The sequence below is a fragment of the Acidovorax sp. Root70 genome, assembly GCF_001428225.1.
Lineage (GTDB): Bacteria > Pseudomonadota > Gammaproteobacteria > Burkholderiales > Burkholderiaceae_C > Acidovorax.
The window spans coordinates 52912-101017 of the sequence record NZ_LMHQ01000006.1 but is presented as its reverse complement, the minus strand read 5'-3'; the positions used below and the strand labels follow the sequence as shown (position 1 = coordinate 101017).

General features: G+C 59.3%; 42 protein-coding genes and 1 pseudogene (1 of these 43 cut by a window edge). 1 reads left to right on the top strand and 42 read right to left on the bottom strand.

From position 1 onward, the window contains the following. The 13 genes and pseudogenes from ASD94_RS04735 to ASD94_RS04680 all read right to left on the bottom strand — a co-directional run. A pseudogene (locus tag ASD94_RS04735) lies at nucleotides 1–261 on the bottom strand (hypothetical protein); the annotation flags it as partial. A 22-nt stretch (nucleotides 262–283) separates the two neighbouring features. Beyond that, nucleotides 284–1879: an ArdC family protein gene (locus ASD94_RS04730; protein WP_056639337.1), complete on the bottom strand. Its 1596-nt coding sequence runs from the start codon at nucleotides 1877–1879 to the stop codon at nucleotides 284–286. A gap of 3 nt (nucleotides 1880–1882) precedes the next feature. After that, the gene (locus ASD94_RS24175; RefSeq protein ID WP_255357421.1) at nucleotides 1883–2017 is read right to left on the bottom strand and encodes a hypothetical protein; all 135 of its coding nucleotides are present in this window, start codon (nucleotides 2015–2017) and stop codon (nucleotides 1883–1885) included. 7 nt (nucleotides 2018–2024) lie between these two features. Then, nucleotides 2025–4487 (bottom strand): DNA topoisomerase, encoded by a 2463-nt coding sequence (locus tag ASD94_RS04725; RefSeq protein ID WP_200954189.1) that lies wholly within the window; start codon nucleotides 4485–4487, stop codon nucleotides 2025–2027. 22 nt (nucleotides 4488–4509) lie between these two features. Beyond that, nucleotides 4510–4965 carry a hypothetical protein gene (locus ASD94_RS04720; protein ID WP_087864245.1) on the bottom strand — a complete coding sequence of 152 codons (456 nt, stop codon included), beginning with the start codon at nucleotides 4963–4965 and terminating at the stop codon, nucleotides 4510–4512. Beyond that, nucleotides 4943–6478: a toprim domain-containing protein gene (locus tag ASD94_RS04715; RefSeq protein ID WP_056639333.1), complete on the bottom strand. Its 1536-nt coding sequence runs from the start codon at nucleotides 6476–6478 to the stop codon at nucleotides 4943–4945. The genes ASD94_RS04720 and ASD94_RS04715 overlap by 23 nt, the downstream gene beginning before the upstream one ends. Before the next feature lie 15 nt (nucleotides 6479–6493). Next, nucleotides 6494–6883 (bottom strand): hypothetical protein, encoded by a 390-nt coding sequence (locus ASD94_RS04710; protein WP_056639331.1) that lies wholly within the window; start codon nucleotides 6881–6883, stop codon nucleotides 6494–6496. Nucleotides 6884–6889: 6 nt separating this feature from the next. Next, nucleotides 6890–7444, bottom strand: coding sequence for a hypothetical protein (locus ASD94_RS04705; protein WP_056639353.1), 555 nt, complete (start codon nucleotides 7442–7444; stop codon nucleotides 6890–6892). A gap of 120 nt (nucleotides 7445–7564) precedes the next feature. Next, entirely contained in the window at nucleotides 7565–8326 is a 762-nt protein-coding gene (locus ASD94_RS04700; RefSeq protein ID WP_056639330.1) for a hypothetical protein, read from the bottom strand. After that, nucleotides 8323–8787: a hypothetical protein gene (locus ASD94_RS04695; protein ID WP_156391351.1), complete on the bottom strand. Its 465-nt coding sequence runs from the start codon at nucleotides 8785–8787 to the stop codon at nucleotides 8323–8325. Before ASD94_RS04695 ends, ASD94_RS04700 begins: the two co-directional genes overlap by 4 nt. Continuing rightward, entirely contained in the window at nucleotides 8777–9697 is a 921-nt protein-coding gene (locus ASD94_RS04690) for a hypothetical protein (RefSeq protein WP_056639326.1), read from the bottom strand. The genes ASD94_RS04695 and ASD94_RS04690 overlap by 11 nt, the downstream gene beginning before the upstream one ends. A 42-nt stretch (nucleotides 9698–9739) precedes the next feature. Then, entirely contained in the window at nucleotides 9740–10021 is a 282-nt protein-coding gene (locus ASD94_RS04685) for a hypothetical protein (RefSeq protein WP_056639323.1), read from the bottom strand. Then, nucleotides 10014–11552 (bottom strand): DUF5710 domain-containing protein, encoded by a 1539-nt coding sequence (locus ASD94_RS04680; RefSeq protein WP_235510569.1) that lies wholly within the window; start codon nucleotides 11550–11552, stop codon nucleotides 10014–10016. Before ASD94_RS04680 ends, ASD94_RS04685 begins: the two co-directional genes overlap by 8 nt. A 418-nt stretch (nucleotides 11553–11970) precedes the next feature. Here ASD94_RS04680 and ASD94_RS04675 point away from each other — a divergent pair, with 418 nt between their 5' ends. Next, nucleotides 11971–12897, top strand: a complete 927-nt coding sequence (locus tag ASD94_RS04675) for a hypothetical protein (protein WP_156391349.1) — start codon at nucleotides 11971–11973, stop codon at nucleotides 12895–12897. Nucleotides 12898–13086: 189 nt separating this feature from the next. Here ASD94_RS04675 and ASD94_RS04670 read toward each other — a convergent pair whose 3' ends face one another. From ASD94_RS04670 to ASD94_RS04540, 29 genes are all read right to left on the bottom strand, one after another. After that, nucleotides 13087–13467 carry a hypothetical protein gene (locus ASD94_RS04670; RefSeq protein ID WP_056639320.1) on the bottom strand — a complete coding sequence of 127 codons (381 nt, stop codon included), beginning with the start codon at nucleotides 13465–13467 and terminating at the stop codon, nucleotides 13087–13089. Further along, a complete protein-coding gene (locus ASD94_RS04665) occupies nucleotides 13464–16640 on the bottom strand; it encodes an LPD1 domain-containing protein (protein WP_056639319.1) in 3177 nt (1058 codons plus the stop codon). Before ASD94_RS04665 ends, ASD94_RS04670 begins: the two co-directional genes overlap by 4 nt. A 4-nt stretch (nucleotides 16641–16644) precedes the next feature. Then, nucleotides 16645–17103 carry a hypothetical protein gene (locus ASD94_RS04660; RefSeq protein WP_056639317.1) on the bottom strand — a complete coding sequence of 153 codons (459 nt, stop codon included), beginning with the start codon at nucleotides 17101–17103 and terminating at the stop codon, nucleotides 16645–16647. Beyond that, nucleotides 17090–18499, bottom strand: coding sequence for a hypothetical protein (locus ASD94_RS04655; protein ID WP_156391348.1), 1410 nt, complete (start codon nucleotides 18497–18499; stop codon nucleotides 17090–17092). Before ASD94_RS04655 ends, ASD94_RS04660 begins: the two co-directional genes overlap by 14 nt. A 24-nt stretch (nucleotides 18500–18523) precedes the next feature. Further along, nucleotides 18524–19663, bottom strand: a complete 1140-nt coding sequence (locus tag ASD94_RS04650) for a M23 family metallopeptidase (protein ID WP_082576755.1) — start codon at nucleotides 19661–19663, stop codon at nucleotides 18524–18526. A 2-nt stretch (nucleotides 19664–19665) separates the two neighbouring features. Further along, nucleotides 19666–20823, bottom strand: coding sequence for a hypothetical protein (locus ASD94_RS04645; RefSeq protein WP_200954188.1), 1158 nt, complete (start codon nucleotides 20821–20823; stop codon nucleotides 19666–19668). Between the two features lie 55 nt (nucleotides 20824–20878). Further along, on the bottom strand, nucleotides 20879–22090 hold the full coding sequence (locus ASD94_RS04640) for a hypothetical protein (RefSeq protein ID WP_235510566.1): 1212 nt from the start codon (nucleotides 22088–22090) through the stop codon (nucleotides 20879–20881). Continuing rightward, nucleotides 22090–22851, bottom strand: coding sequence for a hypothetical protein (locus tag ASD94_RS04635; RefSeq protein ID WP_056639309.1), 762 nt, complete (start codon nucleotides 22849–22851; stop codon nucleotides 22090–22092). Before ASD94_RS04635 ends, ASD94_RS04640 begins: the two co-directional genes overlap by 1 nt. A gap of 10 nt (nucleotides 22852–22861) precedes the next feature. Further along, entirely contained in the window at nucleotides 22862–24022 is a 1161-nt protein-coding gene (locus ASD94_RS23470; protein WP_056639307.1) for a hypothetical protein, read from the bottom strand. After that, a complete protein-coding gene (locus tag ASD94_RS04625) occupies nucleotides 24009–24461 on the bottom strand; it encodes a type IV secretion protein IcmW (RefSeq protein ID WP_156391347.1) in 453 nt (150 codons plus the stop codon). The genes ASD94_RS23470 and ASD94_RS04625 overlap by 14 nt, the downstream gene beginning before the upstream one ends. A gap of 145 nt (nucleotides 24462–24606) precedes the next feature. Beyond that, a complete protein-coding gene (locus ASD94_RS04620; RefSeq protein WP_056639303.1) occupies nucleotides 24607–29988 on the bottom strand; it encodes a strawberry notch C-terminal domain-containing protein in 5382 nt (1793 codons plus the stop codon). A 145-nt stretch (nucleotides 29989–30133) separates the two neighbouring features. Then, complete coding sequence (locus ASD94_RS04615; RefSeq protein WP_156391346.1) at nucleotides 30134–31573, bottom strand: hypothetical protein; 1440 nt, start codon at nucleotides 31571–31573, stop codon at nucleotides 30134–30136. Between the two features lie 55 nt (nucleotides 31574–31628). Next, nucleotides 31629–31952: an H-NS family nucleoid-associated regulatory protein gene (locus ASD94_RS23045; protein WP_162255815.1), complete on the bottom strand. Its 324-nt coding sequence runs from the start codon at nucleotides 31950–31952 to the stop codon at nucleotides 31629–31631. A gap of 26 nt (nucleotides 31953–31978) precedes the next feature. Next, nucleotides 31979–32809: a spermidine synthase gene (locus ASD94_RS04610; RefSeq protein ID WP_056639298.1), complete on the bottom strand. Its 831-nt coding sequence runs from the start codon at nucleotides 32807–32809 to the stop codon at nucleotides 31979–31981. Then, the gene (locus ASD94_RS23040; protein WP_082576752.1) at nucleotides 32799–33437 is read right to left on the bottom strand and encodes a fused MFS/spermidine synthase; all 639 of its coding nucleotides are present in this window, start codon (nucleotides 33435–33437) and stop codon (nucleotides 32799–32801) included. Before ASD94_RS23040 ends, ASD94_RS04610 begins: the two co-directional genes overlap by 11 nt. Nucleotides 33438–33521: 84 nt before the next feature. Then, nucleotides 33522–33980 (bottom strand): single-stranded DNA-binding protein, encoded by a 459-nt coding sequence (locus ASD94_RS23035; RefSeq protein WP_156391345.1) that lies wholly within the window; start codon nucleotides 33978–33980, stop codon nucleotides 33522–33524. A gap of 15 nt (nucleotides 33981–33995) precedes the next feature. Further along, nucleotides 33996–34457 carry a transglycosylase SLT domain-containing protein gene (locus ASD94_RS04600; protein ID WP_235510564.1) on the bottom strand — a complete coding sequence of 154 codons (462 nt, stop codon included), beginning with the start codon at nucleotides 34455–34457 and terminating at the stop codon, nucleotides 33996–33998. Nucleotides 34458–34521: 64 nt separating this feature from the next. After that, nucleotides 34522–35118: a hypothetical protein gene (locus ASD94_RS04595; protein ID WP_056639293.1), complete on the bottom strand. Its 597-nt coding sequence runs from the start codon at nucleotides 35116–35118 to the stop codon at nucleotides 34522–34524. A gap of 72 nt (nucleotides 35119–35190) precedes the next feature. Next, complete coding sequence (locus ASD94_RS04590; RefSeq protein WP_056639291.1) at nucleotides 35191–37941, bottom strand: TraM recognition domain-containing protein; 2751 nt, start codon at nucleotides 37939–37941, stop codon at nucleotides 35191–35193. Nucleotides 37942–37968: 27 nt separating this feature from the next. Then, entirely contained in the window at nucleotides 37969–41031 is a 3063-nt protein-coding gene (locus ASD94_RS04585; protein ID WP_056639289.1) for a type IV secretion protein DotO, read from the bottom strand. Beyond that, entirely contained in the window at nucleotides 41015–41212 is a 198-nt protein-coding gene (locus ASD94_RS04580; RefSeq protein WP_056639287.1) for a hypothetical protein, read from the bottom strand. The genes ASD94_RS04585 and ASD94_RS04580 overlap by 17 nt, the downstream gene beginning before the upstream one ends. Beyond that, entirely contained in the window at nucleotides 41209–42396 is a 1188-nt protein-coding gene (locus ASD94_RS04575; protein WP_056639285.1) for a hypothetical protein, read from the bottom strand. Before ASD94_RS04575 ends, ASD94_RS04580 begins: the two co-directional genes overlap by 4 nt. A gap of 9 nt (nucleotides 42397–42405) precedes the next feature. After that, entirely contained in the window at nucleotides 42406–43125 is a 720-nt protein-coding gene (locus ASD94_RS04570) for an HNH endonuclease (RefSeq protein WP_087864737.1), read from the bottom strand. A 78-nt stretch (nucleotides 43126–43203) separates the two neighbouring features. Next, nucleotides 43204–43596: a hypothetical protein gene (locus tag ASD94_RS04565; protein ID WP_156391344.1), complete on the bottom strand. Its 393-nt coding sequence runs from the start codon at nucleotides 43594–43596 to the stop codon at nucleotides 43204–43206. A gap of 43 nt (nucleotides 43597–43639) precedes the next feature. Then, entirely contained in the window at nucleotides 43640–44227 is a 588-nt protein-coding gene (locus tag ASD94_RS04560) for a hypothetical protein (protein ID WP_056639281.1), read from the bottom strand. Nucleotides 44228–44265: 38 nt separating this feature from the next. After that, a complete protein-coding gene (locus ASD94_RS04555; RefSeq protein ID WP_056639279.1) occupies nucleotides 44266–44913 on the bottom strand; it encodes a hypothetical protein in 648 nt (215 codons plus the stop codon). Between the two features lie 17 nt (nucleotides 44914–44930). Continuing rightward, nucleotides 44931–46643, bottom strand: a complete 1713-nt coding sequence (locus ASD94_RS04550; protein ID WP_056639277.1) for a DotG/IcmE/VirB10 family protein — start codon at nucleotides 46641–46643, stop codon at nucleotides 44931–44933. Between the two features lie 11 nt (nucleotides 46644–46654). Next, nucleotides 46655–47785: a DotH/IcmK family type IV secretion protein gene (locus tag ASD94_RS04545; protein ID WP_200954185.1), complete on the bottom strand. Its 1131-nt coding sequence runs from the start codon at nucleotides 47783–47785 to the stop codon at nucleotides 46655–46657. Between the two features lie 13 nt (nucleotides 47786–47798). After that, on the bottom strand, nucleotides 47799–48106 hold the final stretch of the coding sequence (locus tag ASD94_RS04540; RefSeq protein ID WP_056639275.1) for a DotI/IcmL family type IV secretion protein. Its footprint extends 451 nt past the window's final position; the window shows 308 of its 759 coding nt (coding positions 452–759); its start codon lies beyond the right edge, outside the window; its stop codon occupies nucleotides 47799–47801.

The following is a 48106-nucleotide window of genomic DNA, read 5'->3' as shown; positions in this document are numbered from 1 at the left end:
ATGTTCTTTGTTTTCCATGCTCAGTCCTTCATTTACCCAGTTTTGCGACATGCTTTTGGCCGTTGCCAGCGCATCGTCCGCGTCGTTTGTGTAGTACGCAATCGCTTCCTGCCTTTCCTCGCACCATGCCCTGCCTTTGTCGGGATAGCGCTCGGAAAGCCTGTACAGGTTGACTGTGACACGCCACTCACCATCGGCGTGCAGCGCAGTCATCCCTGGAAGTTCCTTGATCGCGTCTCTTGTTGCCTTGATAGATGCCATTTTTGTTCCACGAGTGCAGCGCCTACGGCGCGGGTCCACCTACCTCAATGTCGCTGTACTGGCCGTCCAACGCCACATCCAGCTCGAAGCCGTCCAGCGCGATCTCATCGTCCTGGTCCTGGGCGACGCCCGCATTCACCTGCTGCGTTGCCTCGTCGCCCAAGCGGAGGCCTCCAAAGTCAATCTCCACATCCTCATCGCCAGCTTGAGCAGCCGGTGACGGGGAAACAGGCACCGGCACCGGCACCGGCATCGGCCACACCACCCCACCACCCCCTGGCGCAGCGGGCGGCGGGGTGACAACGGGAGCGGCAGCGGGCATCGGCCACGCCACATGCCCACCCCCTGGCGCAGCAGGCGGTTCCGCAACAGGCTCTTGCGTGACTGCGGGCTTGATCGGCGCAAAATTCGGCAGCTCACCCTTGATGATCTTTTTGAGGTCAATGCCCTGTTGACGCTTCGCATTGGGGTCAGCCGCGCCAATTGCGTTGTCGGAAAGGTGCCCTTCAACAATTGCGCGTAGCTCTGGGTCGAAGTCAAAGACTGCGTTGTAGATTTTCTCGGCGTCGCGAGCCGCCTTGAAGATCGCAGAACGGTCCTCTTTCAAGAGCTTGATGTAGTCATCAAGGTAGGCCGCGTGGTCTTGCAGACCGCCCTCCACGCCCAGTGCGGCGCAGATCATGGCCGACGCCATCTCGGCGCGCAGTTCTTCCCACACATATTCGGGCGAGTCGCGCTTGGCATCCTCAACGCCACGATTCAGCCGGGACTCGTGGCCCGTCCAATGCGCGATCTCGTGGATGACAGTGCGGTAGTAGTCACCTGGGGTCTTGAAGTGACCGCGAGGCGGCACCGTGATTTCGTCGCCCGCTGGATCGTAGAAGGCTCTATTGACCAAAGCGCCCTTGGCAGCTCGGGTCAGCTCACGATGTTCGATCACGGCGCCGGTTGCCTGGATCAGGCGCTCTGCATGCTCATTGGCATTGAACGGGCGCCGCTCTTTCATGGGCGGCATGCCCACCACATCGGCCCCGTTGAACACCAGGGCATAGATGGGCTTTGGCCGCTCCACCCTGGCCGTAGCCTCCAAGTCATCGACCGGAGCCCACTGGTACGAGTCGTGGCCACGGAACCTGCTACCTGTGACGCGCGCATTCTGCGCCGCCTCAATGGTGTCCGCTTCCTTCATCCAGCCGAGGCGTCCGTAGGCGGCATATTTGCCGCTCTTGAGCTGATAGACAGCTTCGACAGCAGGCTTGTCCGTCCCTGCAGACCACTCCACATCCTTGGGCTTGGACTCAGGAAACTGCCAAAACATCACCGCCTCCGACACCGCTCCCTTGCGAATCGAAAGCCCTGCCTGCTTGGCCTGATTGAACGTCAGCCAGCGCGGGTCAGCCGAGTCGCGTGCGAGCTGGCCCATGAGCAGGTTCACAGCATTGGCACCGCGATACTCGCGGCCCTGCTTGCCTTTCTGCGGCGTGTAGGGATTGAAGGCCTTGGTCAACCCTCGATCCCAGCTCGCCTCCCACGGCTTCGTGCCCTCCGTTTCCATCAGCTCTATGACCTTGTTGGTCACGTCCTGGGTGAAATTCGGGCGTGGCTTCTTTTCGTCCATGCCTCAACCTCCTGCAGCCACGAGCTGCTGGCCGTCGAAGATGACGTTGCGCTGGTACTCCGCAACGATCTCTTCCAGAAAGTCCAGGGGAACCGCGTCTTCGCGCTCGGCAATCGTCACGTCGATTTCATCGTTCATGGAATCCTCACTTGTCCTCGAAAAAGAAAGAAACCTTGCCCGCTGGGTCCAGGCGCAGGCCTGCGGCGAATTTCTTCTTGGCAGCAGACGTGAACCCACTCACTGGAGCCAATGAGCCCGTGCGGATCAGCGTCAAGGCCTCACGCTCTGAGAGCGTTCGGCCAGCGATGTTTGCCCACAGCGTGAAGTCCCCTGTTGCACACGAGTACCTGGGCTTGTCGCCACCCAGATGGCGCAACTCACCCTGGCACCGTGGACACGGTGCCTCGAATGGCTTGGCGGCTGCAGCGGCGCCGCTGGACTCCGCTGAATCGGCGAACTCGAAGCCCATGGAGAAATCGTCCTTGAGCACGAGGATCGCGTCAAATTTGCGCTTGGTCTTGCTGCTGTGGAAGCCCTTGAGCAAGCCCGTTCGGCGCTTGGTCAACAGCTCGGTCATCTCGTCGGGCGTTATCACGCGCTCCGACACCGTGGTCCAGATCCCAAAACCGCAACTGCATTCGAGCTTGCGGTTGCCGCGCAGCTCGCCGCCGCACTTCGGGCATGGGGTCTTGAAAACCCGCTGGGTAGGCTCTGGCATTGCCGATGCCTTGCCCTTGAGCACGTCGATCATGTCGCGCGCACTCTTGCCAATGCCGGACATGAATTCATGGCGGGCAAGGCGCCCGTGCTGCACGTCCTGCAGACGGTGCTCCCACGAAGCCGTCATTTCAGCAGAGGTGAGAGCGGACAGGTTGTTGCGGGTCAGGAACTCGTAAAGACCGTCGCCCTTGTCCGTTGGAACCAGAAACTGCTCTTTGCCTTCACGGGTCATGTAGGGCTGCTTGGGCTTCTCCCTGCTACCCGTGCTCAGCAAGCCTTCAATGATGGACGCCCGTGTCGCGGGCGTGCCCAGGCCAGTTTCGCGGATCGCCGCGCGCAGCTCGGAGTCCGCAAGGGTCTTCCCGGCTTTCTCCATTGCTCCCAGCAACGTGTTTTCGTTGTAGCGAGCTGGAGGCTTGGTCTTGCTGCCAACCGCCTGGACACCCTGGTTGCGTACCGCCTCACCCTTCTCGTAGGCACAAAGGCCTGGAGCATCACCCTTTTGACGGTCGCCACCCCACACCACACGCCAGCCTGCATCAAGCATCACCCGGCCAGAGGTACGGAAACGCTCGTCAGCCACCACCGTGATGCGGGTGGTGGTCTGGTACACCGCATCCGGGTAGAAGGCCGCGATGAACCGGCGCGCGATCAGGTCGTAGACACGCTGCTCGTCGTCGGAAAGACCGCTAGGCCTCGTGCCGGTAGGAATGATCGCAAAGTGATCGGAAATCTCGTTGTTGTCGAAAATCCGCTTGTTTGGCTTCACCCAGCCGCCGTCGATGACGGCCTGCGCCAGTGCGGCATAGGCAGTCCCCCCAAATTGGCCCATCAGCGCTGCTGCAGGGGCCACGTAATCCTCCGGCAGCGCTTTTGCATCAGTCCGAGGGTAGGTAGTGACCTTGTGCGTCTCGTACAGCGCCTGGGCAATGTCCAGCGTCTTCTTCGCGGAGAACTTGAAACGCTTGTTCGCCTCGCGCTGCAGCGTGGTCAGATCGAACAGACGCTGCGGCGCTTCCTGGGTGCGCTTCGCCTCCTCAGTCACGCTGCTGGGCGGGACACCGTGGCACTTCGCCACCAGGGCATCAGCCCTGGCCTTGTCGAAGATGCGCTGGCCCGACGAGGCCTCGGGCTCGGCACCAGCTTCGTCGTCGTCCACCTCATCAACAGCCTCGGCCTTTGAGCTGGCATCAAACCAAGTCCCCTGGTAGCTCCCAGCAGCGACACCAAATGTGCCGCGCACCTCCCAGAAATCCTTGGGCACGAACCCCTTGATAGCGCGCTCGCGCGCTACCACCAGTGACAGGGTTGGCGTCTGCACCCGCCCTACGCTCATCAGCTCGTAGGCGCCATTCTGGCGCTCGTGAAGGCGAGTCACACCACGGGTGCCATTGATCCCCATGACCCAATCGGCCTCGCTGCGGCAATAAGCAGCATCAGCAAGGCCCTGGTATGTCGCACCGTCGCTGCGGTGCTTCCAGGCCTCAAGGATGGAGTCGTGCGTCATCGACTGCAGCCACATGCGGCTCATGGGCTTGCGGCATCCGGCGTAATCGAAGATGAGCCGGAAGATCAGCTCACCCTCGCGCCCAGCGTCGCACGCATTCACCACCTCTGTGACCGATGGGTCTTTCATCAGCTTGACCAGTTGCCGAAGCTGCGGGCCTGCGTCCTTGGTAGGACGCAGCTCAAACCGCTGGGGGATCACCGGCAGGTCATTCAGACTCTTGCCACCCTCGTCGGCCTCCTTCGAGAAAATCTCGATCAGGTGGCCGCGTGCATTCGACACAATCGCGTCGCTACGCTCGTAGCAGCCGTCGCCCTTGCTGAATCCACCCAACGCCTTCGCAATGTCACCGGCAACAGATGGCTTCTCGGCAACGATCAAGACTCTTCCCATCACCATCCCCTCAGTGCGCTTGGCCTGCTGCGTCCTGCTCAGCCTTATTGATGAACTGCTCAACGATCTCTTGCGCCTTGATGGCGCGGGCTTCCTCTTCGTTCGCCGCGAGCACGGCGACACGAATTGCCGCGACGCTGCCGTCGCAAGCACCTTTCGAGTAAGCGACCAGCACACGCATCACATACAGGGGATCGCGCTCACTGCGCCCCCCTTGGGTTTCGTTGATGTGCTGCGTCAGGGCACGGAGTGCATCCAGCAGATCGTTCTTGCGCGCAAACTCGATCAAAGGCCCAATCTCCACCGGCTTGAAGACAGGGTGGATCACGAGCGGCGTGATCTTCTCCGCGTCAATGGCATCCCAGAATGTGATGCCATCGGCGCCGACCATGACGGTCTTGCGGCCACCGTAGAGGTCTTCTACCTCCAGAAAAGTGGCGGGCCTATATTTCGTTCGCTTGTCCATATTCATGCTCCTGCGCTAAAGGCATTCCATCGTCCGTGACAACGGGAATGCCAAATTTCTCAACCATCTCAGCAACCATCAAGGCTGCTGGGTCACGGTGCGATCCAAGGTAATCCTCAACCATTTTTGCGAGGTTGCGGTGCTGAAACAGTTGGCCAACGTTCGCACTCCAGTCTCGCCCCTTTGCCGTCAACTCAAAATCTTCTGTCACCAGCCCACGCGCAGCGAATTTGTTGACATGCTCCACCAGCGTCGAAGGACGGCCAAGGCCGTTCTTGTGCATGAGATGCAGCAGGCTCTGCTCCTGGGTCCAAGGTTTGAATCCTGCCTCCGGCACAACCACTGGGTACAGACGCAACCCAGCTTCCGTTTTTCGGTGCCAAGGCAAACCTGCAAGCTCATCAGGCAGTCTCTGCAGATCGCGCAGCGCTGGCTGCTCCAGCGTGCAACGCACTCCACAATCCACCAGATTGCGAGCGACGAGCACAAGCACATGCTCCGGCAGGGACAGCAGTTCTGCCACCCGGTTCAACGGCACCTCGAAGGTCGCGGGATTCGGCGCCTCATGGCCGTGCTCAACCTGCAGCCCATGTGCGCGCACGGCGGTGAAACGCTCCGCGTCGAAGGCGGCGCCGTTCATGCGGGCGATCACATCAAGTCGCCGCGCTGCGTCCACGCTGATCGCCTGGGCCATTGATCGCGGGTAGGTCATCTGTCCCCGCTCATACAAGTCCTGCATCGCCCTGGACACGTCAGCAACTTCGGCACCAGTCTCCACGCTCGACAGCAGGACAATCTCACCGTAGTTGAGGGGACGGGCGCCGACCGTCGATTCAACGCTACTGCCCACCGACAAATGCACATCCAGCATCACGGGATCAGGTATGTCATCGCCCGCAAACACTGGCCGCTGCGCAATCCAAGGCTCGCAGCCGTCCTCGGCGGTAGCTGTGTAGGTTGCAACCCCCACCACGGGCTTTTGCTGAGTCAAAGCCAGGAGCAGCGAGCCCTGCACTCTCCCCACCGCGCCCTCAGCACTGGACAGTGCGCCGACAAGGCGATCAAGCACACGCCTTGCATCGCCCTTTGCCGCCGAGAGCGGATCAAAGGGCGCGGCGTCCTCGAAGGCAGCATGGACCTCTGACGGAGACAGGGCACGAAGCCGTACACGCACCACCCGCGAGCGATCCTCGGGGGCAATGACCAAACGCCACACGTCTCGGGCGATCACGTCGCCCTCTTGGTCGTCATCAGTGGCGATGACGATCCGGCCTGTAGTGCTTTGCGCAGCCTCTCGGATGCGTTCGCAGGTAGCTATGCGATCCTCCCGGATCGCATAGTTTGTCTCGCGAAAGCTGCTTGTGATTCCCAGTGGCGACAACCGCGCCGGGTTGCCTGCGATGTGGCCTGCGGTTGCCTCCACCTCGAAGCCACGCATCCCCGCTCGCCAAAGCACATCCTTCAAGCTCGCGCGCTTGCCGGGTGCTTCAATGATGACAAGCGTCTCAGCCATGGCATGGGACGCCCGTCAGGAACGCGCCGCCAACCCCGTCACCTCAGCGAAGTAGTCGCAGGCGAGAAACAGGCCATCGGAGGCCTGCTCCGCACCCACAGGCCCCGTGAAATTCATGTCTGCACGCTCCTCGGAGAGGCAGTAAATCTGAGCCTCGTCGTCGTCCAGACTCAGGGTGACATTCAGGACATTCGTCGGCACGCCGTTCACACGGGACAGCACACCAAACTCGATCACCCCATCCGCATCGGAGAAGCTGGCCCTGACTCCATCCAGCTCAACGCCAGACACGAGCCAAGAAACGCGCAGCGGCTCAATGCCGTCGCGCGTCAACTCCGCCCCTGCAGCGGTCAGGTAGCCGTAGACACGGCCCCGAATTGCGTCAGCGAAGCTGGTCGCCATCATCACCCCTTACTCGAAGGATGGCCCATTGGGCAATACACGGCTCCACTGGATGCCAGAACCACCGGACATGGCCTCCAGATTCGCAAACTTCACCTCGACAGGATGGGATTCAATCCAAGAAGCGCGTGCGTGGTACACCTCAATGAACCGATACAAGTCCTCGAAAGGGATTGCAGACTGTGCAGCGCGCAGCACACCGATGGAGATCAGCTCAGGTGGCAAATTGACCTTGCGCAGTGATTCCGCCAATTCGGGATTGCTCGCATGCAACTCGGCATGGCTTGCAGCCACGACCGTGGGCTGCATGTCCTTGTAAACCATCGTGCCCCGGCTGCTGTCTGCCCCCACGGACATACCCTCGACGCCAAAGGCGCCATCGAGATCGGTGAACTGGTAGCGAATCACGCTTAACAGAGCCCGACCCAATCCGCTATTGGCGTATTCGGGCAAATCAACTTGCACCAGGGAGAGCTGGGGCGCATCGAACAGCTCGCGTTGCGGGTCGATGTAGTTCCCGAAAGCGAGACTGCGTGCTTTGATCGACTGTTCCAGATTGCTCATCTCATACTCCATTCCGATGCGCGCCACCATGGCGGCGCGCTGCCATTATGACACCAATACTAACGCACATTCTCGAACTATGTTCAAAAAAACGTCGTTTCAATTATTGAAATTTTTTGGTTAAAGCGAATGAGCCCGATGCTCAGGCTCGAAGTCCCAGAGCTGGTAGTCGGGCATTTGGATGCGCTGCGGGTCAGTGAACAGCACGTAGCGCTGCGGCTCCTTGCTGATCTGATCCATCGCCTGGAACAACACGCGGTTCACCTCCAGCGGCCCGCTGGTGGCCGCGATCATCCCGATCCGCTCCATGCCCTGCTCCATCGCCCTCTTCACCGCGTCCGCGCTGGCCTTGTTCAGGTGCTCTAAGCTATCCATGGCGCCCAGGATTTTCGAGGTAGAGCCGTAGATCGAGCGGGCGATCCGGTCTACGTCAGGCCGCTCGCCGTTGGCGATGGCCTTGGCGATCTCTTCCGAAATGTCCTTGAGATGCCCCGCATAGCGGGTGGACTCGGCCTCGAAAAAGGTTGTCGCAGCTTCCAGATAGGTCTTGAGGTCCGCTCCGCGCCCCAGCGACTTCTCGGATGAGTAGGTTTCCTTCGCCAGCTTCGCCAGCAGTTGGATGCGATCACGGTGCTGCTCTTCCGGCGAGCTGCCGTCCTCGCGCCCCTTTCGCATGAGGTCAATCAGCAGCGGCATATTTTCGACCATGGCCTGCTGGACCCACGAGTCCTGCATCCACAGCAGGACATTGCGATCAACACGCTTGCCTGCATCGGCCATGGCAATCAGGTCAGGGATGACCAGCTTCTCCAGCACCGGCTCCCGCGCGATCTGGACTGTCTTGCGCGTGGCCGCGCCACGCTCTTGCCCGTAAGTTCTCATACCCGTGGCCCCTGTTGTTGGTTGCCGAAAGCCGTTGCCTCACGCCCCACTCGTGTGTTGCGCTCCAAGGTGAAATCAGGATGGATGGACTGTGCAGCCGCCTCGAAAACACGAGCCACATCCGCACGGTGTTCGAGCACATAGGAGTCGAACACCTCGACAACGAACGGGCCGACGCGGTGAAATGGAGCCAGCTTGTCCATGTTTCGCGCAGCGACCAGGGGGAAGGCCTCTTTGCTCTCAGGATCGAGCTTGTAGTCGTAGCCAAACTCGCCCATACCCACATAGCGCGAGACGCCCTGTGCAAGGCAAATCACCGAGGGCAGAAGCATGTCCGCAACATCCTCGGGGAACAGGCGAGCCCTGTCATACAAAAACTGCGTGCCCTGCGCGTGCTCACGCTCAGCCAATCCCGTCACCAGGGTCATCAAAGACTCCCAGTTCTTTTCCTCAAAAGACATTTTTACCCTCCGATCTGCCCGACTGGGCAATGACGATCAACTCACAAACCTCGTATGTCTTGCGCATCACCCGGTCATGCTCTTCAAGCACATGCTCGTAGTTCATGCCGCCGATGCGCTCGTAGTTGCCAATGGCAAACGCTCGGTCGATCTCCTGCATGTCCTGCAGCTTCTCGACCGCCTTGCGTGCGCATGCGTTGTAGACCTGGGCCATCACATCCACACTCACCCCGTAAGCGCGCTGGATCATCAAGGCCTGCCCGTATTCCGTCATCCCGTCCACGCCCTGTAGCGCGTGAAATTCCGCTTGCGCTGCCACGGCATAGACCAGACGGCACGCCATCGCCTCCGTGTCCATCACGTAGAAGTCGAACAGGTTCACGAGTCCCATCATCACCGGGGCCGCGTGCAGTGTGGCGAGCTTGCGCGCGGCGCCAAGGTCCAACTGCCCCGATGATTTCGGGAACAACCTGGGCTGCTTGGCGCTCACCGCCTCAATCAGGCGCCCGAAGAGTGCCATCGGCAATTCTTTCGTGCGCCCCCCGATCTGACGCCACTTGAATTCTTCGGTCACGGTTTCAAGAGCCACAGCAGTGCACATCGAAAAGGCCGCGCCGTAGTCGGGATGGTCTTCGGGTACTCCGGCAATTGACAGGCATGTCTGACGAACTGCAGCAAGCCGCTTGAGCACATCCGTCATCCCGCCAAGAATCTCCCCGTCGCCCAGGTCCGCACTGACGTGGTACACCCGTGAAACGATCTGAGCAGCCAACTTGGCGCTCGCACATCGCTGCCGCACGTCACCATCGGCGATCAAGCTGATCTGCGCGGTGGTGTCCGCCACTGATTCCCCCAGATCGGCCTCAGCAAGTCTGGTGACATGCATTGCGCTGGGATCAAATGCCCCCATCAGACAGCCCTCCACTAGAGCGCACGGCCAGCTCCGCGAGCATCAGCATTCCTTGCGAATGAGCCATCGGTACACACCCAGCAGATTCGCACACAGAAAGATCGTTTGCTGCGCTATCAGAGGGTGAGAACCCAGTCGGTATGCAGCAACAATCCAGGCGATGCTGGACACGATCCACAACACCCAAGCCCAAGGGGCGAGCCGCCCCCGCCAAGCGAGCAACACCGCGCCGGAGATCCCCGTAGCGGCACCCAGCATCTCAACTGGAGACATGGCAAGCACAGCCGCCCACAACGACGCGAGCAGGCTGTGAACATCAACCATGGGCCATCTCCGGTATTACTACCCAATGCCAATCGTTCTTGGGAGCGCCGCGAGACTTGATCTGGACCAGCATCGACTTCTGCAGCTTGATCCAGGCAAGCGCCTGCTCTTCCACGCGCAGCTTGGTAGCCGCACCGCGCCAATAAAGCTCGTCGATTCCAAGGATCACCTTGGTACTCACAGCCGCAATGAAATCCTCCGAGAAGTGTGTTGGCGACTGCGAGATGCAGATCAAAGCAACGCCGAACTTTCTAGCTTCCTTCGAGATTGTGTTGAGGATATTTTCTGAGTCCGAGTCAAAGAATACGTGCGCTTCGTCAACCACGATGACTGTCGTAACCTGGGCCTGTTCACCAGACTGAACTGCCTCCGCAAAAAGCTCCTGCAGCTTGAAAAGAACGAACAGCTTTCGTTCCTCCATACCCAGTGCCCGAATGTCGTAGCGCCACACCGACGCATTCGGATCGAATGGTGGTGGCTTCGGTTTGAACACACCGATGGCATTCATGTTCTCCAGTCGATCCACGACACCTTTCAACACATCGGTGCTGTCATAGCGCAGCAGATCATCAACCTCGCGCCCCGTCGAGATCGAGGTCACATACTCGGTATAGGCTTCGATGGCCTTCTGCTTGGCCTTATCAATGTCAGCCTGCATCTTCTCGTCAGAAAAGCCTCGCTCACCTTTGCGCAAGGCTTCAAGCAGCTTGCGTTGGTAGGCTGCAGATGCTTTGTTTGCCGCCGCCAGACAGGTGATGGCCTCCTGACCACTTCCCAAAAAGCTCTGCTTCATGATGTAGCGAGCTGTCCGCAGCACATCGCTGATCGAGGGATAGGTCCGAGTCAGCGTCTTCGGAGGCCATCTGGTGATGGCACCGTCATATTCCCTGGCGTCGATGTACCAGCAACGCGCCCCTGCATCCCACCGGGCACCCAAGGACTTAGCAGAATCCTTTTCAGCGAGCGGCACGTCGATGTAGAGCTTGCCGCTGCCATCGCTCATCAGGTGCGCCTCGTTTTCGTTGACGGCCCAAGTGCTGGGGTCGTCTTGACGAAAACCGTGACGTTCGTACACGTCATACAGAACATTGCGGAGGGTGGCCTGCTGCTTTGGCCCCAACTCACGCATCACGCTGTTCATGGTCGCCATGAATCCCTGCACCCGCTTGCGCACCCCCCCGAAGTGAGGGTCTGCGCTCAGCTTGAGTGGGTTGATGCCCACATCCGTTTGTTCCGAGAACATGACGTTGCTGGCCCCGTCGATAACTATGTCACCATGAACGTCAAACACATGGAACCTCGGTGGATGCCTTGCATCGCTCGTAGCGCTCATCTCGCGCACCATGCGCTTGAGCGTGAACGTCTTGCCAGCTCCGGTCATGCCGCAGATCAGCGCGTGCCCGTTCACCGTGTAGGCCGTGTCACTCGCTACAGGAACCTTGTTTCCAGCCTTCAAGTCCCGTGCTGCGTATCCCCATGTCACACGCACGTCATTCCCCCTTCGCGCGGTCGGGAAGACCTCGAATTGCATCATCCCAATACCTGGGCCGTTGTGCGTTCCCCGCCACCTTCTGCAGCCAGTTGGCTGACATATCCCAGCGCCGACCTATCGCCACAAAGGTCCATCCTTTGCGCACGACTTCGGCACGAAATTCGGAGGGTGTCAATCGCTCCAACGGGGAGGTATCCCCCGGCAATTTGTCTGTGGCCATGCCATATCCTTTCCATGTATCCAAATGACTATAGCAGCCACCCAACACCCATCCATGGCGCATACGCCATGAACACCAACGCAGAACCATTTTCAAGCAGCTTTTCCGCCATGAACATGTCGCATACGCCACATTTAGATACAAATTAAAGCTGCTTTTTTGCCTCTCGCCATGGCGTATACGCCATGTTTGCGGCGCATAATACACACATGCACAATCACATGGAGGATCGCAGCAATGTCCGGTAAATCCCTGAAAGCAATGGCCGCCGACAAAGACAACAACGCGGTGAAGAAGACTGACCTGTGGAAAGTCGATCCTCGCGTTTTGATCGAAGTCGAGGGCTTCAATTTGCGCGACTACGACGACCCAGAGGTCATCGCTCAAATCGAGGCGTTCGCAGACGCATATGCTGCGGGGCGCTACGTGCCACCGCTCATCGTGTGGACCGACGATGAGGGCCACATCAGCCCTGTCGAAGGCCACCTGCGGCGACGTGGCGCAATGCTTGCCATCGAACGTGGCCACGACCTGCCCTACCTCGAATGCGTGAGCTTCAAGGGCAGCGATGCGGAACGAATCGAAGTGATGCTGCGTTCTGCAGATGGCCTGCAGCTTCGCCCCTTGAACACAGCAATCGGCTACCTGCGACTGCACCGCAAGGGCTACTCCAATCAGGAGATCGCCCAAAAAATGCACCGTACCGTGGCTCGCGTGGAGCAGTTGCTGCTGCTGGGCATGGCGAACAGCGACGTGCATGCACTGGTCAAAAGTGGCAAGGTGTCCGCAGACGCGGCCATCGAAGCTGTGCGCTTGCATGGCGAAGCCGCTGGCGAATACATGCAAAGCACGCTCAACAAGGGTGGAAAGGTCACTCGCGGAGCTGTGCGCGGCGCCGGCATTCCACCCAAGGTTGCAGGAACCGTGACGGGCGCATTTGGCGAACTCTTCGGGAAGCGCACGCGCGGCGGCGTGCTCGAAGGCCTTGCCCGCTGGGAAGCCAGCGGGATGCCAAAGGGGCAGAAAATCGAGGTGGACGCGGCGGCACTCCTGGCGCTGAAAGAGGCACACGATGCCCTGGAGTCGATCACCGAGAAACGCAGCAGCCGCGCATCGGAGCGCGCGGCCAAAGCCAGCCAAGGGAATCTGGAAGGTCTGGAGTAACCCGCCGCTGACTCTTGGCAGGCCCGCCGCACCTCGGAGCAGTCCGAGGCGGCGGGCTTTGCTGCGTCTACGCGCCCAGGCGCTGCAGGCCTGCAGCGCAGACCCCGTAGGGGGGAGCGTCGTGATGCTGGGCATAGTGGGGCATGCTCTTGATCGCGCGGATGCCGAGAATTGGTCCGGTTGCGCTGCTCAACGCGACGGAGCGACCTCGGGACCGCCTGCCAGCTCGCGCATCCACTCGAATCCAGTTGTGAAGTGCGGGAGGTCCAACCCCGCATCCACGGCCTTCAAGCCTTCCGACAACTGGATCACTTCGCGCAGCACTTCGGGCTTCGTCCCCTCCAAGTCCCAGCCGTCGCTGTGTCTTTCAAGCTGCACAAGATGGCGGGCCTGGGTGAACGGTTGCCCCGCTACTTCGATGGATTCGCGCAGCGCCGTGTTGAGCTTGCGCGCCACGTCCTGGCCCGTGCCCTCGATCCCCTCGGCGAGCTGCGTAGCGTGCCGCAGAAATTCCAAGTGGGCCTCCGGCGTGGCTACCATGTCCTTGTAGTCTTGAGCTTGAATTTTCATGGTGTCATGTCCTGTGTTGATTCGTTGGTGAGCGTTGCACGGTACTCATCCAGCAGGTTGTCAAAGCAGGCCCGCAGCGCTTCCCGATCCTCACCCGATGGGTTAGGGCTGGCATCAATGTCGGCCACCTTTCGCCCATCGCCCGCGCCGTGGACGAGGTAGTCGCTGCGCCCACCCTGCTCTTCAATCTTGTCCTGCACATAGGCCGCAAAGGCGCGAGCAAACAGCTCGCGAGTGGTGTTCCAGTAGGGCGCAGACCGAAGGTTGTCCAGCTTTTCTGCATCACGGCTGAACACCGATTGCTTGCGCAAACTACTTTGACCCAGCAGCACCTCGGGCACCGGCAGGCCACGCTCTGCATAGGCCTGCAAGGTGCTACCGAGCCCAAGAGCCTTACCCATGTGCCAGCAGTTATCGCGCATGTGCTTGAAGCCATCTTTGCCCAGCTTGCCGCGCCATTTCGTACTCATTTCATCGCGCACCTCGTCAGCAAGGCTGTGCAACACAGAGAACGAAATCACGCCAGCCTCGCCAAGAACACCACGGTACGGGTTGTTGGCCAAGGTATCTGGCAACAGTGCTTCCACGCGCCGCGTTATGTCCCTGCGCATGGCGTCCACCGCATGCCCCAGATCAGCAAGGGCCTCGGGCCGCTGCTCAACTGGTACGCTGCCCAGCCAGGATTCCGCATTGGACTTGCTGCGCGCAGCATTGCGAGACGCCAGCTCGGTCAATTCCTCGACCGTCGCGTTGCGCCAACTGAGCCGCGTAGACAGGGTGCGCATCGAATCCAAGGGAGGACTCGTCATCTCGGAGGCATACGTACCACCACCTGAAAGCGCCGCGATCTGGTGATCCAGAAAATGCCCCATCTCGTGCGCCAGTGACCCGCCACCTTTGAGCCGAGTGAGGTTAATGACGGTACGCCCCGGCTCATAGTGAGCAAGTGCCGCCCCCCTGCCCCCAGTTCCACGAGCGCCGAAGGCAACAGCCAGCTTACCGCCCATGCTCAAGTCCTGGGGCCTGAGATTCAGCGCCTGGGCGAGATCGGCGAAGCTGTCGAATGCCGTATTGATGACCGCTTGCCGCTCCTTTTGTGGAAGCCACTCGCCATACTCGATAGCCCGGAACCCGAAGCGCTCAAGCAGCTCATCTGCCGTCACGTCACGGCCATCGCGCCAATCTTCGCCAATGCGGCGCAGGTGCTCAAGGTGCGGCACATGCAGCTCCTTGTCAATCTCCGTGCGGCGCTTGCGCTCTGCGGCCTCTTCCTCGGTCGCAGTCTTGGCTGGCTTGACAAGGGCTGTCCAGGGCTCTGCGTACTCAATCCGCTGGGTCGCAGAATTCCATGACCGCGTTGCCTTTTGGATCTTCTTCTCGGCAGCATAGAAAAAGTCCCGCTGGAGGAATTTGGAGGTGTCCCTTCCTACTTGGTGCCACAGGGAACCGCCGTAGATCAAGGTGCTATCCCCTTGCGAGAGATATTCACCGGCAGCTACCGCTGCGCTTCTGAATTCAGCCTCGGTCTTCACGCCTTCAAAGAAGTCCCGCATCCGACCAACAGCCGTCACAAAATTGTCGGCGCACTCGCGATCACTGAGTGGGCTGTACTTCATGGGAACGGTGTTGATGCTGTCCTTGAACAGCTTCAAGGCCATCGCCACCTTCGGCTCCACCCCCGCCTCTTTCATGGCCGCATAGTTCAACGGAGGCCACACGTTCTGCTTGTTGACGTGCAACTTGATCTCAAGATCATTCATCGCCAACACATCGTCAAGGGCCATAGCGCGCTTCGCATAGTCCTTGCGCGCACCACCGATCTTCTCGCCCACATCCACATGCTTGCGCGTGTCGGGCGCATCGACCACCAATGGTTGCTGCACAGGCTTGGCCTGCACTGCCTTGGCTGCGGCCATGGCCGCATCTCGCTCTGCAGCGATCTCCGCATTGACCATCTTCTGCCACAGCAGGCGGGCGCCCAGCAGGGTGTCAAGCACCTTGTCTTTGGAAGCGATACCCAGCTTCTCAGCACTCAGCGCCAGGGACTCGTAAGCACTGTTGTCGATGTTGTTGAGCTTGCGAAGACGCCAGCTACCGGCATCGTTTCGCTCCATGGCAAGCTCAGTGTCTCCAAAGACCGAATCGGCCAGCGACGAGTGGCGTTCGACCAGGGCATGGCCCTCGTTGAAGACAGCCACTTGTCCCCACACCAAATCCGACGACTCGTCCTTGAGCTGCTTGGGATCGGCGATCCAACTATCCAGGCGATTCAGCGCAATCTCCAGTCGCGCAGCGTAGGCCATCCGCTCACGCAGGTAATCGACCACGAGCGATTGCGGCACCGCGTCCTGCCGCAGCCAGAGCGCGTTTTCGGGCGAGATGGTGCGCCGCAGATCGGGCATCGCCCACACGTCGCGCAAGGCCACGACCTTGCCCTGCCCCACCACAGCAAGGGGGACGCTGGCAGCGAAGCCGCTGCGGTGGTACTGCCCCTCCTTGAGCCCATCCGCCTGGGCGGCTTCCTCGTTCACGTAGTAAACCGCCAGAGCATCATCGCGATAGCCAAGCTGCGATGCCTTGAGGGCCAGCGCAATCGCTATGGTCCTATCCCGGTCCTGACCCAGCAAACCGGCCGCCTCCAGTGCCTCCCGCAGTGGCAGTGGCTTGTCACTCTGACCCCATGGCTGCTGATTGGGAACCCAGACACCGATGGAATCATTCACCATCGCCCTGCGCAGGCGCTCCCAACGCGCCTCGTAGCCCTGGAAGTCCTCACTCGCCACCAGAACACGCTCAAGCGGCATGTCTTCAACATCGTTCACCGTGAGGCCTGGGAACAACCGCTGCAGATCAGACAGCTTGATCGAATCGCGCACGGCCTCTGCTGCGAAGGTAGGGTACTCGGCGCCATGGGCATTGAAGTCAGCAGCAGTCCCGGAGGCGAGCCGCGTACTGTCCATCGCGCTGAACCCCATATCGGCCAGCGCTTCACGGAACCGATCAGGGGTGTAGCGCTCAGCGACGGTGGGGTCAAGCACCTGGGCAATGGCCCGCTGCGCTGCCCAATCCCTGGAATGCGGCATTTCCAACCGAAGTACCGTGCGCGTGCGCGCATCGGACTTTGGCAGCACAGTGAGCTTGGCCGCATAGCGGGAAAGATTGAACCACTTCACTGCGTCACTCCACCGCTTCTAGCCGCTCACCGACCTCTTTATCCTGCAGAACCAGGCTGCGCAGCTCGGCGATCTCGGCGAGCACCTTGCCTGCCGTCGCTTGCTGCCCAGCTACATGCGCCGTCACCACATTCCAGGCACTACCACCGCCCAACGTGGTAGCAGCGAGCCCAGCCATGTACGACTCCTTCGCACCACTGGTGGCGCGCTCCAGAACGAGCTGGTAACCCTCATCGCGTGTGCCGGTGACAGTGACTTTCACCCGGTCTTGGCCTTGCCCATAGGCCAGATGGATGCTCGAAAACGCACCATCTTCTGCCTCGGAGCCAAAGGAAATGGCTGCGCCCAGGATCGCATCGAGACAAACGGCATCCGCGTCTTGCAAACCAAAGTCGCTGGCCGATGCCCGCAGCAGGCTCAGCCGGGGGAAATGGGTGCGGTCGAAGGACTCAGGGTGCTGCATGCTCTTGCTCGCCGCCAGTAAACTTCGCGCCCACAGCCTGCAGCAGCTCCCTAACGCGCTCAATGATCGCCTGGATAGCCGCTTTCAGGCGCTCAGCATGCGATTCCGTCTCGCCACCAAACACGGGGGTTTCTGCTGCCAGCTCCTGCATCTTGTCCTTGGAGGCGTCCACCTTGTTGCGCGCCTTCATGGTCTTGGGATCGGTCATGTCGGCATTCATCAGCTCTTCGGCGCTGTGCTCGTATTGCCCTGTGTAGCTCTTGAGGGCCTTGTCCAATGACACTTTGGCCTGCAGCGCATCCGGTGATTCAGCGACCTCCTTCACGAACTTGTCGTGAAGCTCGGCCCATTCACCACCGGGCTTCATCTTTGCCATCGCATCGGGCACAGAAATGCCCGTCTTGCGCGCACGCTCTTCAATCTCTTCACGCAGAGCAGCCATCGGCGCAACCTGCCAAAACTTGTTCAGCGCCTTCTCGTAGTTGTTCGTTGACTTCTCAATCTGGTTGATCCGGTACTCGCTGATCGTTGGCATGACGGAAACGCGGTCGTAGCTGCTACCGGCAAACTCGGGCTTCGCCCCCCAATTGCCGATACCTCGCCCAGCGGCGCCGACTGCGGCACCGATGAACTTGGCAGAGCCGGATGCAAGGGAAGCAAGCCCGCCGATCAAAGCGCCGCCTGTGGCGACCAGCTCGGCGCCGACTGAGCTGCCGTACTGTGGCGCCTCGTCACCTCGCGCACCCCGCCCGCCACCGCCGCCAGCAGTGACCCCGGCGCGCAGCTCGGCGCCCTTTTCTTCGCGCAGTCCAAGGGACAACCGCTTGGAAATGTCAGCAAGCATCTTGTCGTGGGCCTTCGCATCGAGCAGCGCTGTGTTGGGGGCCTCTCCAGCCATCTCCGCGAGCACTTCTGCGAGCACGTCCAAGGGAATTTTCCCGCTGGAAAGGTCCACGCCCTTGGCCTGCAATGCAGCGATGAACTCTTTGTCCTCAAGACTGAACTGCCCCTTGCTCTTGCTCTCAGACTTGACCTCGGTGGTCTTCTTCATGCTCACGCCCACACTGGCGTTCACACCATCCTTGTCCACACCGACCTTTGCGTCAAAGCCCTTCTCAGTTTTAGAGCTGGATGACACGATGGCCTCTGCCTGGGCCGCAAGGGCGCTCTTTTGCGCCTGTGCGAATTGCACGATCTCCGCGCCGCCGCCGCGAATGACGCGCAACCCGCCAGGAACCGAACTGAGCGCATCGGCATCCAGGGCAAGCTCGGGCTTTTTCGATTGCCCTAAATCCTTGGACTTCGCCGCTGCAGATTTCGCGGCCTTTGGGTCTGGCCCAAAGCTGGGAAGACCATCTTTTACCTTCAACTCATCCATATCTTTCTCACTACTCATGGTCTTCTCCTACGCGAAATTGCCTTACTGGAGTGCCTTCGTCGCACCCTGCTTTACAGCGCGCTCGCGCGCTGCATCCGTCGCCCTGCGTTGCCTCTCAGATTTCTGAGCAGCCAACGTCGCCAGGAGCGCTTCCACCTTCTCGCGCTTGCGATAAATGGCCTCTTGCATGTAGTTGCTGACCGCCACCGTCTGGGCGTAGTCCACCCACAACGCGCGAGACGAAACCTGTGTCAGGTTTTTTTGCCACTCGGCGTCGATCATGCGCCGCTTGGACTCACGAGCGATCATTTCCGAGGGTGAAACATTGCTGTAGCTCTCGTAGCGCACTCCCGGCAACGAACCATACCCATCACGATCCGAGAGGAATTCGGGGATGGTCTTGCCCACAGCGTTGGCCTGGACGGCGACCGAATTGGCTGCGACAGACTGGGCATCCGTGTACTCCGCGTTGGGAGGGGTGCCATTGGGCACACTGCCATGCAGAATCTGGTACTGCTCCTTGGTGTTCTTGCCCAACACCGCGTTGTCTTTGGTGGCGTCGCCCACGAAGGTGTACGGATCGCACATGTAACCAGCCGGATCGGTGGTGTACGTGCCATCGCTCTTCTGCACGAAATTGTTCTTGGCCTGGAAAACCTGCTCGCGCTCCATCCCCTTGGTCACAAACACATTGCGCGCGTCCTCGCGCTTCTTCACTGTGTACTCAAGGTGCAAATGCGGGCCGCTGCTGCGACCTGTATTGCCAGACAAGGCCACGAACTGGCCTGCGCTGACCGTCTTGCCGACAGCAATGTCATTGGCATACCCACTCAAGTGCATAAACCAGACCACATCGCCATTGCCATTGCGGATCGCAAGAAAATTACCGGCACCCCCTGGCTGCACGTTCTTGTAAAGCACCGTTCCATCGAACGGCGCGTACAACTGCATACCCACGGCAGCACGCAAGTCTTGACCCCCGTGACCGCCGCCCTTGCCGCCGTTGTAGTACGAGCGCCATGTGCCAAAGCGGCTTGTAGCCGCCATGCCACCCCCGCCCTTGGTCGGGTCCATGGCACACGAGGCAGACGCCGCAAAAGCAGATTGCGGCATCAGGCCTGCTGCACTTATTGCAGCGACAGAGCCGAGGTAAGCGAGCCACTTGGCAGACTTCATCGCCATGCTCACAATCCCACTTTATTCGCAGCGTTCTGACGAGCTGCGGCCTCTGCCGAGGCCTGCGCCTTGCGGGCCTGACCCGACTTGAGGTTGGCAGCAACTGCGCTTGCCAGTTGCGCCTCCATGCGCTCATATTGACGGTACTGGCGCTCCTGCAGGGTGAGGTCCAGCGCCTTGATCTTGAGCAGCTCCACCATCACGCCACGGTCATTCTGGGCAGCCATAACGCTGGACCAGCGCTTGTATTCAGGCGTATTGCCTGCGTAGCGCTTCACCTCGGTGGCGTATTGCATCGAGAGCGGGAGATCGCCGTCACCATGCTCACCGTGACCGCCGCTGGTGGTTTCCAGGCGAATCTGGGTCAAGGATGCCAGCGCACTGCTGCGCACCGCGTCTTTCTGGATTTTTGCGAGCTGATACGTCGCTGCAACCTGGGAAGAGCCGCCGCCTTGGGGTACTTCACCATCGGGCAGGCCAGCAACGAAATTGATGAACGAGGTTTTGGCCTTCGTCAGGTCTTCTTCCCCCGCCGTTGGCTTGAACAGCGTCGCCACATTCAGATTGGCCCCTGGCAAACTACCCTGCGCGGTACACAGGCCAGAACTCGCCTGATCCTGAGTGCAGAAGAGCTGGTTGTGCTCCATCTGCATCTCCTTCTGAGCGGTGATCGGATTAGAAAAGCGGCCCGGAGCTGCCTGAACGTCTGCGCGCAGCGCAGCCGCAGAAGCACCACTCAGGTCAGACTCAGCACGCGCTATCCCCAGACGCCCCTGGAACACGTAGCAAGGGGAGTAGCCCTGGCCGAAGTCACCGCCATACTCAAAGCGCGCTTTCTTCACGCGCTCTGCAGTTGCAAGGGCATTCAGGCCTACTGCCACGTTCTGATTTGTGTTGCGCAAGCCATCCGCGATCTGGTTGGCGGCAACCGCCTTCTGCTTGGTCATGATCGCTATCGCGCTAATCAGTCGCTCACTCTGGAACCAGAGCTGCGCCGACAGCGCAACGTCCATGGCCGTGATCTGCGCCGTCAAGGTGGAGGTCGCAGCCACGAACGCCGGGTACACCCATGTCTCTTGATACTGCGGTGGGCAGAAAGCAGCGAACGAAGTCGCTGCTGTCAGTCCTGCAAGGCCAGTGACCACCCGCCGCTGGGCGCGGGTCATCCCGGTCTTGCCCGCTTGTGCTGCACGATTCAATCTTGTACGCATACCGCCCCCTTTATGGCCGAACTGCCTGCGCTGCCGTTTGTCGGAGCACAGCGTCGTACTTCTGATCGACCTCGGCCTGCATGTCATCAGTGCTGCTCAAAACGAATGCCGCCAGATTGGCCTCCATCCGCTGGCCTTGCTCGTACTGCTTATGGCGCATCCACACCTCCAGGCCCGACATTTTGGTGAGTTCAACGACGAGCCCGCGTGTGGTCTGCGCGGCCATGGACGAAGACCACTGCTGCGCTTCCTTGCCACCAAAATACTGGTTCACGCGCAGCTTCATCATTTCGTTGGCAGACTTGCCACCGTAGGCTTCACTGCGCGTGTTGTTGGCGTCGATCATCGCCAGGGAGTACGCAGGAATCGACAACAGGGAATCCTTGCGATTTTTCTCGAAGGCATAGGCCTGCCCTGCAGGTGACTGACCCGCGTCCCGCGTAATCCGCTCATCAGGGGCGCCCACCACGTTCTGGATGAACGCCTTGCGGGCCGCTGCCGCATCGCTACCTTGATCCACGCCAGTAAACAGCAGAGCGGCATTCGTGTCGCCGCCAGGAACGCTACCGACGCTGCACAGACCTGCATTGGCCTCGGCTGGAGAGCAGAACTTCGTCCGATGCAGATTCAGCCGGTTTGACATAGCGCCCACGCGCGAATCCACCAGTCGCCCAGGCGCAACGTCGAGCTGAGCCAGTGTTTGACGCGCCAGCCCTGGCACGTCATCAAATGCCTTGTCCAAGGACTGATTGCGCGCCACAGTGCCGCAGGCGTCAAAGCCCTGCCCAGTAGTTGGCGAGTAGTCCAAGTAGGCCTTGACCGTGGCATCGTTGATGCGCTGCGCACGGACAGCATTCACAAGGGTTTGGCCGGAATTGCGCGTGGCATCGACCACTTGGTTCGCCGACACAGACTCTTGCTTGGTGGCGATGGCCACAGCCGAAATCACCTGCTCAAACCGCAGTTGGCTCTGCGCCATGAACAGCGCCTGGAAGGCGGCGAGCTGGGCCGACACAGCGCTGGTCATGGCCGTAATCATCCCAATGGTCCACGTCTCAGCAGGCCCGAAGCCGTACAGCGCGCCATAGGCCGCGCCCGATACCAGCACACCGGCAGAGATCGCGCCGGTCGCAATGACCTTCGGATTACCCAGCGCTGCAGCCAGAGAGGCCTGCAGGATATGCCGCTTGGCGGCATGTCGATTACGTCTACGCATAGTCACTACTCCAAACGAGTCGAGCGGCGCATGCTCAACTGTCCAATGAAACTTTCCGCCACCATCGAACCGATGGCAGTGGCCTGCATGTTCTCAAGCCGCGCCGCCGCGCAGGCCTCGGACTTGCAATTGATGGAATGAGACGCCCTGGTGTCCACCACGTTGGTGATGTAGTTGTAGCCAGCCAGCTCCACATCAGGCGTCATCGTCTGCTCGCCAAATGGTCCTGAGTAGGAAGCATCCCAGCCCTGCATGCCGTTTGGTTTCAGCTCGCACAAGCCCTGCTTCGCTTCGGACACAGAACAGAACAGCTCACGATGCTGGGTCAGCACATCCCGATCCGCTGCGGCACGGGATGGTGTGGACGCCGAGGCGAAGTTGGACACCAGAACACGGGCGTTCTTCTCCGACTGGTTGATGACTTCAACCTGCAGCCGACGATCAAACTGCGCCTCGCACTTGAGCAACATCGGCTGACCGAGCGACGGGTCGTAGTTCTTGACCACTTCCCGCACACGTTCACTGGTCATCACCGCGCCCATCGCCACCGCAAGCTGCTTGCGGGTGTTGACTTCGGCATCGCTGATTTGGTTCGATGCAACTGCGGTTTGCTTGACCGCAATTGCCAAGGCGCTCAGCTCGCGCTGCATCGTCATAAACCACGACACCACCGAGGCCCAGCCAAAGGCGTGGGCCTGGGCTGAGACACTTACCAGGGAGGCCACCAAGGCCACCTGAGCCAGCTTAGATGCGACGGACTTTTTCATGATGCGCGCATCACTGGAAAAGGTTGGTCAGCTTCTGTGTCAGGCTCTGCGGGCTTTGACTCTGTTGAACCGAACGACTCGAAAGAGTCGTGCCAGAGGTGACACAAGCATTTGCGGGGATCGTGCCATCCGCCTGCAGGTTGTTCATCCTGCAGCGGATGGTGTCGATTGCTGCTTGTGCATTGTTCACCGCCGTCTGCGCAGCAACCACCGCCTGTTGCTGCGACGTGCAATCCGCGACGCAAACATTGGCTGCTTGCTGGGCTGCGGCCAAGTTCTGGTTGGCGGTAGCAAGCTGCGCCTCGGCAGTGTTCAACTGGTTAATCAGCCCAGAGTACACGGCGAAGTAAGAGCCTGGGCCATTGCCCGTCATCGAGCCCGTTCCCGTGCCGGTGCCCGTTCCAGTCCCTGTGCCAGTGCCCGTGCCCGTACCTGTCCCGGTGCCAGACCCGCTGCCGCCCGCAGAATCAGGCACTGTCGCTTGTGGCTGGTTGCCAAACGGTTGCCCGGTGTTGTAGGTGCCAGACTGACCGATGTTGTAGTTAGCACCCAGGTTCGGGTCAAGCAACGACATGCCACCAGAACTATTGAGGTTCGCGCTCAGGCCGTTGAGTGCACCGATGTATTGGTTCGCTTGTCCGATGGCCTGATTGATTGGCCCAGTCACCATGCCGGTAACCCTGGACACAGCGGAGCAAATTTTCTTCTTGGCGTAGGCAATCACAGCCGCCTGCGCCGCTGCGATGATGGTAGCCAGAGAAGGAATTGCAAAGGACAAGTCCAGCAGCGCGCTGAGGCCAGCGAAGCAGTCCGCATTCACGTCGAAGAGCTGCTCAACGTTCGGCGAAGCCGAAGCCAACTCCAAATGGGCCTTGAGCGACATATTGATCGCATTGCCCACAGTGCCTTGCTGCGTGCCGCTCGCACACGCCTGCGCGTCCGCACGCATCTGCGCCGTGATGACAGATTCCTGATCGGAAAGCAGCGTGCTGGTCGGATCAGAGGGCGAGCCGCCGCCGCCAGAAGCAGAGATGGCGTACCCGCCACCCAGCGCAGCAACACCCAGCGCAACCCCAGCAATGAACCCCTTGCTGAAAAAGATTTGCATGAAATCCGGCAATAAGTTCTTGCGGGACACCAACACCGGCACTACGTTCTCAGCGCTTCCCATTTTCAACTCCCATGATGGACTTGATCCGCTCAAGCCGTGAATTAGAAAAAATCTCCCCGATCAGTTGCGCCTTGGTGAAGGCCTCCAGCCTCCGACGCACGACCATCACCAACCGATCCGCTGGCTTGGCCTCACCAAGCAGCTTTTCTATCTGGTCGGCGAGCACAGGGTTCTGCTCGCTCGCCTTCTTGAGCAAGTAGAGGCATCGGCTGGACCGCATGCCACCCAGCAGCTCCAAAAACTCATGCGGCGCAACCTGCAGGCTGTCCATCCCCCCGGAGTTCAGGAATGCCTGCAATTGCGTCACAAATGCCTTGACCTCCAGTGCGTTCGCTGCCTCGTCCTCTTTGAAGTCCACCGCCCACGCATCAACACTGTCGATGCGAAGCAGGAACGCCAAAACCCGCGCACTTTGGGTACTGCGCGCGAAGTTGGACATGATTGCGTAGCCACTGAGGTCAATCGGCGCTGCAGCGCCGCTACCTACTGTCATAAATCACCCCGGTAAACTCAACATTTGCGAAATCATCAAAATTACGCCGTTTCGTTATTTTGACACCGATTGGACCCTTTGAGAAATCCAATTAGCCCAAGGAAGCAACAACCCCGGTATCGCGCGATTGCGCGAGCGCCGCAGTGCTCTCCCTGTTGGCCTTTTGGAGCTGCTTGATGACCTCCAAGTCCAGGTCGTGAACGAAAAAACGACTCACATGGTGGCCCTGGCTCATCCGGGTCAACAACTCCGGCAACTGCCCCTCTTCCACCTTGCAGCTCATGGTCTTTCGGGTGCCCGCCAGCTTGAGCCGCAAGCTGTCGGGCGGCGTCTTGGGACCAATGTCGAAAATCCGTCCATCTGCCATCAAGCCGCCAGCATGTTTCTTGGTGCCGGGAAGGCGCAGCATGTACTGCCCAGGCGTGCGGCGCGAAAGCACAATGCCGCCGTCCTCTGGGCCGTCCAGCAGGGCGTTGTTGAAGATCAGCATCTCCACGCACGGCTTGTAGCCTTTGTCAGGCAGCGCCTCAAACTTCGCGTCCACCGCGCGGATGTACTGAGCCACGTCGTCGGCGTCCATGCCGATGGGCATGCTTTTCAGCTTCTCAGGTGAGATATGCGACCGCACAAGCACTGCGCGCTGCCGGTTGCCTTCGGCATCCGTGTAGAGAATGGGGTTGCCGAGGGCGTTATTGCTCGCAAGCTCCACGCTGCGGAAAATGTTGCCGCTCAGCACAATGGCCGAGCGAGTCACCAGCCCATCCGGCACATCGTTGTAGCCAGACATGAGCTTGTCGTACTCACGCTTGATCCAGCTCGCAATCCCGTTGTCTGGTTTGTCAGTGTTGATGCGCAAGCTGCTGAACTCGCCCAGCGATTTATCCTGATTGAACAGCGTGGCCAGCGAAACCGTCTTCACCCCGCTCTCGCCAGGAAACACCACACGCATGCGGTAGTCGCCCAGCAACGTCAAGGCCTCCGGCCTGGGCAAAGACACATCAGTCACATAACCCTTGAGCGTCCCCTTGATCGGGTCATCAAACTCAATGAGCGTGCCTGGAAGCATCTGAGGCCATCCGTTCACAAGGCTGCGCATGCGCATCTCTGCACGCTTGGCACTCGTCGCCTTTTCATGCTCCAGGGCGTCGTGGATGGTCTTGGTGCCAGCCTCAACCGCCTCGCGCAGCTCGTCCGGGAGCTGCCTGTGCACGAAGGCCTCGGCGGCATTGGCAACGGCCTCGCGAAACCTCGCGCGGTTCGTGCTGCCTTCCTCTCCATGCCCAAACGCCTCGTGGTAGTCGGCCATGCCCGCACGGATCATCTCGATCAGCTTGGCCTCGCGAATCGGCACGACCTCTTCCTCGTAGTGCAGCTTCACGATCTTCACCGGCTCATCGAAGGTCGATGAGGTGATCTTGAGCGTAGGCGCGACCAGCTCATCTTCTGCCACCACGCGAGCGCCCCACTCGTACACATCCACCTTGAACGGGTTGACGCCACGCTGCTCCATTTCCTCGACTTTGGCCTGGAATCTCTGGGACAAAGTAGCCAGAATTTCCTCCTGCTTGGCGACAGGCAGCATCACCAACCGCCCCATCAGCTTGTTGATGTACGGATTGTCCTGGGCGCGGGCATCCAGCGAGTTTTCGTCCGTTGGCAGGTCAATGTCCAGATCACGCGCGAACCGCGGATTCTCGACCAGCCACTCCAGCGCGATCTCGTCGCCCAGGTCATTGAGCAGATCAAGCGACTCGTCCGAGATGTTCGAGTTGTCGCGGTTAGAGGTGGTGTTGGCAGAAAGGCGCCGCAGCTTCGAGTTGTGCATCATCGTCAGCCGCGACTCCGCAGGCAGCGCAGTCTCAAGGCTGCGCATGATCGGATGGCACACCTGATCGCGACGATTCACGCGGCCCATCCACTGCAGGTATTCGGCAATGTTTGCGGCCTTCTGCGCAATGATGAATTCGCGCTGCCGAATATCAGAGTCTGCAAAGCGATTGGTAGCGTGCAATGAGATCCCCGTAGACCCGGCGCGGGTGATCGTTATGCAGTCGTACTGGCCGCTTTGGAAACCAGCCACATTCGCGACCGCGTTGGCTTTCTTGTGCTCGGTGGGCACCCACTGCCCTCCCTCAAGGTCTTGGTGCAACGACACAGTGCGCCCTGAAACCTCGGCTGGCTCATACCCATGTGTACGCAGCCGCTGATTGATAACGTCCAGGGCACTGAGCGGCATGTCGGGCAGCTCTCGGATCAGCTCACGCAGCGCCTTCGCCTCGTCTTGGTACTCCTCAGACGATGGGCGATGTGTGCTGTACTCACCATAGCGCTCTTGGACCTTAATGACTCCGATGCGATCCAGCATCACCTCCAGCAGATCACGGAACTGCGGCGGCTTTTCGAGCTTGACTGCCGCCATCCTTGAATCCACCTGCTCCTTGAGTGCATCCAGGCGCTCCTGCGCGGCTGCAGCGTCGTCGCCTGGGCGGGCCTTGATGCTTTCGATCTCATCGAGCAGCTCGGCAACGTTCGCGCGGCGCTGCAGAACCTCGCGAAGCAGGCTTTCTCCAGTGTTCTCGACCGCAATCACCGGCTTGCGGCCCTCCTTCAACGCTTGGATCGCGGCATCAGCAGCATCCTCAACCACCAACGACAACAGAAACTGGCGATTGAGGCTGTACAGGCGTGATCCGAAGTTCATGCTGGACGCCTGCATGCGAGCACCCTGGCGTTCGTTTTCCGGGATGCCTTCGAGCTGCTTTTTGAACCCCGCATTCAGCTCGTTGACTTCCTTGCTCACATCACCAGACAGGTAGGACATGCGACTCAGGATGCGTGCAACCTTGTCGCTCACGTCGCGGTTGAATTGAGTCCGCTCAGGCGATGGCTCGCGCGACGCAAACTCCAGCTTGGACAAGTCCAGCTCGCGACGGATGAACACCCCATCGCGGGCCATGTTGGAGCTGATGGCCTCCATCAAGGCCTCGCCACCGGCTTTCAGCGTCTCCGGCAGGCTTGCGAGATCGACGGACTTTGGGAACATCCGCGAATAAATGTGGAATGACGCAACCCCTTTGAATGGGGTTGCCGAGGCATACACCACCGCATCCGTCTCAGCCAGTGCAGCGCCGATGGACACGCTGATATTGGATTCACCAGCGGCCACATGGGCCTCATCCACCACAAATGCCGTGCCCTGGCGAGCGATCTCGGCCAAGAAGCCAGCCTTGCGGTTGATCTCCGGCCTGCGCTGGAACTGGCTGTATGTGGCGAGCACGAGATCGGTCCCCTCGGGCAAAACGCCGCCATCGAGCGCAGCCTTGCGTGCGCTGGACGACGTGGCAGGGTGCAGCACATCGGAACCAGACCCAAACTGCATGATGCCGACACCCTCATTGAAAATGAACGGGCTACGGAATAGATCGTCCGAACCAATGTCCTTGAGGTCACGGAAAATATCTGTGAACAACTCGGGCTTGAGGGTCAGGAACACCGGCACCTTGCCCTCCAGCTTCGCGTAGCGCAGCATCGCGGCGCAGAAACGCCCTTTCCCAAAGCCAGTGAAGTCGCTGTTCGTGAATGCACGACCATCATCCATCTTGCTGATCGCAAGGCCCAGCGCATCAACTTGCTCGGGCGAGAAGTACCCCCCCAAATCTTCCTTTGCGTACTGCAGCTTGCTCGCCACATAGTCATCAATCGGACCAACCTTCGACTCCAGATCGGCCAGAGCGCCATAGGTAGCACCGGCAAGGTTGATCGGAACCATGCCAGTCGGCGGCGCAACCTTGGAAGCCGATTGGTAGGGCGCTTGGTACTCATTCACCTTGCGTTCTGGCACGCTCTTCACTGGCGCTGCAGGCGCTTCGCCCGCACCAACCTCGACAGAGGCCATCACCGGCATCTGGGCGGGCGAATCGCCCTGCAGCTCGAACTCAGGCCGCTCCGGCTCTACCACAGTGACGGCCTCGACCACAGCCGCTGGGTAGGTTTCCACGATGCGCTCGGCCCAATCCCAAGCCTCGGCGTAGGTACGAATCACCGGCAAGCGCTCAGGAATCTCTATGGTCAATGGCACCTCGCGGCGCGCACCGACTGAGAACAGGCGAACGTTGGCGCCCGCCCCCTGCTTTGCGTACATCCGCCCGTCCAGCTCGACCGCACCCAGCACCTCATAGTGGTCATAGACGTATTCGAGAAACGCCTTGGTGCCGCCACGAAACTCGCCCGGATTTCGCGCGTCATCGCCCCCCAGGATCAATACCGAACGACCCTCTGGCTTGCGGGCTTCCAGGGTCTTGAGGGCAATGTAGTAGTCCGCACGCCGCACACGCGGCAGCTTCTCAAACGAACGATCCCGCTCCATGGCTCCAAATGGTGGATTCGTTATCGAATAGTCGAACCCCTCGGGCTGCTCCAGAGCACGCCGGTAGTTCAGTTCCACGGCATCGCCAACCACGACCTTCTCGCAGTCATTGGCCTTTAGAACGCTTGCACGTTTACTGTCCAGCTCGATGGCGAAGACCCGCCCCCCCTTGCTCACAAGCGTCAGCAAGCCGCCATTGCCAGCCGTTGGCTCCACGAACGTCTTGCCCTGGAAGTCCTCATTGCCCACGAGCAGCCGCTGGGCGATCACGCCCATCGGCAGCGGGGTCGAATACTGCTGCAGCGCTATCGACTCAGCGGTGCGCATGCGCGCCACCGGCAGGCCGTTGTAGTAGTCCTCGGCCACCGTGAACGCGAGCTTGTCGATCTTGCGGGAGGGGCGGCTATTGAAGGCACGATAGCCTGCAGCCTCAACGGCCTCCTGAAATGCCTTGAGCTGCATATCCGACACCTCGCCGTTGACGAGGTGTCGGGCATAGGCGGCACGGGTTGCACGTTCTACGTCCGACCAGTCTTTGCGGGCACCCGCCCGAATTTCCCCAAAAAACCCTTGGGCACAGTCCGCCAGGGATTCCGCGTCATCCGCGTAAAGGAAGGCTCCAGCACCCAGCTCGCGGCCACCCTTGGAGTTGGCAGCGACGATCTCGGAGTCGCCGTTGTCATTGGTCCACTGGATCAACCGCCCAGTGTTCGACTCGTAGACAAGGTAGCCATCCTTGTTGCGACCCAACTGGCGGGACTGCTGCAGCGCAGTCCACAGGTTCTTGCCGATCTTTTCCTTGAAAGCGGCCTGAAATTCGCGGGCGATCTCGTCGCTTTCCTTGACGACCATCGGGCAGTTTGGAAGGCCAAGCGCTGCAGCGAGATCGGCCCCCTTGATGCGCTGATCGTCACGCGCCAAAAAATACAACCCGCGTTCATAGGCGGGCGATCCTTGCGTGCGCTGAAAGCCCGCACCAAGCAGCTTGTCGGCATCCGCTTTGTCTTCCACATCCAACAAGAGGATGCGCTGGACCCCATCACGCAGCCTTGCGGCGCCGACGAAATAGCCATGGGAAGCGAGATCGAACCATTTCTTTGCAGCCAAGACACAACCCTCAAAAACCACTCAAACAGGCATCAAACGACACCCACACGGCGCCGATACGGCGCTTACACGACACTCATACAGCACAAATGAAAAACCACCACGACACTGGGCGCCGTGGTGGTTTTGTGCAGCTCATCGGGCGTTACATGCCTGGGCTGCTCTCGTGAGCGGCCTCTTTCCGAGGTGCTTTCGGGTCTTCCGGCAGGATCGCCGTCAGCGGCATATTTGCGTCAAAGTGCGCCAGGGGACTGACCTGCGGGAAGTGCTCCTGGGGCGATGCGTAGATCGCATAAGGCAGGCCATCAGGATGCCGCTGGATCGCGGTGACGGTGTTGCCATATCCGCGCTCAACGGTAGTGCGCTCGCCCTCCACTTCCGTGCGCACCAGATACCCGGCGAACTTCGGGTTATCAATGTCCTTGAGGTACGTCTTCGCGCTGTCCAGACCGAAATTAATGCGCTCAGCGGCCACGATCTCGACCGTCAGCTCGCCCGCCTTCGCCCCGTAGAAGAAATTCGCAGCCTTTTCTGGCGCCATGACGTGGGACACAGGAGGCTCATCATCGTCCAGAATTCCGGCAACGATGGCCCGTGCAAGATCGTTCTGTACATCCACATTGTCCAGGCCTGCCCTTTTGCCATCCAGCAACGCCTTTACGCTTGCATCCCCCGGCACTGGCAGGCGAACCGTTTTGTTGTCGCCATACAGAGGGTCTTTCACCACGGATTCCTCCCGCGCAGGGAAAACACGCGCTGTCGCGAATTCAGTCCCCCCGTGGTAGACGCGCATGATGGCGTGGCCATCACGGGCATTGCCCTGGTCATCCTTAGTCGCCAGGGCCGACCCCAGGGCCTCGCGCACATTGGAGCCATCCACGATGGTGGAGGTCCGCAGATATTCCACATGGGCTGACGCTTTGCCAGGGGCGCCATCTCTGGGCTGGAACAGGTTGATCGTGCCCAGGCCGTGTACCACCTCGGCCTCGGGCTTTGCTGCCATGGTTTGCGGCCAGTGTGCGCGGTACGTCCTGACGCCATGCTCTGTTTCGCCAAGCGGGCGAGCGCCATCGAACGCGATCAGCTTGATCTTCCCTGCCGCTTTCTCGGCCAGGGTTTCGCGGCGAAAGTCGCCGCTTTCGTAGGACTGACGCAGACGGGCCTCATTGGCTTTGGGCATGTCCACCATCCGCTCTTCCACCGTGCTCAAGCGAACGGCCAGCTTCACGCTGGGATCGGTCACGGAGCGCCCAATGGCCCAGTCTTCTCCACCTGTACCAGGGCGCGAAAGCTCAAAGCGCTCTACGGCCATGAAGACGCGCTCATCAAAGACGCGCCGCTGCTGCTGAGCCTGCGGCTTCAAAGCGTCTTTTGCCATGGAAGGGTCGAAGGTGCTGCTCATGCGGTTCTCCAAATAAACGAGGGAAATTACGTTGGCCGGAATATAGCCCGCATGAAATTGTACTGTCAACACATCGCCATTTTTACCGCGTACAAATTGACAAACATCATAAATGCGCCGTCGCGCTTTTTGAATTTTTCGATCAACTAACGCAACGATGCCTCTTTGAACATCAGAGATCAATACAGGAACAGCGCAACTGCATCGCCCGGACAGATCAACAAGATAAGCCGCGTATTCAACCGATAAGGTTTGGGAAATTTATTAATCTCGCGGATTTCCCCACCACCCATCGCGGCGTCTTTCCGATGCCATCCCAATCCTTACCAGCCGACAGATCGGAGTATTTCTGCGCGGCTCGCTTGCGGGGTTTTTGTCCATTTTCCCAATCCGCGCCAAATATCACCAAAGGCTCTATTCCATATTTCTCAATTAATGCCCTGGCCTTGGTAATTGCTTGAGCCCTGCCTGCAGCCCTCAATCGCTCTATGCGGGCACCAACATTTTCATGCAACTCCATCAGCTCACCGAGCGAAAGAGCATCTATATCCTCATCAGTCAACACAGACACTCCTTTCACAATCCGCATCAGCGAACAAGCAGAGAATTAACCGGAGAGAAACGATCCCGCATCACCGTCGCATCCGATTTATCAATACGCGCAGAATCGGGAAGATGGTTTGCAACATCCGCAGCATGCTTTCCCGCAAATATAATTCGGTTGCCGTTGGGTATGGCCGACTCGTAGACACCGCCAAAAACATGCTGATAGGTTGCTTCCTCATACTTGGCAAACCCAGTTTTCTTATAGGTGTTCGACATGAGAATGCCGTTAGGCGTTAACGCACTCTTCACTTGCGCAAGAAACTCAGCCGTCGCCATGTGCTCGGGTATGTAGTCTTTATCAAATGCATCAAGCATCACCACATCAAACTTAACACCCTCACGAATTGCCCTCCTAATATGAACTCTTCCATCTTCTGCGAAGACTCTCAGAAGTTCATTATTAGGCTTGAAATTGAAAAACCGCTCTGCGACATTTATCACCTCCTGATCCAGCTCAACAGCATCGACCATCACATCGGGATATTTTTCTCGGATAGCCATGGGAATACTTCCCCCGCCAATGCCGATCACCAAAACACGCTTGACGTTTGGCACATATTGCAGAGCATCAAACATCCTCTGCGTATAACCAAAAACCAATTTTGTCGCCGGAGCATCCTTCTCCATGCAGCTCTGCCTCGCGCTGCGGCGCCCAAAGGTCAGGCACCTGTGTGTAGGTCCGTCGAGGACGATGATGTTGCGGTACATCGACCGCTGCACCCAAATGGGCTTTGTTGCCCCAAAGACTTGCGCCTGGGCGTCCACCGCCGCCAGCAGGGCCAGCGCGCCAGCAACCAGGGTTTTAATCATCATTGCGGATACGCAGTTGGTACGACAGGCTTGCTGCTACAGCGGCCACGAGCAACGAGATAACAGCAAGCATGGCGATCAAGCGGTACACATCGAAGACCAGCACCAGAAAGAAGCCGGTGCCTATAGTGCCTGCGGCAGAGCCAATGGTGCTCACGAAGTACACCAGCCCAGCCTCGCGACCGCTGCTACCAATACCGCGCACCAACAGCCGGATGCAGTACGGGCTCACCATGCCGGAGATGACTGTTGGAATGGCGAAGAGGCACATGCTGGAGATGATGCTGCCCCACCGGGGATCGGGAAAGGCAATGGAAATCGCTTCAAGCAAAGGCTCTGCCTCAATCACTGGCAATGTCAATAATGCTTCCGCTGCGAGTAATGCAGCCAATTTCCAGAGCCTGGGTTGCCGGGTGGAGAAAACACCACCCAGCAAATAACCGAAAGACAAGGCAAGCATATACGTAGTGAGAATTCCTCCCCATACGAATATGCTGCTCCCGAAATAAGGAGCTAAAAGCCTTGAACTGAGCAGCTCAACCGAAAGAACAAAGAAGCCACTCCACGCAGCCACGATGAAAGTAGCTAACCGAGCTGCATGCGCCCCAGCATTTAACACCACACTCGGCATATAAAATCCTACTCAGAAATTAAAAAGGGCACTAAATAAGTGCCCTTCCGGCCATTTGAATGCCCAACTCCAAAAGAGTGCTATTTAGAACGGTATGTCCCCATCGTCCATATCATCAAAACCACTTGCCGGAGCCTGACCGCCAGCCGACCGCGAATCGTGATTGTCTCCGTCCTGGCCTTTTGGTTTACGTCCAAGCATCAAGCTGCTGACATTGAATGTCACACGGCTGTCTTTGGCGGCAGAACCATCGGGATTTGTCCGCGTCTTTGAGTCGAACACATCCTTGCCAATAACCCCCATCACTGTGATCTCACAACCCCGGCCAGCATGCAGCTCCAGGCGTTCGGTGTGACGCGGGTTGTAAAACGTCAGATCAAGCCACGTTGTCTGCGGAACATACTCGCCAGAAGTGCGATCCCGATAGCCACTTTCTACTGCGATGGAAACTTTACCGATGGGGTCACGCCCATCAGGGCGAATAACCTCCACATCGGAGCCCATACGGCCAGTCAGACGAAACTCATTATTGATGCGACTCATGGAAAACCTTTCGGGTTAGTTATATGAAACCTGCGTGGAATAATTAGCTTGCAGCCATCGCCCCCAGCGCGCAGCAAGTGGCACCAGCTTGCGCCGGTAGATCGTGTTGTATTGAGCTGTGGCCGAGTGGTAGGTGGCGACACGCACCCAGTAGTCGTGATTGCCAGGGGCATCCAGCCGCTGCCGGAGGAACCACGCGGCCAGCTCGGCGTTGTAGCAACCGCGCCATGCCGCATCGGTCTTGCTGACGTGCCGAAAGACACCCGATTGGGTGTCGAAATGCATGGTGTTGATCTGGAAGTGGCCCAGGTCATCGGTGCCATTCGTGTTGCGAACGAATTGCCCATTCTTGCCACCCTCAACGGACGCCAATGCCAACAGGACGTTCGCCGGAACCCCCTGGCGCATCGCTGCGCGGATCACACAGGGAATGTCCGCAGGGCCGACGCGGTGCTGCGGATCGTTGACGTTGAGCACGGGCATCGCCGCCGCGCTCACGACCGTCAAAGCGCTCGCGCACGCGGTCAGCCCTGCCAGGGCTTTAGCGAAACCACTTCTCATTGTTGAACCACGACTTGAAAGCGCCTTTGACGTAAAGCACGCCGTTTTCCACTTGCCATGCCCGGTAGCTTTTTTTGAGAAAGAGCACGAACATGCACAGGGCCAGCGCGGCCCAATTGATCGACAGCAGAAGGCTTGAGCCCTGCAACAGCATCCAGCAAAAGCCCAGGAAAAAGACAACCGCAGCGCCCAGGAATATCCGCGAACTCAGGGTGTGCGACTTCACGACCGATGCACGCTCCTGAGCGCTCAACCCATCAAATACCGAGAGCGACTGCTCTTCACGGATCGCCATGAGGGTCGGGATCACCGTGTCCTTGTCCCGACCTCCCAGAAGCATGAAATCACACTTGGTGCAGGCCCAGGTATAGGCCATCGCAGTGTTGTCGCCCTCCTGGGCTCCCTGCATCCGCATGACCCCACCGGAGCAATGCGGGCACAGGGGGTTGGTCAATGTGTCATACAGAGCCTTGATGGTCTGGTTGTTCTTGCGCAGGGTATTCACACCCAAGACGCCAGCCGGTATCGTGACAAAGACGTACTTTGCAGCGCCTTTAGCTTTTCCAAAAATGCTCATTTTGACGCCAAACTTTTAGCAATGTTCAAAAAACAGTCGTTGCGCTTATTTGAACAGAAGACCGGGAAGGCATCAATCCTCTTTCAAGGTCTTTTTCATGAGCGCCCCGCAGAAGGCATCCAGCTTCGACAGGCGCTCCTGGGCCTCGTGCACGTCCATCTTGGCGGGCATGGGAGGGTCGATGTATGAGGTCTGCTTGATGATTGCCTTGCGCGTGGCCAACACCTCTTGCTCGGCTTGCCACTTCGCATCCAGGCTCTCGTAGGGCTGGCCCCGGCCTAGCATCTCAATGTCCTTGAGCAACGCCTCATCGCCCACAGAAAGCTCGGCATCGAAGTCGTCCTCTGTCTGGGGTGCATCCACGGCCCCGGCCAGCATCAGGTGTTGACGCAGCAGCGGCAGCGCCCTCTCCTTGAAGGCGTTCGCTTCGCTCTGTGTGAGAACAATGCTCGTGGACACATAGTCGTCACTGAGACTGATCTCGTCATCATCGGCTGCAGATGCAGATCCAGTAGCGGTGGGGAATGCCGCAGGATCGGCGTTCAGAGCCTCACAGACCTCCAGAAGGCGGCTTCGCAGGCTGGACCCACCCTGCGCCGCCCCAGAGGCTCCAGCAGCCGCCTGTGCGTCCTCGGCATCCGATGGGAACTCAGGTGCCTCGTGCGGGAATTCCGGCGTGTCGGGAGTCTCCGGCACCTCGGGCATATCAGCAGGCGCCGATGCAGGAGCTGACACCGGCACCACAGCCACGGCGGGCGCCTTGCTGCCGACTGCGCCGACCAGCTCGTTACCCTTGCGGGACAAGAACCAGTGCATCACCGCAGCAGCCGCGTCGGGACGGCTCAGCCGCGTGGAATCCGGCGTCGCGTAGTTGTGCGCAAACAGGTTCTTCATGGAGGTCAAGATGGGGTCAGCCTCCACGGCCTGGACCAACATGACACCCAGCGATCCGTCGCTCAAGGCACCTTGCAGCAGCTTCACAGCCTTGCGGTTCTGCGGCAGATCGGCTGGCTCCGGCGCCTGGATGGGCAGGAAGTCATTGATGCGCATTTCCTTCGGCGTCTTGCCACCACCCGTGTAGAAGCCCATCCCACGGATAACACGCACACCACCGCTCTGCCCTCCCCGCTCCTTCTTGCCGATGAGGAATGTGAACTCACCGTTTTCCTGCATTGCAAGATCGTCGTAGTCGAGTCGATTGCGACGCTCGATGGTGATGTTGTCCTGCTGGCGAAACACCTCATTCACCGCACCCGACTTGCGCTCGAAGCCCGCCATGCGCGCCTCTTCGGCCTCGCCCGCTGCGCCTTGCACCCGCTTCCACGTCTCGCTCTCCTGCCCAGAGGTGATACGGCCAATCGCACGAATGTTGGTGTTTTCCCATGTGGCGTCGGCCTCTTCTGCGGAGGATTTCTTGAGCGAGGAAAAGTCCTGTGCAGCGAAAATCACTGAGAAGCCAAGCGAACGGGCCTGCGCAGGCGCCACGGCGAAGCCGATAACGGCGTAGTAGCCGTACTCGTCAAGGATCGTGTAGAACGGCACAGCGGCATTGGTGGGCCGGGAATCAATGATCTCTCGGACCAGGCCCTCCACGCGATTTCCCAGGCAACCGGCCATCATCTGCTTGATGGAGCCCACGATCATCTTGCCGAGCATGCGCATGGAGTCTGGCGCCCGCTCCAGCGCGGGCAGCAGCACCACCAGCAGGCGCCGGTTAATCACCACGTCATAGAAATCAACATCGCCCACCTTCGTCTTGAAAATGTGGCCGTAGTTGAAAGTCAGGTCATTGAAAATCCGTGTGAGCTGCATGACGATAAAGCCATGCTGCTCAAGCGTTTTCGTCTCCTGCTTTTTGATCTTGTTCTTTTGGTATCCAGGCAGGGTCAGCAGGTAGGAGCGCAGTGGCGCGCACACTACGTCGAACGTCTCGCCGTACTTGCCCTTGTGCTCCCACACCAGTTCCTCGATAGCGTTCAGCTCGAAGTATTCAAGGTAGCTTTCCGGCGCCAGATTGATGTAACCCTTGTCGCGCAGAAAAACGAGAGGGCGAGTCAGCGCAGCCACGAAACTGATCGCGCGCCCCTTCCACATATCGCCGCCGCCGCCAGAATCGTCCATCAGGGCCACGATCAACTCGATCAACATGCCTGACGAGGTATTCCCCATCATGTTCATGTTGTTCGTCACCTTGTCGTACTGCTTCTCAACGAAGTCACGGCCCGATGTGATGAAGTTGATGATGAGCAGATCGTCCTCGCGGCCAACACGGCGGGCCAGCTTGAAGATGTTCTTCTGCAGCGCAGGGTCGCCCTTGCCATCGGTGTAGATGAACCCGGTGTTTTGCACCAGTGCATTGAAGACGAGGCCCAGCAGGTACTCTGTCTTGCCTGAGCCCGTGGTGCCCAGCACGAGCTGGTGGGTACGCAAGTCACTGTCACCAGCGTAAATTTGCTCGCGCGTCTCCAGATCGTTGCCCAGCATCGTGATGCCAGAGCCAAGGCCTTTGCCCTTGAGGGTGGAGCCATCGCGCAGCTTCGATTCAATAGGCATGCGATAGGGGAAGTCGAATGCCCGCCCGTCCACGTTGCCGTACATCCGCCAGAACAACCAGAGGATGAGCAGCGCAAACTCCCCAGCGAAGGGAAGCGGCTTGACGATGGCGAATGCCACAGACAGGCCGACCACAATCAGCAGGAAAATCGCGCCGCCATCGGGCGACGAAAAGAACTCCGAGATTTTCTGGCCCGCGAGCCGCGTGTCTTTGCGGCGCCTTGTCGCCTTGACCTCGTGCTTACGCGAAGAACCCCTGTACTGAACCATTCGTAACCCCTTCGCCTACAGCAGCAATCAACCCAGCGCGTGCGCAGGTGACTCGAACCATTCAGCCAACAATTCCTTGGCGATCTTCTCGATCACAGAGCTTTCCATCGCTTCGTCCACAAAATCGGCATCAGCGAATTGCTCTTGCTTGCGCCGCTCTACGAGCTTCTTGCACGAGCCGGACGGAAAGCGCTTGGCGAGCAGCTTGCGTGCTGCATCACGAGGCATTGCCTCATAGAGCATCATCCGCAGCTTGCGATCCTCGGCGGTCGTAGAGAGCGCCCACAGCCGCATCGGCCCCGGCGTCAGCGTGAACAACTGCGAAAAGGGGGAACTCTTCGTCTCAAACTTCGCCAGGAAGGTGCCGCCATCGGCATTAGGGCCGTGCACAAAGTTGACCAACCCCTGCTCTTCGACGGGCGACAAGCCGATGTTCTCGCGCATCCAACGGCGCGTCTGCTCGGTCCCTGAGTCCATGATGAACTGCGTGGTCGCCACCTTGCAGAGGTCGCCAAAGTCTTCCATAAGCTGGCTGGCAAGAACGATCTCCATATTCCACTTCCGAGCCTCACGCGCATCGGTCAGCACTTGCTGACGCAGGATCGGATGCCCGCCCGTCTTGTGGAATTCATCCATGCACAGCACCTTGTTTTCGTCAACGATCTCGTTGACCATCTTGGTGAAGTACGGACGGGCATACGCCTCGAAGAACGGCAGGTCTTCACGCGAATAGGCCACCTTTTTCATGAACGACTCGCGGGCGATCATGAACATGAGCGAGGTCTGTTTCTGCGCAGCCGCAGAGCCCAGCATCGCCACGTCTTGCAAGTCCAGTGAAACGACGCGCGCAGCTCCCAGGTCGAACTTCGTGTAACTGGCGAACACAGGAAAGTCACCGACAGCTTCACGCACCCCAGTAACAAACGTGGGGATCAGATCGCGACCGCCTTCTGTCTTCGTCGTACCGTACTCAGACTTGACCTCTTCGGAGCTGGCAACTGCTGCGAGGTCAGACAACGTGGGAACAGCGTACCGCTGGGCGATTTCAGCCTCGTAATACTGCTCAGCCTTGAAAAACGCATCCACAAGCTCCCAGTAGCTGGTGGCGGGCATGATGGTGATGCCCAGCTTTTGCACAGCCTCATCGAGCAACCGATGGTGCCCAGGTCGATAGCGATTCGGTTGAGCCTTCTCCAGCCGATCCGACTTGCGCATGTACGCAAGGTCGATGATTCGACCGACGAACGTGGACATGCCTTCAAAGGCTCTGCCATCACGCTCGGGCGGCGTAACCAGGGCCGTCATGAAGTTCTTGAGAAATTCACGTCCACGAGGCAGCGGCTCACGCTTCGTGAGAGGCGTGTCCATGGTGTTGATGCAGTCCCGCTCGTTGTTCTGCAGTCGCTTGTAGACCGCAAGGTGCCGCATGTTCTCTGGCAGCGCATCCTGCACCAGATCAATGAATCCAGCCGAAGAGATACCAATGTCGATGATGCCCACAAACGGAAGGCGCTGGATACCGGGCAACAGGCAGGACTCGAAGTTATTGGAGTTCATCAGCACCGACTTGCCATAGCCTGGGCGCCCAGCGATCAGCGTGATCCATGTGGTTTGTTCCGACGCGAAGCGCTGGTAGTTGAGCACCTTGCCATCGCGGCTGCGGAAGATGATGGAGCCACGCGCAAAAGGCGATGCGGGGCGGGTCAGCGGCAAGAGTCCCAGCGCCTCATACAGGGGCGCAGGGCACGCGGGAGCGTAGTGCTTAGGCGAGAGGCCCACGCAGCACGTCTGAAAGGCATCCATGACGTACCCAGTGCGCTCAGTGACCGACGACTTGCCCCACCCTTCGAGCGCGCGGAGCACCTTGGACTTGCGCAACCGCAGCTCACGCACGCCTTCTGGCGTGTAGTCGGCCCAGGTCATGGCCGCAATCCGCAACTTCACAATCGTCTCGCCATCGCGCTTGCGCTCCTGCAGATCGCGAAGCGCAAGGTTGATGTTGCGATTGATCTCAGAGGTGAAGCCCAGCAGGTTCGCGAAAAGCTGCTTGAATCCTGTGCCCTGCAGGCCATCGCCTTCGATCATCACGGACAGGGTGTAGGGCATTGACCGCGAGCGCCCGTTTTCCTGTGTGTCGGAACGATTGAGCGACGAGAACAGGTGGTTGAAGAACTTGGGCTCGCGCGGTGGGGCGCTGACGAACAGCGGCGCATAAATGCGGGTGCCAACACGAATGGTGGTCGGGTCAGGGATCTGTGGATTCGAGATCGTCCCAATGTCCGCAGAGGCTGTCATCACCTGCTCAGCGATGCGCGGATACAAGAACTCGCTGTAGTCCTCGTGCCTCGCGTTGTCCTTCCAGCGGAATGGAATCTTCTTCCCTGGCAGCGCGGGCTCCCAGCCTGGGCCGCTTATGTCTGGATACACGCTGGAGCGCACTGCGCGCAAAGCGTCTGCGGCGTTGAGAATTTCAGCGTGGCAATTGAACTCCGGCGAGCACAGGTCCGTCACGACCTTGGTCACGTAGGCATTGTGCCGATCACGCAAGAATGAAATAGGCCGCAACAGGTTCTGCGCATCACGAGTGGCGGGCCATCCGCTTTCCTTGCGAAACGTGTTGACCTGTTCCTGAAAAATCTTGCCCTCGATGGGGTCCAGCAGCGACGGGCGGGACCAGAACACCAGATAGCACTCTTCGTCATAAACGTAGTCGCCATAGCGATCCACAGTCTCATCAATCAGGTCGTGCACAGCCAGCGACAGGCGCTTGGCCGTAGCGTGCTGCTGCTCTGCATTGCTCACCAGAGCCTCACGGCCATCGAGGTCGCGGCGGAAGATCGCTTGAAGCTGGTGCCCCCGATGGTCCAAGAAGATGCCAAGCGATCCCGTGACGAGCGACAGCAACTGCCGGAACTGATCCTCACCCAAGATGCCCTTGCTGCCATGAAAACGAACGATGGTCGCAAAGCTGCCATCAGAGGTGACAAGGCTTCGGCCTTCGTCCACCGTCTCAATGTCGCAATAGTCCTGCACGCTCATCTTCACCGACTCCAAGATGGAGACAATCACCGACTCAAATTTTTCCAGCATGACTCACCCTTTCGACAAACTGCTCGATAAAGCCATGAGCCTGCGCGGTACGCACAGCCTCATCCGACTCCCTGTCCACCAAAATCCCGTCCAGCTCCAGCATTTGCACCACGCTTGCATGCGAGCGCAACACCGCTTCGATCTGGTACAGACCACTCTTGCCCTGCTCGCCGTGGCTCATGCCGACTCCCTGGCTTCAATGAAACTAGCCATGGGTGGCATCAAGCCCACATCCATTGCAACGTCGAGGATGTGCTTGATGCCACCCTCGGGCACCCGCACAACGACATTGCCCATGCCATAGGCAATCAGGTTCACGCCCCGGCGTGACTGCATGCGCTGGGCATAGTCAAACATTTGCATGCGGTCGATGGCACGCATCCAGGCCGCACGCGCGGTGAAGCCAGTGATCCGTCCCACTCGCGGCTGCTTGTTCATCAGTGCTGTCCAAACCTGCTCGGCCACAAGACCGAGGCTGTAGGACAGCTCGTCCATTGCCCCTTGTGGCAGCTTCTCCGCATAGCTACCAAGGCTTTCATAGCCCTGCTCGCAGATCATTGCGGCCCGCAGCTCCACATCCGCGTACTGGCGCACAACGCGCCACTCAACATCTGTCAACCACTCGCGAATGGACTTGGAACCGCTGCCCCAGGACAGGGCCTCGGCCATGATCGGCTTCACGTTGGTGATACGGCAGCGAACCATGAATGGCTGCTCCATGTTCTCCAGCTCGGCTTCTGACAGCTTTTGCTTTGCCAACACCCAGCCTGTATCGGGTGGCACCTTTTGGGCGAGCATGCGTCGCGCATAACCCAGGCGATTGCAGCGAAGCGTGGCGCTGCTGGTGGTGCCTCGGCCAAAGCTCACGGGCTGTATCACGGAGACGCTTGGATGCCCCGCAATCGTCTCGAAGGTGGAGTAGTGCACCTCGGGGATGCGGCAGCGATCTAACCCCATGGTGGTCGCGTAGTCGTCATTGAGACGGCCATGGCTCTGGACCTTCACATTCAACTCCCGACAGGAGTAAGCCACCACGCGATGCGCAATCAGGGACAGAGCCTCTGCTGTGTCCTTGGCCTTGCCGGTATTGCGGCCCAGGCCGAACTCCGTGGCTATCTGCTCGAAGGAAGTTCGCAGCCAACTGTCATTGCGGAAATTGGCATGCATATTCAACTTGGCAGCAAGGAATGCCGAGTAGCCGAGGTTTGTCAGCCAGATCACATCGTTGGGCAGCTCCGAGATACCTTGAATGCGGCGCGCGGTTGTGCCACCGATGGAGGCCCACCCGGCTGTCAGGGAGACGACTGAGCGATCCCCCGACCCCATCACCGAGCTGGGGTCAAATACTATGGCTCCAATGCGCATACGACTGGCTCAGACGTGCTGCGGGCGCAGCGTGTCGAGCAACGCAGGCCAGTGATTCATGTCCAAATACTGGCTGTGTGTTCGCGTGAGGTAACCGGCAATTTGGCCGTCACGAAACGCGGCCTCCGTTGGAATCACGCGAAGCCCATCGAGCGTTTTGTTGCGCAGCGCAAACGCTGCATCGTCGAGCTTGGACAGGCCCACCGCAATCTCATGGCCGTTGGAGAAGTCGGCTTCAAAAACGCGCTTGAAAATGTCTACAGAACGGCTCTCGAAGATCGCATACAGACCCTTGAGCCGCGACTGAACATCCTCGTTGCCCACTGCCATTGCGCAGTGGTAGATGCGCATCAGATTCGTGATCTCAGCTTGGGTCAATTCAGGCACCACTGCCAGGAACATCGCGCCGCGCATCGCGGCCAAGCCCAGGTGAAAGCAGAGATGGTCAATATTGCAAATCGTCACGAGGTTCGATTCGCGGTTGTTCGTGTGGTCATCATCAAGGTGATGGACCTCTTGGTTCGCTGTGCTGGCAAACCCGCAGAACCAGCAGCGCCGACCATCGCGGTCGAGCACTTTTTTGCGCACTTCCAGAAACACGGCATCCGCCTCATTGCGGTCATGCTCAGACTGCTCCATGCGCCACTGCTTGCGCTTGACGCTCAACACCGGCAAATTCGCGAACCGCGTCAGGAAGGCCTCGGGCCTCGTAGGCGGTATCAGTTCCATGCTTCCCATATTCGTCCGTGATGCGGTGATTGAGCTGTGGGTGCGGCCCAGTGATAGCACCTGGGCCGCTGGATCGGATTAGCCCGTGACGGTGTTACGCATCATCCACATGATGGTGCCAACACCCGCCATCGCGCCACCGATGAACAGGCCCACGACAGCCGAGAGTGGCTTTTCGCGCTCATCCTTGGACGCTTTCCAGAGGGTGTACAGCGAGATGGCCACGACCACGAAACCACCGATGGCCACGAGCTGGATCAGCAGCGATGCGCCAGTCTGAGCGGCGCCGTCGATGTTGCCCGCAATGTCGTCAAACTTCTTGCCACCAGAAATGTCCTGCGTCAGGTCAGTCTTGCTGATCGCGTGTGCTGGCAGGGCCAGCGTGCCGCTGAAAAATGCGATGACCAACGAGCAGGCGAGATATGCCTTGTAGCGAGCGGTAGCTGCGAGATTGAGGAAAGCTGCTTTCATGAGTGAACTCCGGTTGTAAAAAAGTAAAAATTAGAGAACGAGATCAGAACGGGGTGAACATCGAGATGATGTTGAAACCCAGTGTGTTGTTGACTACATCAGCGAACCATTTGAAGTTCCAGCAGAGCACGCCTCCAAGCGCCCAGCCAGCGGCTGAGCCCAGGTGAGCCTGCTCATTGTTGTAGTAGCGATTGACGGTCATCAGGGCCTTGAACATCGCGATGAAGCCCACGACTTGCATGATCGACAGCAGAGCGATGGTGGCGACGGCCCCCTTGTCCGCCAGCGACCCACCAGCGGTGTAGGCCATGTCCGTTGGCATGATCCGCGACGCCACATAGTCATCCGACACAGTGCGGGACATGATGCCCATCAGGTTGAGGGTGGACAGCGCGCTCAAGAGCGCACCAACCAGCAGAGAGATCAGCGCCGATCCGGTCGAAAAGCGCTGACGGCCAGCAACGTACTTCAGCGCGTTGTCATGAGACACCCCCCACAGCTCGACCAAGGCAGAGCCGACGAGATACAGACCAACCAAGGCTGCGATGCCTTGGATCATCATCAGCAATGCAGGAGCGACTTTGCCTGCATTGACGAGCAAATCGAGTAGATCGGGGAAGCCGGTGCCCATGGTTCAGTGCTCCAGAAATGACGTGCGCAAAACGGCTCTCAGCGTTTGGCCTGAACATCGACAAGTACCTGCCCATTGGGCGCTACACGCTTGACGACAAGAGCGCCATCCAGAGGGATCGTCTCGCCCTCGCTCACGCTCCACTCGTCGTTGCCATTGCGAATCCAAGCACGATTCCCGACCGATGCCAGAACCTTCGACTCGCCGCCAGTGAGTTGCATCGACTTGTCCCTGGATGCACGACGCTCAGCAGCCGCAAGGCGCTCACTGCGAGTTGGCCGAGCGTCCTGCTCTTCGGGCTTCACCACGTTGACCCGCGTGCCAATACGGGCCTTCTCCAGATTGCCAACGCGGCTGGCAGTCACTTGAATGTTGTTGTCCAGCGTTGCGAGATTCTTGTTCTGCTGGTCAACCGCCGAGGCCGTCTGCGAGAAAGCGGCTTGAGCACTTTGAGCATTGGCATCGACCTTCTCGCGCAGCGCCTTGACCTCAAGGCGAAGCTGCTCCAACTCGACTGATGCGCCGTTGACTGGTGCATCAAACTGAGCTGGCCTGCTTCTGACCGTCTTCTCAGGCTTGCCCGATGCTGAGATGAGCGCTCCTGCGATCACCATCACGACGACAAACACGGCGGCTGCGATCCCGACCAGTTGGCCGAACGACATTTTTTTGAGATTGATTGCCATGATTTCTCGCTTTGCGTTCAATAGTTGCTGTTCAAAGGACCGCGATACCTGTTGTCATAGCCGGTGCCCTGGTACTGGCTCGGTGCCGCTCCAGTGCCGCCTGGGGCGTAGCCGTATGGGGTAGTTCCATAACCGGGATTGAAGGTGCCCTGCCCTGCCTGCGGGAACCCCACGGGGGTGGGGGCGTTGACTGCATTCCCCTGCCCACCGGACTGTTGGAGCGCCTGCTGCTGGGCCAACTGTTGGGCCAACTGCTGGGCAGTCAATTGCTGCGGTTGTTGCTGTTGCTGTTGCTGTTGCTGTTGCTGTTGCTGTTGCTCATCACTATTTGCAGGCAACACGTCCTCTAAGAAATAGAGCATGAAGCCCGTCTCAGCAGGTGTTGAGTACGTGCTGGGCTGATTGAAGCCGCGACGCCGAATTTCGGCGCCAATTGCAGACCCCATCTCACCGACAGCAGAGCCAATCACTTGCCGGTCACGAGGCATCTCATTGGTCGTGATGATGCCGCCTGGGGTGGACACAGTTGTCCCCACTGGCTGCTGATACACACGGCCTGCGCCTTGGAGCAATGCTGCCGCTGCAAGCGACGAATAGCGGCTGAGCGTGTGGTGGTCGATCTTCTCTGCCATGCCCAACTTGGCATCCTGCTCACGCAATGCCACTGCACGAATGCGCATGGTGCTGCGCTCGTCCTGGGGGGCCAAAGTCATGAAGGTGAGCGAGATGTTGTTGTAGCTCTGCTCAATCATGCCGATCAGCTTGGCGCCCTTCCATGGACCACTGCGAACGGTTGCAAGGACAGTGCGCCCATCGTCAGTGTTGGCTTCCGAATCAAGGGTAGCGAACATAGTGTTCCCAGCCTTAATCGTTGGCTTGCGGGACGCCGCGCGCAGTGCGCTTGCAGTGGCTCCGCTGCTTGCACCACGAGCGGGGGCCACGTAGTAGGTGGACTGGGTGTAGGCCCCCAAATTGTTGAGGCTGTCACTGCCTTGGGAGGCAAACATGCCGCCGATCTGTTTCACGATTTCTTGCGAGACAGATTCAACATATTTGTCGCGATCACCTTCCGCCTGTTTCTGATCCGTTTCCAGCTTCGCTGCAGCACGTTGCAACTCTTGGTCGCGGCGTTGCTGCTCCGCTTGCTGTTGCGGCGTCTGCTGCTGTGGCGCTGCGCCCGAAGGCATGGGCTGTGCCTGCATGCTGCGTGCGCTCCCGTTGGCCTGGGCACGAGCAGCCTCTTCTTCGGGGGTTGCAAAGCCCGCGAACTTGGCAGGTGCTCCAGGGGATTCCTGCTTGGAGCTGGCACCGATGTTGTAGTCAAAACCGGGCTGGTAGCTCCCCCCTTTGATTTGTGCTTCCTCGGCCTCGCGGCGCGACTGCTCTGCGCGGCGAGTAGCTTCTTCAGGCGTCACCGCGTTGGTCGAAACGCGATTCTGTGGAGACGTAGGAGCGTCCACCTGGGCCTTGCTTCCAACCACTGGTGCATTACGCATATTCGTCGCTGCAAGCACACCAAAAACCACTACGACAACCGCCACAGAGATCAGCGCAAGTTTGCCTGGGCCAGAGCCAAAAGTGGCACGCAGGTTGCGCCGCCTCACATCGGCATCAGCCTTGCGCGCGGCACCATTTGCTTGTGGGTTCACAGCAGGTTCAGGGCTGAATCCCTGGTCTTCTGCTACTGCGTCGGGGTTAGCGCCCGTACCGTTGTTGTTTGCGTCGCTCATCTGCTGCTACCTCACTCAAAGAAAGCCGTTTGTGCACGTCCACCGATGGTGAACGTCGCAGCTTTTGGCACACCGACATAGCGGTACACGGACACTCCGCTGGTGCTGCGAGCTGCAGCGAAGTACGCTGGATACTGGGCGTTAGCGCGAGCTTTGACATACAGGTTTCGGTCATAGACCCAGGCCTCGGCGCCGTCCAAGCCAGTCACCCGCAAACGCTTTGCGCTCGCAGGAGGCACGCCATCAAGGAAGTACGGCATAGCGTTGTCCAGCCCTGGAGCAGCTTGCATAGACACCTCAGCCTCGGCATCAGGATTGCGCCCCGGCACCTTGGCATCGACGCGCATATCAACTTCTGCTTGACCAGTTGTCAGGACAAAAATCACTGGTGTCGATTGGCCGCGCAGCGTGACCGTGACGTTGCCATAGGCTGCTGGCGTGAGCGCTTCGATGCTCAGCACGTTCGTCGGCGTTTCGGCCTGCCCGCCCTGCCCGCCCTGCCCCGCTCCAATGACACGGCCATCACTGAACAGTTGACGATTCATGCTGACCTTTTCGATCATCCATGGCTGGCCGCTCACATCCGAAAACACAAGGCTTGTCTGCTGCCCACGAGACAAGCGCAGTGTGGGTGGTGCGACGCCTGGATCGAGATTCACAAGCAATGTGCGAGTCACCGGCTTTGCGGGGTTCAGATAAGGCATCGAACGCTGCTGCTGGCGTTCGATGTAGATGGACTTCAAGCGCTCAACCTGCTCGGGCGTGAGCTGCATGTTTTCGATCTGGCGAACGGCCCGCTCCACAATGGCCTCAGCAGGTGGATACACCACGCTGGGACCATCAGCAGTTGAGTTGACAGTGGCCGCTGGCATCACGATAGGAACAGGAGCATTCACCTGCTGCCCAAGTCTGTTTGGTGGCGCAGCTTCGCGAGGTGATGCTGCAGGAGCGGGTGCAACCGGCACAGCAGCAGATGCCGCCGCCGCAGGCGCCGACTCTGCTGCAGATGAGGCTGGCGCCAACACCTGGGGCGCCTGCTGGGGAGCAGGCGTTATTGGTCCCTGTTGCGCGGCGGCTGCGCCGTGCAACAGGAGCGCCGCAACAGCCGTTGCGACAGAAGAAAAAGCTGCTTTCATCATCATTCCCTACATGCCTTCAACGTTGACTTGCGATTGGGGACAGCACCAGGGAATCGACAGCGATACCCTTCAAGTTCACTGCGCTGGCTTCTTGCTCAAGAATCGTCACATGGGCCAGGAAGTCCTGGCGTGATCGTGGCTGGCTCTCACCGCCCGAAAAGAACTCGATAGCCACGGGCACGATTGCCACCCAGTAGCGCTTGGTGCCGCGACGGCCCTCTTCCTCGATCTGCGGCGTGCGTGTCGCCATCGTGCGAAGGACAAGACGCCCCTTGATGACACGCTCAAGATTGCCGCTTTCTTGGAGCGAGGCGAGGTACTGCT

Excerpts from the sequence above, each read along its gene's own strand:
- ASD94_RS04645 (WP_200954188.1), bottom strand. The coding sequence starts at position 20,823 with ATGACCCGCGCCCAGCGGCGGGTGGTCACTGGCCTTGCAGGACTGACA.
- ASD94_RS04685 (WP_056639323.1), bottom strand. The coding sequence starts at position 10,021 with ATGGTTGATGTTCACAGCCTGCTCGCGTCGTTGTGGGCGGCTGTGCTT.
- ASD94_RS04575 (WP_056639285.1), bottom strand. The coding sequence starts at position 42,396 with ATGCGCATTGGAGCCATAGTATTTGACCCCAGCTCGGTGATGGGGTCG.
- ASD94_RS23470 (WP_056639307.1), bottom strand. The coding sequence starts at position 24,022 with ATGGGAAGCGCTGAGAACGTAGTGCCGGTGTTGGTGTCCCGCAAGAAC.
- ASD94_RS04715 (WP_056639333.1), bottom strand. The coding sequence starts at position 6,478 with ATGGCTGAGACGCTTGTCATCATTGAAGCACCCGGCAAGCGCGCGAGC.
- ASD94_RS04580 (WP_056639287.1), bottom strand. The coding sequence starts at position 41,212 with ATGAGCCACGGCGAGCAGGGCAAGAGTGGTCTGTACCAGATCGAAGCG.
- ASD94_RS04655 (WP_156391348.1), bottom strand. The coding sequence starts at position 18,499 with ATGAGTAGTGAGAAAGATATGGATGAGTTGAAGGTAAAAGATGGTCTT.
- ASD94_RS04670 (WP_056639320.1), bottom strand. The coding sequence starts at position 13,467 with ATGAAAATTCAAGCTCAAGACTACAAGGACATGGTAGCCACGCCGGAG.
- ASD94_RS04610 (WP_056639298.1), bottom strand. The coding sequence starts at position 32,809 with ATGATGATTAAAACCCTGGTTGCTGGCGCGCTGGCCCTGCTGGCGGCG.
- ASD94_RS04570 (WP_087864737.1), bottom strand. The coding sequence starts at position 43,125 with ATGGAACTGATACCGCCTACGAGGCCCGAGGCCTTCCTGACGCGGTTC.
- ASD94_RS04585 (WP_056639289.1), bottom strand. The coding sequence starts at position 41,031 with ATGCTGGAAAAATTTGAGTCGGTGATTGTCTCCATCTTGGAGTCGGTG.
- ASD94_RS04660 (WP_056639317.1), bottom strand. The coding sequence starts at position 17,103 with ATGCAGCACCCTGAGTCCTTCGACCGCACCCATTTCCCCCGGCTGAGC.
- ASD94_RS04625 (WP_156391347.1), bottom strand. The coding sequence starts at position 24,461 with ATGTCCAACTTCGCGCGCAGTACCCAAAGTGCGCGGGTTTTGGCGTTC.
- ASD94_RS24175 (WP_255357421.1), bottom strand. The coding sequence starts at position 2,017 with ATGAACGATGAAATCGACGTGACGATTGCCGAGCGCGAAGACGCGGTT.
- ASD94_RS04690 (WP_056639326.1), bottom strand. The coding sequence starts at position 9,697 with ATGGGGGCATTTGATCCCAGCGCAATGCATGTCACCAGACTTGCTGAG.
- ASD94_RS23035 (WP_156391345.1), bottom strand. The coding sequence starts at position 33,980 with ATGAGTCGCATCAATAATGAGTTTCGTCTGACTGGCCGTATGGGCTCC.
- ASD94_RS04695 (WP_156391351.1), bottom strand. The coding sequence starts at position 8,787 with ATGTCTTTTGAGGAAAAGAACTGGGAGTCTTTGATGACCCTGGTGACG.
- ASD94_RS04700 (WP_056639330.1), bottom strand. The coding sequence starts at position 8,326 with ATGAGAACTTACGGGCAAGAGCGTGGCGCGGCCACGCGCAAGACAGTC.
- ASD94_RS04675 (WP_156391349.1), top strand. The coding sequence starts at position 11,971 with ATGTCCGGTAAATCCCTGAAAGCAATGGCCGCCGACAAAGACAACAAC.
- ASD94_RS04590 (WP_056639291.1), bottom strand. The coding sequence starts at position 37,941 with ATGGTTCAGTACAGGGGTTCTTCGCGTAAGCACGAGGTCAAGGCGACA.
- ASD94_RS04650 (WP_082576755.1), bottom strand. The coding sequence starts at position 19,663 with ATGGCGATGAAGTCTGCCAAGTGGCTCGCTTACCTCGGCTCTGTCGCT.
- ASD94_RS04545 (WP_200954185.1), bottom strand. The coding sequence starts at position 47,785 with ATGATGATGAAAGCAGCTTTTTCTTCTGTCGCAACGGCTGTTGCGGCG.
- ASD94_RS04730 (WP_056639337.1), bottom strand. The coding sequence starts at position 1,879 with ATGGACGAAAAGAAGCCACGCCCGAATTTCACCCAGGACGTGACCAAC.
- ASD94_RS04710 (WP_056639331.1), bottom strand. The coding sequence starts at position 6,883 with ATGATGGCGACCAGCTTCGCTGACGCAATTCGGGGCCGTGTCTACGGC.
- ASD94_RS04705 (WP_056639353.1), bottom strand. The coding sequence starts at position 7,444 with ATGAGCAATCTGGAACAGTCGATCAAAGCACGCAGTCTCGCTTTCGGG.
- ASD94_RS04680 (WP_235510569.1), bottom strand. The coding sequence starts at position 11,552 with ATGCAATTCGAGGTCTTCCCGACCGCGCGAAGGGGGAATGACGTGCGT.
- ASD94_RS04595 (WP_056639293.1), bottom strand. The coding sequence starts at position 35,118 with ATGAGCATTTTTGGAAAAGCTAAAGGCGCTGCAAAGTACGTCTTTGTC.
- ASD94_RS04550 (WP_056639277.1), bottom strand. The coding sequence starts at position 46,643 with ATGAGCGACGCAAACAACAACGGTACGGGCGCTAACCCCGACGCAGTA.
- ASD94_RS04560 (WP_056639281.1), bottom strand. The coding sequence starts at position 44,227 with ATGGGCACCGGCTTCCCCGATCTACTCGATTTGCTCGTCAATGCAGGC.
- ASD94_RS23040 (WP_082576752.1), bottom strand. The coding sequence starts at position 33,437 with ATGCCGAGTGTGGTGTTAAATGCTGGGGCGCATGCAGCTCGGTTAGCT.
- ASD94_RS04565 (WP_156391344.1), bottom strand. The coding sequence starts at position 43,596 with ATGAAAGCAGCTTTCCTCAATCTCGCAGCTACCGCTCGCTACAAGGCA.
- ASD94_RS04635 (WP_056639309.1), bottom strand. The coding sequence starts at position 22,851 with ATGAAAAAGTCCGTCGCATCTAAGCTGGCTCAGGTGGCCTTGGTGGCC.
- ASD94_RS04720 (WP_087864245.1), bottom strand. The coding sequence starts at position 4,965 with ATGGACAAGCGAACGAAATATAGGCCCGCCACTTTTCTGGAGGTAGAA.
- ASD94_RS04555 (WP_056639279.1), bottom strand. The coding sequence starts at position 44,913 with ATGGCAATCAATCTCAAAAAAATGTCGTTCGGCCAACTGGTCGGGATC.